Consider the following 57,671-nt stretch of genomic DNA (forward strand, 5'->3'; position numbering starts at 1 on the left):
CTGGCCCTTTCCTTCTCACTTTCAAACCGGATCCGCTCGCCGAACAAGATGGGATACTACCCGGATAGCACACTTGTGTCTAGAGGGTTTCACCAGAAATATGGAGAAATATCCAAAAGAGCAACTCCTCTTGCCCAAGATGGGCCAGTTCGCTACTCTCCTCTTCAGGAGATTCTATATGGAACATGATATGAGCAAAGGGAATCCCACTAGACTCATCCTTCTCTTTATGCTTCCCATCCTAGGGGGAAACCTATTCCAACAATTCTACAGCATGGTCGATACCATCATTGTGGGAAGATTTCTTGGTGTCCAATCCCTAGCGGCGGTAGGTTCTACAGGAGGGGCAACCTTTTTGGTCCTTGGTTTCGTTGTAGGCCTTACGGTCGGCTTTTCGGTCATCATAAGCCAAAAGTTCGGGGCCAAGGATGAAGCGAGCATGAAGAAGGCGGTCGCGATGAGTGTACTTACCGCCGGAGCCATCTCGATCGTCATATCGGGCCTTGCCGTCTGGTTGTGCAAACCCATGCTCAGACTCCTCAATACACCCTATGACATCATTGAAGATGCAAATTCCTATCTGACCATCCTTTTCATAGGCATAGTTGCAACTATCTACTACAATCTGCTTGCATCGTTCCTTCGTGCCCTTGGGGACAGCAGGTCTCCCCTCTATTTCCTCTTGATCGCATCGGCCCTCAACATAGCGGGGGACCTGTTGGCAGTGCTTGTCCTTGACCTGGGTGTGCGGGGCGTTGCCTTGGCTACGGTAGTCAGCCAGAGCCTTTCGGCACTGCTGTGCCTCATCTATATAGTAAGAAGGTACCCTTCGCTCCACCTGAAGAGATCGGACTGGGCACTCGACTGGCACATAATAGGAAACCTGCTACGGATAGGCCTGCCCAGTGCACTGCAATTCTCGGTATGCGCGATCGGGGTAATGTTTGTGCAGGCAACCATCAACAAGATGGGCAGCAATACCGTAGCAGCCTTTTCGGTAGGCGTGCGCATCGAACAGCTGGTGACCCTTCCGCTGCCGACGCTGGGGGTAGCAATGACCACCTATGCTGCCCAAAACCTCGGTTCAGGAAAACTCGACCGGGTAAGCCAGGGGATCAGGAGTGCTTCGCTTTTGGTCGTCCTCTTCAGTGCCATCGCATTTGCCCTCGTATTCTTCCTTGGCGGGGATCTTGCCAGGCTGTTCGTTGACGGGAGCCAAGGTCCGGTAATCAAGGAGGTGCAGCTCTATCTGAACATCATCGCCCCTTTCTTTATCCCATTGGGCTTCATCTTCGTTCTCCGAAGCACCAGCCAGGGCCTGGGCTCAGGCCTCATCCCCATGCTTTCCAGCATACAGGAACTGGTGTTCAGGGTCCTCGTAGCCCTCATCCTACCCCGTTTTTTGGGATATGCGGGCGTCTGCCTGGCAAGCCCGGTTGCCTGGGTTGCAGCCTCCATCCTGCTTCTCTTCGCGCACAGGATCCAGATGAAGAATTTCCGACACCTGGTAGAGGTGAAGCGATAGGGGACCTATAGCCACTTCCTTGGTATGAACATCTATGCATACCAAAGCCATGGCTATGAGGGCCTGGCCATAAGAATCCAGGTGACTACATCGGCTAGGGGCCTGACCCTCCTGGGATTGTCCCAGACACAACAGAGGGAGTTCAGACAGAAGGCAGCATCGATCTCTACCGCCTTGGGGGTGCCAGAGCCCACAGGAATCGTCCAGGTCCCCCCCAAATCAAACCTGGAATCCCTTGAGCTGGCAATCATCCTTGCCCTACGGCTCTCCAGGGACAGGCTCCTTCCCTCTGGATGCCCAGACATCATGATCGCAGGAAAGCTCAACCTTGACGGGACCATAGCACCCATGCCAACGTTGCTTGCCATACCTGAATTGGCTTACACCCACCACTGCAGGCTTCTCATTGCTCCGACTGCTGCCCGCCCGTATACCTACAGGGCCCTAGTGATCCGTCACTGTGCAGATCTTGAGCAGGCTCTTCGCCAATGCAGGAGGTTCCTGCTCAACCATGGCGGTGAACAGGATGTTCCAGCATCGGCACAGACCCCGCCTTCCCCTCCCAGCCACCCTTTTGCAGAGATCCTGGGTTTGGAAAAGGCAAAAAGAGCGTTGCAAATAGTTGCGGCAGGGGGCCTCAATATCCTTCTCTATGGCCCCCCTGGAGGGGGAAAGACGCTACTGCTTCACACCTTGGCGAGCCTCATGCCTCCCCTTACCGAGGAGGAAAAGGAAGAGATAGCGAGAATCAGAGGCACGCTTCCCACCTCTCGCCCGGTAATTGAGGTCCTGCCAACCATGGCAGAGAAGCAGCTGTTCGGCTCAGAGCCCTCCCTGCTCAATCTTGCCCATGGAGGTATCCTGTTGGTCGACGAACTGAACAGACAAAAGGAGAGTACGCTCAAGGCGATCACGTTCTTCCTTGAAAAGCGGAATTGTGGATCGTATCCTGGGCGCTTCATCCTTGCCTCTGCAATGAATGGATGCCCTTGTGGAAACATGGGCAGGGAAGAGGCGCTGTGCACCTGTAGCGAAAAACAGAGACAGAGGCATTGGTCCAGGATAGGGTCTGCCCTGTTGGACCGATTTGACATATGCCTGCCAATCCTGCCGGAAAACCTCATGACACTTCCTCTAGTCCAGGAAGAGCAGGACATCTGTGCAAACATAAGGAAAGTGTGGTTGAAACAGCGACAAACCGACCAACAGAAATATCTCAAGCTTCTACCCCTACTGGACACCTGCAAGCAGGGTAAGAGCTTAAGCATGCGCTGCAGCATATCGGTATGCAAGATAGCAACGATAATCGCTCATTTTAGCAATAGGGAGGTAGTTGACAAAGAGGATATGTCGGAAGCATTATCATATAAGACATATGGAATTGACAGGCATTGGAGGTGACAAAAAATGCGAATGAAATATTTCCTGCAAGTAGTTGACACCAGTTCTTGCTTCCTGCTATAGTCCAATACGTTGCAGGGGCCGCTAGCTCAGTTGGTAGAGCAACGCCCTTTTAAGGCGTGGGTCACAGGTCCGAATCCTGTGCGGCTCAAAGTGCCTGTTACACGTAACATGCGATCTATGTCTCCTTCGTCTAGTGGTTAGGACAACGGGTTTTCATCCCGTCAACAGGGGTTCAATTCCCCTAGGAGATGTACTGTTTTGGAGCTGTCGTCTATACGATAGCTCCTTTTTTTTTCTTATGGGCAAGCCGAAATCTTGACAGATGGCAATATGTGTACTACACAATAGGTACAGGGTCGGATAACCGAAGCACCATATCTCCCAATCAGGCTAGGTATCGATCCTGCAAATTACCCTTCTTCCGGGCTGCAATCTTTCTGACTTGTACCCACACCCACAAGCTTTTGGATTGCAGCTCACCCATGAACAGCCTAACTACTCTTTTCCTGGACCAGCAAGGCCTTACCTGCCCAACTGATGACCCAAGCTCCCAAAGGTGCAGTCAGGACGATGCTCATGACAGCCATGGCAAGGATGATCTCCCCAGGGCGTGTATCCATCCCGTGGGCTGCCATCACAGCAAGAGGGGCTGCCCCGATGGCAGCCTGTACCGTTGCCTTGGGAATGTAGGAGAGCACGACAAAGAGCCGCTCCTTTTGGGTCAGCCCTGCACCAAAGGTACAGAGGTAGGTGCCAACCGATCGGCCTATGAGGGCGATGAAGATCAGGGCAACCCCTTTCAGGCCGGCATCCAAGGCAGCCCTGAAGTTTACCTGGGACCCTACCAGGGAAAAGAGGAGGATCTGTGCAAACACCCAGATCTTTGCCAATTTTGAGGATATCTCATGGGCCATCCTCTCCCGTTTCTCCAGAATGACAAAGCCGATGGTCATCACCGAGATCAAGGGAGCATACGGTATGCCGAACGTCCCCAGAAAATTGCCAAAATCTACCAGAAGTATTGCCAAGGAGAGGACTACAAGCGTCCTTTTGGTGGCCCGGGGATCGAAGCGCTCGAACAGCCCGACCAGAATAAGGCCAAAGACTATGCCTACGAGGATCCCGCTGAGAATGGAGAGGGGAATCCCTGCCAATTTCCAAGCAATGTTTACCTTCCCGCCGCTATACATACCGATGAGCACACTGTAGGCAACGATGACGGTAACATCATCCAGGCTCGAGCCTGCCAACACCATGGTGGGGATACTTTTCTTTGTACCCCTCCCCTCTTCGATGAACTTGATCATGTAGGGAACAACGACTGCAGGTGATACTGCGGCCAATACACACCCCATAATGGCCGCTTCCATTCGGGATATAGGCAGGAACATCGGCCCAAGGGCAAAGATGACTGAAGCCTCGAAGGTCGCAGGGAGAAACCCCAGCAAAAGTGCATTCTTGCCCACAAGGTTCAGGCTCTTCTTGGAAAGCTTGAAGCCTGACCTGAGCAGGATGACAATGAGCGCCATCAGGCGCAAATCAGAGCCGACGAGCAAAATCGACGGGTCCAGGAGGTTCAGAACCGAGGGTCCGAGAAGGGCCCCGACCACAATCATGCCAAGGAGGCCGGGAAGGCCCAACTTTGAGAAGGCCCACTCTACCAAAAGGCAGAGCAGGATAATGAGAGCAAGACTCAATGCCATAAAAAAACTCCTTCCGACAGGACATGCCTATCCTTTTCATCAGGAGTTATCAGCATCGCCGAAACGAGCGGTTCTTATGCCTCGTCCGAGGCATAGATGGCGAACCCCATCGCCTGGCCATATTCTAGACATCTGATCATGGCCGGTCAATATCAGCCACCTGTACAAGCGTAGGTTTGTGTGGATAATACAGAGGAGTAAGGAGTCATAGAAATGAGCAATATTTCCAGAATCAAACGCATATGTGATGCCAATGGCATATCGGGTTTTGAGGACGAGGTCCTGACAGCGATCAGGGAAGAGGCCCCAAACCTAGGGACCTTCACCGAGGACAGCATGAGGAACCTCTATCTTGCCTTTGCAAACAACAAGGGAGGGCGCCCTGTCATCCAACTCGATGCCCATACCGACGAGGTTGGATTCATGGTAAAATGTATCCGCGACGACGGAATGCTGGAGTTCATCCCCATCGGGGGGTGGGTAAACAGCAACATCCCCGCCCATCGGGTACGGGTCAGGAACATGGACGGCCACTATGTGCAGGGCCTGGTAGGAAGCAAGCCCCCGCACTATATGAGCGAAGCAGAGAGAAATGCAGCCCCAGAGATTACCTCCATGATCATAGACATCGGCTCTTTCAGCTATGCAGAGAGTGTGAACACCTACAAGATCGGCGTTGCTGCCCCTGTGGTGCCTGAAGCTACCTGTTCCTATAACGAACAGAGTGGCCTGCTATGGGGAAAAGCCTTCGATTGCAGGCTTGGATGCACCTCCATCCTCGATACCCTTGAGGCCCTGCAGAAGGAAGAACTTTCCGTCGACCTTATTGCAGGTTTTGCCAGCCAGGAGGAGGTAGGATGCAGAGGTGCCATCATCACCTCAAGGACCATCGATGCTGACCTTGCCATCTGTTTTGAGGGGGTCCCGGCAGACGACACCTTCCTTCCTGCCTACCAGAGGCAGACTGCGGTCGGCAAGGGACCAATGCTGCGGCACATCGACAGCAAGACAATCATCAATCCAAGGTTCCAGCGCTTTGCCCTTGATGTGGCAAAACAGTGCAACATCCCTGTACAGGAAGCGGTTCGCTCGGGAGGCAGCACCAACGCTTCGCAGATCCACATCGCCCAAAGAGGCATTCCCACCATCGTCATCGGAATACCTGTCAGGTATGCCCATACCCACTGGGGAATCAGCAGCCTCTCCGATGTGGAAAATGCTGTTAAGCTTGGCGTTGCGATCATCAAGGCATTGGATGCAGAGACGATAGCAGGTTTTTAGTTTATTTTTGACAAGAGAGCTCCACAATGTCATACTAGGTAAAAATCGGGGAGGTTTTTCATGAAAGAAATCCAGCTTTGCCTGACGGAAATGCGTACCTTTTTCCAACAAGGGACAACCCGGGATATTTCCTGGAGGAAAAAACAGCTGAAAGTGCTCAGATCAAGCATAGCTGAACATGAAAAGGCCATCCTCAAGGCCTTGTACGACGATTTGGGAAAATCGGAATTCGAAGGCTATGCCACCGAAATAGGGGTAGTCTATTCTGAGATTGACCAGCATCTGAAGCATCTGGAGTCGTGGAGCAGGCCCAAACGGGTTCGCTCCACCATCCTCTCCTTCCCTTCCCGCTCCTATACCGTCACCCAGCCACTTGGGGTTGTGTTGATCATGAGCCCCTGGAACTACCCGTTCCAACTGGCCATCGCCCCTCTGGTTGCTGCCATCGCAGCGGGAAACTGTGCAGTCGTAAAGCCTTCAAGGTATAGCAGCAACACATCCCACATCATCGTGGAACTTTTGGCAAAGGCATTTCCCTCTGAATATGTCGCTACCTTTGAGGGTGGCAGCGAGATGAACACAGCCCTGTTAAACTACCGTTTCGACCATATCTTCTTTACAGGAAGCCCGACGGTAGGTAAGGTTGTCATGCAGAAGGCTTCCCAATTCCTCACCCCTGTCACCCTGGAACTCGGAGGCAAGAGCCCCACCATCATCGATGAGGGATCAAACCTGAAGCTTGCAGCCAAACGGGTTGCCTGGGGAAAATTCCTCAACGCAGGGCAGACCTGCATAGCCCCTGACTACATCCTGGTAAAACGGGATCTACACGACCGGTTCATCGAGGAACTGAAGGTGGCCATTCAAGCCATGTATGGGACCGACCCGCTGAACAACGGAGAATATCCCACCATCATCAACCAAAAGCACTTCAGCCGCCTGATAGAGCTGCTGCAACAGGGAACCCTCAGCTATGGGGGGCAGATCGACCCCAAGCTCTTGAGGATAGCCCCAACCATCCTGACCAACCCACTGCTGGACAAGCCGTTGATGACCGACGAAATATTCGGCCCCCTGCTTCCCATCATCGCCTTCAACTCGTTTGAGGAGGCCTTTTCCTTTATCGAGGAGCGGGAACATCCGCTTGCCCTCTACTATTTCGGCAACAACAAGGAGCATGAGAAACGCGTGGTGCAGAACCTGCTGTATGGAGGGGGTTGCATCAACGACACCGTCCTCCATCTTTCCAATCCGCACCTTCCCTTCGGAGGGATCGGGAACAGCGGGATGGGTTCCTACCATGCACAGAATGGATTCAAGACCTTCAGTCACACCAAGAGCATTCTCAAGAAATACAATTTCCTGGATATTCCGTTACGCTATGCCCCCTTCAAGGGGAAATTCTCCCTTCTCAAACGCTTTATGAAATAAGGTAAAGGAGCCTTGTATGAAACGAACAACCCTACTGCTCACCGTCTCCCTGGTATTGTGTAGCCTCACCACGCTGGCAGCATCTGCGAACTTCCAAAAAGCGGACCTGCTCTTTGACCAAGAGCAATATGCCCTCTGCCAGAGTGAACTTCTGGCGCAAAAAGACCTGGCCTCAACAGCCCAGGAACAGTCTGAGGTATTGTGGCGCCTGGCCCGCCTGCAAGTCTCCATCGGCGACGAGCTGGCTGTGGATGACAAGGATGGCAGGTACCGGGAGTACGAAAAGGGTGAAGCCTACGCCCTGGCCTCCATCGAAGCATACCCCAATGCAATGGCCTACCTCTGGAAATCGTCCAACAACGGACGTTGGGGACAGACAAAGGGCCCGCTGAATGCATTGGGCAAGGCCAAAGGGATGTTGGAAGACCTTACCAAGGTGGTCAATGAGTTCAAGACCATGGACTCCACGGAGACCTGGTATGTGCTCTCCAGCCTCTACGATGAACTCCCTGGTGGGATCATCTCCTTTGGGAACAAGGATTGGGCGGTCAGCTACATGAGAAAGGCCATGGAGACAATACCCTCGAACATCCTGAACCCAGGACACTACAAGAAGTTTGCCGAGGAGCTCTACAGCCGCAACTGGAATGCAGCAAAACGCGCCAAGGAGTTCAAGAAAATGGATGGGGATTGGAAGAAGGCGGCGACACCCCTCGAGCAGTACCGCTACTACGAAGGCAAGGATGAGGGAAAGGTTACCCCATTCTACTCATCCGTACAGCTTGTACAGATGAGTGACCGCCAGGAGGCACTGATGGTGCTCTCCTATGTGAAGGCAAAATACAAGGTCTTCAGGACTCTGCAGCCAAGCGATGCCAAGGACATGGCTGAGATCGAGGAGCTCTATACCAAGTGGACCTGATGCCCTAAAAACCATTGGGTACAGGATGGCCGGGGCTCGTTGCCTAGACCATCCTGTTGTTTTTTTGCCTTGGTAGTATCAGGTATGACAAGATCCTGCAAGTGTTCAGTTCTGGCCGTAATAGGCATTTTTCCCATGTTTTCTGAGAAAGTGCTTGTCCAGCAAGGTCTGCTGCATGCTCTCCATCGTCTGGTTGTTCAGCATCAGGGTATGCCAGGCCATCATGGCAACCTCCTCCAGGACAACCGCATTGTGCACCGCTTCACGGGCATCGCATCCCCAGGTAAACGGACCATGGCTGTGCACCAGGACCGCAGGGACGGCACCAGGGTCCAGGGAGGCAAAGCGCTCGACAATGACCTTGCCCGTCTCAAGCTCATAGGAGCCTGCTATCTCATCGTCATGCATCATCCGGGTGCAGGGAATCTCCCCATAGAAGTAGTCCCCATGGGTCGTTCCCAAGGCAGGGATACCCCTCCCGGCCTGGGAGAAGATCGTTGCCCAACGGCTATGGGTATGCACGATGCCACCAATCTCCGGAAAGCTCCGATAGAGATGAAGGTGGGTCGGTGTGTCCGATGATGGCTTGTAGGAACCCTCTACCCGTTCGCCCGTCGCCAGGCTGATGACAACCATGTCCTCAGGTTTCATCACCTCATAGGTGACGCCGGATGGCTTGATGACCATCATCCCGCTCTCCCTATCGACAGCAGATACGTTTCCCCAGGTGAAGGTCACCAGCTTGTAGGAGGGAAGCTGAAGATTTGCTTCATAGACCTCGCGTTTCAGATTTTCCAACATGGCAGATCTCCTTGTGCTTTCTATGACAAGCGTCTCTTGTCCATCGAACTGTAGATCAGTCTTTTCACTGTGACAAGCCCGGCGACCGCTCCCTTGTCCATAACGATGAGAATATCCCCCTTGATCTCCTGCAGGAGCTCCAAGGCATCATAGAGGTTCGAGGTGGTGGGAATGGTCATGGGTTTGTGGATTATCATGGCCGTGATGGGGTCATTATCCTTAGCTTTCGCCTTGTACAGCTCCTTGTAGCTTATGGTACCCAGTACCTCTGAGCCATCGATGACAGGAAGGACACCCAACTGATGTTCATGCATGAGAGCAAGCACATCCTTCACAGTGGAGGTAGGAAGACAGCCAACTATATGTTTCTGCATTATCTCACCGACCGTAATTGTCTTGAAGGTAGAGATCCTCTTGTCGAACTGGATGTTTATCCCTCTTCTGGTCAGTTTCTTCGTGTACATGGTCTCCTTGTACAACAGCTTGGCCACAAAATGGGAGATTACCACTGCCAACATAAGCGGAAGCATTATCTGATAGTTGCGGGTCATCTCAAAGATCATGATGATGGAGGTGAGCACCCCACCTGTCACTCCTGAGACCATGGCACCCATCCCCACGATCGCATAGGCCGCAATGGGTCCTACATCCCCTGGGAATACCAAATTTGCAACCATGCCCAAAACACCACCCAAGGCAGCACCCAAAAACAGGGATGGGGCGAAAATGCCGCCAGAACCTCCAGACCCTAGGGTAAGGCTGTTGGCAAAAATCTTCAGGACGATAAGGGAGAGCATCAACACAAGGGAGTGTTCCTTGTTTGCCAGGATTGAATTTAAAAACTCATATCCGACACCGTAGACATAATAGGAACCAAAGGCCTTGAGGCAGAAAAGTCCGATAAGCCCCACAAGAAGGCCCCCGGCCAAGGCTTTGAAAACCGAGGGGATGTGGATCTTTGCAATAAAGTCCTCTACAGAGTATACGCTCATAATAAAGAGTACTGAGAGCAGACCTGCAAACAAGCCCAACAGGGCATAGATCAACAGTTCATAGGAGGAGACCATCATATACTCGGGGATGATGAAAGCCGCCCCTGTCCCCAGGATAAGCGAGGAAATATAGGTTGAGACGGTTGAGGAGACAACCAGGGGCATGATGGTCATGATGCTATATTCGGGGAGGATCAGCTCGAGGGCAAACATCACCCCGCCGATGGGGGCGTTGAAGGTTGCGCTGATCCCTCCGGCAGCTCCTGCACCTACCAAAATGATGGTCTCTCTTGGGGAAAGCTTGAAGACCTGGCCCAAGGTGGAGCCGAACGAGGATCCTATCTGGACAATCGGCCCCTCCTTTCCGACTGAGCCACCGCTACCGATGGTAAGGGCAGAGGCAAAGGTCTTTACCAGAGCGACTATCGGCCGAATCCTCCCCTTGTTCTCAGAGACTGCAACCATCACCTCAGGGACCCCATGGCCCTTTGCTTCCGGAGCCCATTTCTGCGTAATGTAATTGGCAAGGGCAAGTCCTATGGCTGGTACCAGGATAACCAGGTTTCCCCAACGCGAGTTGGATAGGTTGTGCTTGAAGGAGAAGGTCCCCATAAACAGAAGGTTGTGAAAGAAATCAATAAGATATCGGAATCCAATAGAGCCAAAGGCCGCAACCACTCCTACAAAAACGCAGAGGAAACTCAGGTACATGGTCCTCCATACCTGTTGGTTTTCCTTGTTCAAGATGTTTGTGTACGTTTGAAAATCACTGTGTTGTGAGCGGACGTCCATGATAGCCTTCCCCTTGGTTTACCCTGTAAAAAACAAAGGTCATTTGCAGGGATTATGTTCTTGACGAACCACCATTGTAAAAACATATTGAACAAATGTCCATGAAAAGGCGGAAATTCCTCAAATTCTTCAATTTTTCCTAGAATGGTAACCTTTTCTCTTGCAACAATCTCCAAAAAATTCTGTACCAAAGGAGGAAAAAAACGTATCATGCAGCAATGAGCCCATTATTGCGAAAAAACCAATCCCATACGTTTCTCTGGCTTTTGCGCTCCCTCCTTCTTGGCCTGATTGTCGGGGCGGTTATCAGCGCTCTCACCCTCGCAGTTGAAGGGGCAACGGCGATCAGGGAAAAGCACCAATTCCTTCTTTTCTTCATACCTGTAGGCGCAGCCCTCACCACATTCCTCTATACAAAGATCGGCCCCTATCTCAAGGATGCAGGTAACCAGGTCATCCAGATGATCAATTTGGGAATCATCGACATAGCACACCCCTCGGCCATTGGTTTCAAGCAAGACGCCCAATCCAACTACAGCAAAATATCCACCAAGATGGCACCTCTTCTGTTTTTGAACACCTTCATAACCCATCTGGTGGGGGCCTCCGGTGGCAAGGAGGGGGTTGGTGTCCAGATAGGGGCTTCGCTAGGAAGCAACCTCGGACGCTTGGAACATTTTCTTTTTTCCAGGAAAAACCCTTCGCTCGATCTGAAGCAACAGGGCATATGGCTCATAAGTGGTGCAGGGGCAGCCTTTGGGGCCCTCTTCAATGCCCCTGTGGCAGGCACCCTCTTTGGCATGCAGTTTTCAAGCCCCAGAGAGAACCGTACCGATGCACTCCTACCCTGCCTTGTCTCTTCCCTGTCAGCTTGCTTGATTACCCAGGCACTGGATGTGCATGTATTCCACCCCCTCGCGGTGGAGGCCTTTCCCCTGGACCTACAGACCATCTTGACCTTAAGCTGCATGGCAATCGTATTTGGCCTGTTCAGTCGTATCTTCTGCCTTGTGGTCAACTGGACCAAGCAACTTTTTTCCAACATCAAGAAGAGTCCCCTGCTTAGGGTTGCCATAGCAAGTCTATGCCTGTTGGTCGCCAGCCTTCTCATCTATTGGGTTACTGGGGCCTTCACCTACAACGGGCTGTCCATCGACCTCATCATCCAGGCCCAATTGGGAGAAACCTCCCTGGCCGCACCTTTTTTGAAACTCCTGCTCACGGCCCTCACCTTGGCAAGTGGGTTTGTTGGGGGAGAGGTCATTCCCCTGCTGGTGATCGGAGCCACCAGTGGCTCCCTTCTTGCTACGTTTACGACCATCCCCGTCTCCGCAATGGCCATGTTTGGTGCCATTGGGATGCTCAGCGGTTCCACAAAGCTGCCCTTGGCCTGTTTTGTCCTAGGCCTTGAGCTGTTCGGCTATGCCAATCCCCTCTCCCTTTTCCTGGTGGCCAGCCTATCCTATGGGGCTTCTGGAAAACTGGGGATCTACGAAAAGCAGATACTGCCCGAAGGGGTTGACTGGGTCTGAGAAAAAGCCAATTCCCGCTTGACCAAAAAAGAAGAAACCTCTAAATTATATTTGTATTCAATCATATATAAATATATAGGAGGCTCTCTTTGCCGCTAACAAGAACCTGGAATCTGGAAAACCTCGATTGTGCTAACTGCTCAGCAGAGATAGAACACAAAATATCCTCTCAAGCGGGGGTCAAGGTAGCACGCCTGAACTTCATGACCAAAAAGCTCACCGTGGAGAGTACCACTAGCCAGGACCACCTGTTTTGGGCGAACCTCGAGAAGGTGGCGAAATCTGTCGAACCATCCTTGGTCATGGAGCCACTGGAAGCTGGATATTCCAAGACCTGGAGGCTTGAGGGACTGGACTGTGCGTCCTGTGCATCCGACGTGGAGAAAGCCATATCCCGCATGCATGGTGTTTCTGAGGTTTCCCTCGACTTCATGCAGAGCAAACTCACCGTCAAGACTACCTCTACTGTAAGCGGATCGTTCTGGAGTAAGGTCATTGAGGTTGCCAAGGGTGTTGATGCCTCCCTAATTTTTATCAACGAAACAAAAAGCACAGAGGCAAGCCATTCACCTTGGTTGAACAAGAACCTTGCCAGGCTACTCGCCTCCCTGACCTTGTTGGCAATTGGGATGGTTTTCAAGGACAATCAGACCTCCCAGTGGTTCATAGTGGCGGCATACCTGCTCAGCGGCTACGATGTGCTGCTGAAGGCAGGAAGGAATATCCTCAAGGGAAGAGTCTTTGACGAGAACTTTTTGATGAGTATTGCATCCCTTGGGGCGATGGCAATCTCCCAGTTTAGCGAGGGGGCTGCTGTCATGCTCTTCTACCAGGTAGGCGAGTACTTCCAGGGGGCAGCTGTGGACAGCAGCAGAAGGTCCATAGCTGAAGCGATGAACCTGAAAAGCGAGTGTGCCCGCCTGGTTACCGAGGAGGGGACACTCCAGGTCGCGCCTGAACAGGTCGAGGTGGGATCAGTGGTGCGTGTCCTCAATGGGGAGAGGATCCCCCTTGATGGGATTGTCATCAAGGGCAGCACGTCGATCGACACCAGGAGCCTGACCGGGGAGAGTGTGCCACGCTTTGTCGAAAGCGGTGATGAGGCCCTCAGCGGTTCGGTAAACCTTGGTTCGGTCATAGAGCTTGAGGTAACCAAACCCTACAGGGAGAGTACGGTCAGCAAGATCATGGCCCTCGTGGAGGATGCAACCTCCCACAAGGCCCCTACCGAGCAGTTCATCACCAAATTTGCAAGGTATTACACACCCATTGTGGTCTTGCTCGCCGCCCTCATAGCCATTGTCCCTACCCTGTTGGTAGGAAGCTTTTCACTCTGGCTCTATAGGGCCCTCGTATTCTTGGTCATCAGCTGTCCTTGTGCCCTGGTGATCTCCGTCCCCCTCTCCTATTTTGCCGGGATCGGCAAAAGTGCCACCTATGGCATCCTGGTCAAGGGTGGCAACTATCTGGAGGCCTTGAGCAAGATCGATACCATGGTATTCGACAAGACAGGGACCATCACCGAGGGGAACTTCGCCGTGGTCAGCGTCCAGCTCGCAGTTCCCAGCCCCTATACGGAAAAAGAGGCATCTCGCCTACTGGCAATCCTGGAAAAAAGCAGTACCCACCCCATTGCAAATGCCTTGGCATCGTTTGGGCAGGCCGATGATACCATCCATGCAAGCGAGGTAACCGAAATTTCCGGCCTTGGCATAGAAGGCTTGGTCGAGGGCCACGCCCTGGTGGCTGGCAATGCCCGTCTCCTTAGGGAAAAAGGAATAGCCGTCGCTGACGAAAGCAAGGGCTTGGGCACCTCTGTCCTGCTCTCCATCGATGGCAAGCTCGCAGCTACATTCTTTGTAGAGGATATGCCAAAAGCCAATGCAAAAGAGGCTATCGGTAAGATCAAGGCCATGGGAATCAAACGAAGTGTCATGCTCAGCGGAGATACCCTGGCTGTCGCCAACTCCATTGCACAGAGGGTGGGGATCGACGAGACGCAAGCCCTGCTGCTCCCACAGCAGAAGGTGGAGGCCTTTATCCGCCTGGAAGCTGACTCCCCCCACATAGCCTTTGTCGGGGATGGGATCAACGATGCCCCGGTTCTTGCCCGCTCCAAGGTAGGCATCGCCATGGGGTCCATGGGCAGCGACGCAGCCATTGAGGCTGCTGACATCGTCATCATGAATGATGACCTGCTCTCCATCCCACGGGTTATGGCGATAGCAAGGAAAACCAAGAGAATCGTAGTGCAGAACATAACATTTGCCCTGTCGATCAAGGCCATCACTCTCGTCCTTGGTGCTTTAGGCTACGCTACCATGTGGTGGGCGGTTTTTGCCGATGTGGGGGTTGCAATTCTTGCGATTCTCAATGCGCTGCGTATCCTCCTGGGGAATCCTGCGCGTTGATTATCCACTCAATCTATGCTATCGTAGCTCAGATCGTGTAAGGATAGAGAAATGAATGAGAAACTGACAAGAAATATTGGCATAATGGCACATATAGATGCGGGGAAAACCACTACCACGGAGAGAATCCTCTTCTATACAGGGGAGAACCATCGCATCGGCGAAGTAGACAACGGCGAAGCCACCATGGATTTCATGGAGCAGGAACAGGACCGTGGCATAACCATTGCCAGTGCCGCAACAACCTGTTTCTGGAAAAACCATCAGATAAACATCATCGATACCCCCGGACACGTTGACTTTACCGCAGAGGTAGAACGTTCCCTCCGGGTCCTCGATGGGGCTGTCATGGTCATCTGTGCTGTCGGCGGGGTCGAGCCCCAGACCGAGACGGTATACAGACAGGCCGACACCTACAAGGTCCCCCGGATTGCGTTCATCAACAAGATGGACCGTCTTGGTGCGAACTTTGAGGAAGCCCTCAACGAGATCCAGACCAAGCTTGGGGCAAATACTGTACCGCTCTTTGTCCCAGTAGGATCGGAGAATGATTTCAAGGGAATCATCAACCTGATGACCCAAAAGTACATAACCTACGATTCCACCGACCAGGGAAAGACGATCGTCGAGAATGAGATCCCTGCATCCCTGTCTGAAATGGCACAGCAGTGGAGAGAGCGGCTCATCGACAGCGTCGCCTCCTTCAGCGACGAGATCACCGAGCTCTACTTTGAGGGAGAGGAGATCCCCCTCGAACTGATACAGAAGACCCTGAAGAAGGCTACCATCGAAAGGAGTGCCCTTCCTGTCTTCGTAGGCTCCTCCCTCAAGGATATCGGGGTCCAGGCCCTGCTTGACGGGGTGATAGACTACCTTCCCTCACCGTCGGAAGTTCCCCCGATCTTGGGTGTGAACCAGAAGACAGGCAAGGAAGTGGAGGTTGGCTATAGCCAGGACAAGGCCCCACTGGGCCTGATCTTCAAGATCCAGGTCGACAGGGAAGCTGGGCCATTGTGTTTTGTACGCATGTACAATGGTACCATCAAGAAGGGTACCTCCATCATGAACATCACCAAAAAGAAGCGGGAAAGGGTCAACAGGATCCTTCGCATGCATGCAAACCGCCCCGAGGAGATCACCGAGCTTGAAGCTGGGGACATTGGGGTGATAGTGGGCTTCAAGGAAGGAAGGACCGGTGATACCATCGGCAGTGAGGGGGCACAGATCCTGCTTGAGGAGATGCACTTCCCCACTCCGGTGATTTCGGTTGCCATCGAGCCCAACACCCTCAGCGATGGGGAGAAGCTACGTGCCGCCCTTACCACCCTTACCCAGGAAGACCCAACCTTCACCTACAGGGACGACCAGGAGACAGGACAGCTGATCATCAGCGGGATGGGGGAGCTGCATCTCGATGTGCTGGTGACCCGCCTGACCAAGGAGATGAAGATCCAGGCAAGAATTGGCAAGCCCCAGGTAACCTATCGGGAATCGATCCTGGCCACTGCAACTGGAACGGAACAGTTCTCCAAGGTGATTGCGGGAAAGGAAAATACCGCCTCCGTAACCCTGACTGTCAAGCCACTGCCTAGCGGTAGCGGGACAAACTACCATTGCTCTGCAAAGGTGAAGGGGATGCCGGAGCTCTACTATGAGGCGGTGAAGCGTGGGGTGACCAACTCCTTCAGCAGTGGCATCCAACTCGGCTACGAGGTGTGCGACCTCGATGTAGAGGTGACTGCCATCGGCTACAGCGAGCTTACTGCCTCTGAGTTTGCCTTTGAGGCTTGTGCCGCCATGTGCTTTGACAAAGTGGCCCAACAGGCGAACCCTGTCCTCATGGAACCCATCATGCAGGTGACGATCGCTGTCCCTTCCCTATTCGTTGGAGAGGCAATTTCCAGCCTGACAAGCCGAAGAGGATTGGTCAACAGCATTGAGAGCAGACCCAGTGGAGAATATATCCATGCACAGGCTCCCCTGTCTCAACTTTTTGGGTATTCCACGATCCTTCGCTCAGCAACACAAGGAAGAGGGACATTTTCCATGCAGTTCAACCATTATGCCCAGAAACAACAGTAATCTCTGAAAACCATGAAAAATAACCACCCAAACCCTTGCCTAATATCTGTTTCCATGCCTAGAATATAGGTGAGAAAAGATGATGAAATATATATTGCAGACCTGCTAAACTTGTTTAGTAACTGGAATGTAGTGATTAGTGAAAGAGGAGTACAACATGGCTAGAACTTACAACTTACAGGACATCTTCGCAAGAAACCTAAAGGAGAGGAGAAGAAAACTCTCTTTGACACAAGCACAGCTTGCCGACAAGATAGGGGTTTCCACTTCCTTTGTCACTGAGATCGAGACATCCAGGAAGGCACCTTCCTTTGCTACCATCGAGAAGATCAGTGCAGCTCTTGACGTCCCTTGCTGGACCCTGTTTTGTGAAGACGGAGACAAACTGCCCAATGATGTGAGTGTCATGGACCAGTTCGCATACAAACTCAAGCAGGACATCAGCCATCTCATCGATGTCAACGTGAGTTTTACAAGGTAACTCAAACCGACATTCTCTACACGATAGTGTGTATCATGATAAAAGCGGATTCATCGTGCAGATGGGTCTGCTTTTTTAATGCAAAAAAAAATCGGGGGCCAAATGGCTTACCCGACCTATCTGCACTTCGAGCCTACAGTGTTGCTCTCCTCAACCATGCTCCCTTCCTGGGAGCACATCGCCTACCCCGTCACACCGGAGGGGATGGCTCGTCTGCTGGCCTGCAGTTTTCTGCCAAAGTAGAGAAGAACGAATACAGCGGCAGCCATAAGGGACCAACCGATATAGGAACTGATGGCCACTGCCGCTACCACAAAATAGAGGGCGCGCTCAAGAAAGGAGATTTTCCCTTCTACGAACCCCTGCAGGAAAATTGCAACTGAGTAGGAGACCACAACAGCTGAGATGAGGGTGACCAAGGTTGTGATATTGAACCCAATTACCAGATAGTCAGCATTGAAGGCAAAGGCAAAGGGAAGAATAAACCCAGAGATGCCAAGCTTGAAGGCGACCATGCTGACCTTCATGGGGTTCTCATCCGCTATACCCGCCGCCGCATAGGATGCCACTGCCACAGGGGGGGTAATTGCCGACATCGATGCGAAATAGAGCAAGAACAGGTGTGCTGAGAGGATTGGAAGTCCCAGTTTTGTCAATGCCGGGGCAATTGCCGTAGCGCATACGATGTAGGCAGCAGTGGTCGGCAGCCCCATCCCAAGGATTGCGCATACTATCATTGAAAGTACCAAGGAAAGGATGAGGGAGGTATTCCCCATCTGGACGATGAAGTTTGAGAACTTCAGGCCAAGCCCGGTAAGGGAGAAGATGCCAACAACGATACCAGAGGCCGCACAGGCACTGAGCACTGCACAGAGCGATCGGCCAGAAGCAACAGCCCCTTCCAGGACGCCTGAGACTGTGAGCCTCTCTTTTTTGTCCAGCATACCCATAACAATGATGGCAAGGGTAGCATAGATGGCAGCTTTCATGGGAGTGGTCTTGAATCCAAGAAGAAGGACCAATAGGACAGCCACAGGGACAAACAGCTTGATTCCTCTTGCCAAAGAGTCTTTCAGGCTAGGAAGTTCAGAGGGATCCAAGCCCTTGATGCTGAATTTTACCGCCTCGAGATCTACCATCTTGAACAGGCAAAGATAGTACATCAGAGCGGGGATAGTGGCACCGATACAGACCGTTGAATAGGGAATACCTGCAACATCGGCCAGAACGAACGCGGCGGCGCCCATTATGGGAGGCATGATCTGCCCTCCAGTCGAAGCAACAGCCTCGACAGCCCCTGCTGTCGCCTTGGAGTAGCCGTTGCGCTTCATCAGGGGGATGGTGAATGCCCCGGTGCTTACCACGTTGGCAACACAGCTGCCTGAGATGGTTCCAAACAGGGCACTGGCGACTACAGCCATCTTGGCAGGCCCCCCGCGCTTCTTCCCTGCAAGGGCAATGGCTATATCCTGGAATATGATGTCAGCACCCGAGACATTGAGATAGGCGGCAAACATCAGGAAGAGATAGACATTCGAGGCACTGGTACCGGTTGGGATGCCAAAGATACCACGGTCACTGAACAGGGCCAGAACCACCCGGCGCAAGGAATACCCCCGGTTACCGAACAAGCCAGGGATATGGCCGCCAATGAGGGCATATATGATCGCCAGAATTGCAATGATGGGCAGGATGATACCCAGAACCCGGCGAGAGGCCTCCAGGACGATCAAGGTAAGGATTAGGCCAAAGATATAGATTTCGTTGGTGATGATGTTGTTTTGCATGTCCTGGGAGTAGTTTTCAAAATTGAGGATGACAAACAGGCTAACGACCATGACCAAGGCAATAAGTGTCCAGTCAACGATGCGTAGCGCAACCTTGGCCTGTACACTTGCCCCAGTATTGGATTTCTCAAGAGGATAGTACAGAAAAATGAGGACAAGGCCGATCATCACGTGATAGGCATAGAATTTGATCGATGGTAAGGTGAATACGGTAAAATTACCCACATGCAGTGCAAGGGCAAAAACCGAAACGAACATAATGGTTGATGACACAAACTTCTTGTAGAGCTGGTCAGTTTTCTGCATACAGGGACTCCTTGGACCTTCACAGGGATATCCTGCCCCCGCACAAAAGGCGGAGGCAGGCTGGATACTTACGGGACAAGCCTTGCATCTACAGCGATGCCCTTCTCCTTCAGGTATTTGATAACACCTGGATGGAGGGGAATGTTGAAGTTTGCGGCATTATCACCTGTGGCATACTTGAGGCTATTGTGCACAGCCAACAGTTCAGGATTCTTTTCGAACAGGGTCTTGGCGATGAGATAGACCTCATCAACGGACAGGTCGGCTGAGACTACCAGCATGTTCCACTCCGAAATGGTAGGGACGTCAGAGGTTGCCCCTACATAGGAGCCCTTGGGCATGACGGCAGCACTGTAGAAGGGGTAGGTATCTGTCAGGTACTTCTGTTCCTTGGGGGTAAGGCCGATGAACCTGAGGCTTCTGGTCGCCTCAAGCTCGGTGATGGAGGCAAAGGGAGGATAGGAGAAGAGGACGGCAACATCAACCTGACCTTGGGAGACCGCAGTGGCCGTAGCGCCATGGCCATCGTTGAAAATGGAACTGGGGACGATACCCATGTTGGTGAAGACGGCACGAAGGACGCTGTCCATTGCCGCTCCCTTGGATCCCAGGCCAACTATCCTTCCATTGTAATCGGACAAACTCTTGACGGGACTGGAAGTAAGGGTATACATGGTCATATATGAGGGGTATAGAGGAACAAGCCCAAGCACTTTGGTCATTGGCTTGCCATTTGTCCACTTTGCAATTCCCTTGGCCCCTTCATATAGGGCGGAAGTCATTGCAAAGCCAATCTCTGCCTCTCCACCCTCGATCATTGCAAGGTTGGCGGTCGAGCCACCAGTCTCCTCAGAAGTAAAGACAAACTGCCCTGGTAGGGCGTTGTTCAGGATGGTTGCTAGGCCTCCACCGATAAGATAGAAGTTTCCGCCACTGGAACTGGTTCCGATGGAATACCGCTTTGGTGCGGCACTAGGGCCCTCTTTAGATCCTTGGGCGGGCATCTGCAACAGCACAAGAGCCAACAGGAGCAATACTGACAAGGTTCGTTTCATTCTTCTTTCCTCCACTACTATCTGTTCAATCACAAGATTGAATTTGAAACTCGATCACAACAGACCATAAATACCCTCAAGGACCTGAAGGCCTCGCCTCCCCTGAATCCCCCGCCGAACACATGTCCCCCTGCGGTTGCACAGGCTATGTGGATATGCAAGAACAACGGGTCATCCTTGTCGGGGTACATTGCCTTCAAAACAGGGTCCACATCCTCCCAAACCATCACCTCGCCAGTGAAGCCCACTACTTCACACGAAACATGGAAAGGGACCTCGACAGTACGCAAGGGCAGGTCCGGTTCGATGGGAGAAGCAACGCACACATTCTTCGCCGACCCGATCGCCCCAATGATATACACATTGGAAAGGTTATGTTCCAATAAATAATCCAGGATCGTCCTTTTGATGCTTGCACCAGCGGGAACAATCACTTGCAGCAAAGATTCCATGGGATACTCCTACACTACCTTCATCGCCTGGCTGGCGGCAATGAGAATTGGGTCATATACAGGTGCCACCGGGGGGGCATACACCAGATCCAGGTCATTGACCTGCTCGAGGGTAAAACCGGCTGTGATGCATGCTGCCAGGACATTTATCCTGCCGGCCACCGATTCACTTCCCACCGCCTGGGCACCAAGCAAACGACCGCTCGTTTTTTCAAATACCAAATTGATATGGTTCTGTTTTCCGCCTGGGTAGTATGAGGCCTTGTCCGCTTTTGTAATGGATGAGTGCTGGACATCATACCCATTTCGCACAGCTTCCTCGAAAGAGAGACCGGTTGCCGCTATGTACAGGTCAAAGACCTTGGTAACCTGTGAACCGAGCACACCAGGAAAGCGAGCACGCTCCCCTCCTATATCGCTACCGGCTACCCTACCCATCTTGTTTGCTGTCGTACCCAAAGGGACATAGGTAGGTTTTCCGGTAACCAGATGGTACATCTGGACACAGTCCCCACACGCCCAGATTGCACTGTCACCCGTCCTTTGCTGCCCATCCACCACAATCCCACCCCTGAAACCCAGTGCAAGACCAGCCTCCTGGGCAAGGGATGAAGCGGGCCTGACACCCACAGAGAGCACAACCATTTCAGTAGGGATGGAGCGCATGGTGGAATCCACAACTGCAGAGACCTTTCCATCCTTCTGCTCAAGACGCTTGACCGTTGATCCCAGAAAGACATCAACCCCATGCATTTCCAGATGTTGCCTGACCTTTTCCGAAAAGCTCTCAGGGAGGAAAGGCAATAGGCGGTCAAGGGCCTCCACCAGGGTCACCTTGAGCCCTACCTGTGTCAGTTCCTCAGCAAGTTCCAGACCGATGAAGCCACCACCTATGATGCATGCACGGCGGCTCTGTCTAGCCAATGCCCTCATATGGATACCATCCTCGACATTGCGCAGGACGCAGACACCCTCAGCCCTCAGCCCTTCGATCGGGGGAATGATTGGAGATGCTCCTGTGGCGATCACCAGGAAGGTATAGCCATAGGCTGTTTCCAGGCCTGTAGCAAGATCCCTTGCAACTATGCTCTTGTTCATCCTATCGATCGACAGGACTTCAGTGAGCGTTTTGACCTCGATACCCCTCTTCTCGCGCATCACCTGGGCGGATACTGAGACCAGATCCTCCGGGTCCTCAATGAGGCCTCCGACAAAATATGGCAGGCCACATGCTCCATAGCTGATGTATCCTGTTTTTTCAAATACCGTTACCTGCAGTGAGGGATCGAGCCTCTTGGCCTTGGATGCCGCACTCAGGCCGGCAGCGGTTCCCCCGATGACGAGCAAGCTTCTTGGATCGATCATGCCCCTTCCTCCTTGGAATCAGTACCTGGCCCCATACTTGTCGATGACACCCATCTCGCCCATCATCTTCTCCAACTCATCCCTGTGATGGCCGACATACTCCTGGTAGGGCTTTCTGAGATGGCCACCTGGCAAACCCAGGATTTCCAGTGCTGCCTTGATGACGATCGGATTGGAAAAGGTATAGAGCTGCTGCAGCAGAGGAAACCACTTGAAATACTCTGTCCTTGAGGTTTCCACTCTCTCGAAGTCTGTCCAGGGACGTGAGTACAAGGCGACCTCTTCAGGGATGATGTTCCCACCGATATTTGCGGTGCCGGTTCCACCAACGGCCAAGGTTGGCAGGACGATGGAATATTTGGGATAGTCACAGCACATGATCTTTACCTTCCCTTCACACAGCCTCTGCACCTGGACAAGCTGCTCAACATTAGGCATTGCTTCTTTGTCCAATACAAAATTGCTATGCAGGTCGGAGAGCTTCTTGATGGTCTCAGGAGTTACTGTCACCCCGAGCCTGGACGGATTGTTGTAGATGCCGCAGGGAATGCCTATCGAGCCCATGCAAGCGTCAAAATGAGCAAAGACAGAAGTCTGTGGAATAAGGACATAGGGAGGAACGGTGAAGATGACACCATCGGCCCCTTCTTTTTCACAATACTGGGCAAATTCGATGCTCTGGTCCGTGGTGAAGGAGGCAGCGCTGAAGAATACCGGAATACGGCCCTGGGTCATCTTGATGACCTCGTGCACGATCTGTTTCTTTTCTTCAATGGTCAACAACGTGACCTCACCGGCGGATCCCAGGACAAAAAGCTGGGTTGTTCCATAGCGTATCTGTCTGTCGATGAGGGTTGAAAACCCTGTATAGTCAATCTTGTTGTCGGAAGTGAAGGGTGTTGGCATTGCAACAAACGAACCTGACAATTGAATCATGGTAACTTAGTGCTCCTTTGGATCCCAGGACTTCAGTCCATGATCCTTGCATATACTCTACGACAGCTTTTCCAAGCAGGCGTTATACTTGCATCATGTGTAGCATTTGTTACACATGACTGCTTAAAAAATTAGTTTTCCAACATGATCTTGCATATTTCCAGGTCGGTGGCTCTCATCCCTTCCCTACCAAGTCGCCCTATCGTATGGATGGTCTTGTCGGCATCCTCCTGGACCAGACCTTCCCCACTTTGGAAAGACCTGTCATCACTAGCCATGTAGTACCCCATCTGAGCAGCATCAACGGCCGAGGCAATCTTTGCGGCACAAGAGGCCTTTGCCCCATCACAGACAATACCGGAGACATTGGCAAGGGTATTGGTGATGGTGGCCTCGATGACAGAGAGGGGGGAGCCAAACAGGTAGGCAATGCCTGCTCCTGAACCTGCGGCAGCGGAAACGGCACCACAAAATGCACTGAGCTTGCCCAACAGGGATTTCTGGTAGATTGCAACGAGGTTGCTCAAGACCAGGGCCCGGTAGGTACGATCTTCAGGGCTGTTCAGAGAGGAAGCATAGGCAATAACAGGGAGGCTGGCCGTGAGGCCCTGGTTTCCGCTTCCACTGTTGATGATTACTGGCATGCTGCATCCACTCATTCGTGCATCGCTTCCTGCTGCGGGCAAAGCCTTTGCCAGTATCCTGATGTCCGATCCATAATGCTTGAGAAGGGATTGGCCCACATTGGCACCCCAGGTATGCTTCAGCCCTTCCTGGGCAATATCCATATTGCATGCTACCTGCATATCGAGCAGTGACCGTACATCCTCTATGTCGAGAGCTTCGACAAACGCCATGATCCCTTCCAGGGAAAGGAATGAGAAGTCACAAGCCTCATCTGATTGTGTTCTGCTTTGCCCAAGCGGTAGTTCCACTCCATTTCTTTCCATACGATGGATGTTGGTATGGGATTTTGTGATCTCAACCGATGCACTCTGCTCTCCAGAGCGCATCTCAACAATGATATGGAGGTTTTCGGCTTTTTCCAAGAGCCTGACTTCACAGAGCCCCTGACCCAGGTACATTGTGGCCAAATCCCTATCATCCTGGGTTACTGAGGAGAGGGTGTTCAGGTTCAGGGAAGCATCACCACCCAGGGCTCCAAGGATGGCACTGGCAGCCACCCCTTTCAGATTCCCTGAATTCGGTACTGTTACACTCTTCACATTCTTAATGATATTTGCACTGCAATAGACGACGATTGACTGGGGAAGGGAGCCAAGAAGCTCTCTTGCCTTGGCTGATGCAAAGGCAATCGCTATTGGTTCCGTACACCCTAAGGCTGGAACCAACTCCTGGGTCAATAGCGCTAGATAGTGTGCATACTGGGTGCTTTCCATACCTGATACCTCTATGGGAAGAAGTCTACAAGGTATGGTGCAGAACGCTATGCCAGAGAGAACAGAGTAGAAAACTATGCAAGTGATACTTTGTTACAAAAGCTCGTCATCCTCTGCTACAACTTCATAGGCTTCCTTGGAAACCTGGATCTTTCGATTCAGTATTCTGATATAGCCACTATTGCACAGTTCGTTGATCAGCTTGCTGGTGGTTACACGGGCACTGCCAATGATGGTGCTGATCTCATATTGCGTGTAGTGGGTGTACAGGTCATACCAGTTCCCTTCCTGGAGGGAAGCTGTATTCGCTGTGGAGCACAATAGCTGCATGATCCGCTGTTTGCAAGGATTGAATACCAGGTTCTCTATCTCATGGCGAAGGATCAAAAGTTTTCGCGACATGCAGTTCATGATGGAGGTACGGAACAGCTTGCTCTCGTCCAGCAGACGGTCGTACGAACTGTAGGGAAGCTTCCAGAGAACTGAAGGCTCCATCGTCTCGCTGATCAGGCCGGTGGGTTCATGCAGAACCAAAGGCGTCTCCCCGAAGAACCAACCGGCACTCAGGGTATAGAGGATCTTCTCAGCCCCATCTTCCCCTAGGATATAGTGTTTCGTCCTTCCACTGAAGACGTAGTACATGCCATCCAGAGTATCACCATATTCCAGGAACTTGGACTTTGCAGGGAGAACGGATTCATTGGAATACCGAAGGAGCAGGCTCTCAAGCTTGGGGTCCTTCACCAGGGGGAAGGTGTAGCTGGAATTCAAAAAATGTTGCATGGACGATCCTCCAAAAGAACCTTGGCTCCATAATACTAGAGGGTCGCTACGGTGTTGTCAACAATGGGAAGGGAGGGATTCCCTTCCCATTTTTCGGACTCTCTCCTAGTCTTACCCCCATTAAACCACAGTTCCACCCATACGGGAATATTTCATTTGGGGCAAGAATGGGATGTATCTTATTCGGGCCAGTGTCAAAACCATCATATAAAGAATTCTTTTGACTTATGGGGTTGGGGGGCTTACCATTGGTTCAAGCGTTTTACAGACACCAGGTACCAACTGGTGATCAAAGGAGGAATTATGAGCGTTGTCAGCACAGACCTGAGGAATGTCGCAATCATTGGCCACAACGAAACCGGGAAAACCACGTTATTGGAACAGATGTTGTTCTATGCAAAAGTGATTTCCCGGGCAGAAACCGTAGCAAGTGGAAAAACGACCAGCGACTTTACTGAAGAGGAGATCGCAAACAAGATCTCCATTCACGCCTCCCTTGTCTCCCTTAACTGGGAAGGCAAGACACTCAATCTTCTCGATACTCCGGGAACGGCAGCGTTTATCGGAGAGACCATCTGCGGATTTCGTTCCTGCGAATCAGCCCTGATGGTAGTGGATGGACGCGATGGTGCACAGATAGAGACCATCAAGCTTTGGCGCCATCTTGATGAAAGAAACAAACCACGGGCGGTATTCATCAACAAGATGAATCGCGACCGTGCAGACTATACTGCAGTATTGCAGGACCTCAATGACACATTCAAGACGACCTTTATCCCGGTGGTCATCCCTGTGGGATCGGGTAAGGATTTCAAGGGTGTCATCAACCTCATAGAGAACCAGTACTATGCCCTGGGTGATGATGGAAAGGAAAAAGCAACTGAAATTCCTGAAGACCTGAAGGAGTATGTTGAAGAATATCGGTCAGCCCTCATTGAGAATGCGGCTGAAGGTGCCGATGACCTGATAGAAAAATACTTTGAGGCAGGTACCCTGGACAAGGATGAAATACGCCGGGGCCTGAGGGAAGGGCTTGACCAGAACCGTGTCGTACCGGTGTTCTGTGGTGCAGGTGAACTAGGCCTTGGAATAACGAGCATGCTGAACTTCATCCGCTACAACTTCCCCAAACCACTGGGCAAGAATGAGTGGGTCTATGACAAGGAAGGGAATGTCACCCCCTACCCCATTACCGAGGAAGGAATGGCAAGTGCTGTTGTGTTCAAGACAACCCTTGACCAGTTCAGCGGCAAGCTCAGCTTCCTGAAGGTAGTCACCGGTACCCTGAGAGGGGATACCGAGCTGTACAATCCCTCAATAGGGAAGAAGGAACGTGCAGGAAAGGTCTACCGCATGATAGGCAAGAAACTCGTCGAGGTTGATGCCCTGTGCGCCGGGGACATTGGTATCATAGCAAAGAGCAATATTGCAGCGACCAACTCCACCCTTCTGGAAAATACTGACCTCAACTTCAAGTTCAAGAAGGTAGCCTTCCCACAACCCATCTATGCCCTTGCCATCTCGGCTGAGGACAAGAAGAGTGAAGTCAAGATGAACGAGGCCCTGCACAAGGTAAAGGAAGAGGACCTCACCTTCATGATCCGATTCAACGAGGAGACCAAGGAGTCGGTGGTATCAGGGATGGGAGAACTGCACATCAACATGATCCTGAACAAGATCATGGACAAGCAGAAGATCACCATCCAGACAAAACTGCCTAGGGTTGCCTACCGTGAGACCATCACCAAAAAGAGTGGCGTAGTCGAATACTCCCACAAGAAGCAGAGCGGTGGCCATGGCCAGTACGCCCGTGTCCTCATTGAGATAGAACCTATCGAACGTGGCGAGCAGTATAGCTTCACCAACGCCATCAAGGGAGGTTCGGTGAGCAAGGGCTACATCCCTGGCATCGAGAAGGGCCTGCACGAACAGATGCTCGAAGGCTTTTTGGCCGGCTATCCTGTGGTTGATGTGGGCATCACCCTCGTCGATGGAAAGGAGCACCCTGTAGACTCGAGCGAAATGGCGTTCAAGCTCGCTGCAAAGGGAGCTATGAAGTTGGCCATGGCAAAGGCCGGGGCCGTGCTACTTGAACCCATCATGAAACTTAGTGTATATATAGAGAATGAGTATCTGGGAGATATCCTCTCCGACCTCTCCGGAAAACGGGGTAGGGTTTTGGGGCAGGAGGATATTGGGCATCTACAGCTTGTAAAGGCCCTTGTTCCCCAATCTGAACTGTTGAACTATGCCATTGACCTCAAGTCTATGACCAGTGGCACGGGAAGCTTCGAAATGGAATTCGACCATTACGAGCCGTTGAGCGGCAGGCTTGCCGATGAGGTAATTAGCTCCTACAAGGAATCCTTGCAAGAGGAAGAGGCGTAGGATGGGGAACAATCAGGAACCGAAAGGTTTTACTCTGATTGCTTGAGAGTGCATTTGTAAAGAATTTGGAAGGGAGTTTGCGGCGGCAAGCTCCCTTCCCTCATTATTGGCTTTATTTTGTTGCCAATGATGGTGGTCAGATCTTCTCGACCCACACCTCATTGATGGGAAACTCCTGGGCCAGACCCTTCTGCTCAAAGCTGGTAGTGGGCCTCCATGGCCTTGGAGGGGCAAAGCCCCCATAGGGGTTCACCAACGAAGGGACCTTTGCAAAGACATCCACCATCTGGAAGGCATACTCCTCCCAGTCTGTAACACAGTAGATATAGCCACCCTGTTTGAGCTTGTTGGCAAGAAGCCTTGCCAGAGGCTCCTGGATAAGCCTCCTCTTCTGGTGCTTTTTCTTTTGCCAGGGATCAGGAAAGAAAATATGAAAGCCTGCAACGGAGGAGTCGGCTATCATGGAAGTTAGGACATCCACAGCGTCAAAGCGCATGAGCCTGATGTTTTCCATGCCATCCTTTCCGACCAGGGAGAGCAATTTGGCAAAGCCGGAGAGGAACACCTCAAGACCAAGGTAGTTGTATTCATCACGCTCCTTGGCAATCCTATGCGTTGAGGAGCCCATGCCAAACCCAATTTCAATGATCAATGGCTTGTCATTGCCGAACAGAGCCTTGAAATCCACCACCTTCGGCTGGAATTCAAGCACATGGCTCTTGTGGTAGAGACGAAGGGCCTCTATCTGGAAGGGCTTCAACGAGCCCGAGCGCAAGACAAAACTCTTTATCGGCCTGTGGGTGCCTAGTTCACGAGTCTCCACAGTTGCCAATGAGGGGATCTCGTCAAAAATCGTATCCATCCTAACTCCTACAACAGTCTCTGCAGCTGCTCCATGAGGAACAGGGCCTTGTCCTTCAGGGAGACTGCATCAATCTTCATATGCATGAAATTCATCCGTCTGGGGTCGATGGTGACACGCCTGTTGCTCAGGGCTATGAGGGCCATCACCTTATCGACATTCAATTTCGCTACCCTACCAAACTCCAGGGTGACAACCCCCTTACGGTCTGTAAGATGGATGATGGATAGCTTTCTGCAGAGTATCTTGATCTCCGCAATATAGAGGAGGTTTGCTACCTCCTCAGGGGGTGGGCCGAACCTGTCCGCCAGCTCACTGTTGAGCTGCTGCAGCTGTTTCTCATCGGCTATGGAGGATATCTTGCGATAGATATCGAACTTGACCGTGGGGGCCTTGATGTAGGAATCGGGGATGAAACCGGTGTAGTCGAGTTCCAGGAATACTTCCTTCTCCCTCTCGCTCTCCCCACTCTTCTGTAGGTCGGCAATGGCCTCGTCAAGGATCCTGATGTACATGTCCAGTCCCACCGAGGCAAGCTGGCCGCTCTGCTCCCTGCCCAGAAGGTTTCCTGTCCCCCTGATCTCCATATCCTTCATGGCGACCTTGAAGCCCGACCCAAGCTCGGTATTCTCACTGATGATCTTCAGCCGCTTCACTGCAATCTCGCTCAAGGCACTGCCCTGGGGGTAGAAGAGGTAGGCGTAGGCCTGTCGGTCGTTTCGCCCGACCCTTCCCCGCAGTTGGTAGAGCTGGCTCAAGCCATAGCGGTCGGCACGGTCGATGATGATGGTATTTACGTTGGGGATGTCGATACCGTTCTCGATGATGGTCGTCGAGACCAGGACCTGGATGCCCTGATGGACAAATCGACGCATGGTATCTTCCAGCTGGGAGCTGTCCATCTGGCCATGGGCGCTCTCGATGATAAGCTCGGGAAGATTCTGCGATAGCTGCATCACTACCTGGTCAAGGGTCTCGATCCTGTTGTGGAGGAAGAAGACCTGTCCACCGCGGGCAACCTCTTCCCGTATCGCCTTGTAGATGATGTACTCATCGTACTCACCGATATTTGTCTTGATAGGCATACGGGCAATGGGAGGGGTGGTCAAAAGTGACATGTCACGGATCTTGAGCAGGGACATGTAGAGGGTCCTGGGGATCGGGGTGGCACTGAGGGAGAGCGAGTCGATGCTCGTCCTGAGGCTCTTGATGCGTTCCTTGTCCTTGACACCGAAACGCTGTTCCTCGTCGACGACCAACAGGCCGAGGTCACGATAGAGGATATCCTTCTGCAGGATCCTATGGGTGCCGAACAGGATGTCCACCTTCCCCTCGGCCACGGCCAACAAGGAGAGCTTCTGCTCTTTCTTCGGCACGATGCGTGAAAGATGGGCACACCTGATGGGAAAGGTCCCCACCCGCTTGATGAAGTTGTCATAGTGCTGTTCGGCAAGGATGGTGGTAGGGGCAAGGAAGGCAACCTGCTTGCCTCCCATCACAGCCTTGAAGGCAGCCCTGAAGGCTATCTCTGTCTTTCCGTAGCCGACATCCCCACAGACCAGGCGGTCCATGACCATCGGCTTCTCCATGTCTTCCTTGATGTCCTCTATGCAGGTAAGCTGGTCGGCCGTCTCGTCGAAGGGGAAGGAAGCCTCGAACTGGAGCTGCCAGTCGGTATCCTTGGGAAAGGCAAAGCCGACACTGTTCTTGCGCTTGGCATAGAGGCTGATGAGATGCTTGGCCAGATCCTCTGCGCTCTTCCTGGCCTTTGCCTTCTTGTTCTCCCAACCCTGTCCTCCAAGCTTGTCCTTTTTGGGGACACCTTGTTCACTGCCGATGTAGCGTTGGATCAGGTTGGCCTGTTCGATCGGGACATAGAGCAGTTCGCCATCGGCATAGGCGATCTTGATGAAGTCACGCTCGCGGTCAAAGCTGGAGACGCGGTCGATCTTGACGAACTGGCCTACCCCGTAGTTCACATGGACGACATAGTCGCCCTCGTTGAGGTCGACGAACGAGTCAAGGGGGGAGGATTGGGTATGCTGCAGCGTCTTGACCACCTGGCGCCTGCGGCCGAAGATCTCATGCTCACAGATTGCTATGACCTTTTCGCTGGGGATGGAGAAGCCCCCGGCTATCTCCTGGTTCTCCCACTGGAGAAACGGGAACTCCGCAAGCATCTGGGAAAGGCGCTGTTTCTGCAGGTTGTTTTCGGTGAAGACCGTCACCTGCCACCCATTTTTCTCCAAGCTTCTCAACTCATCCTTCAGCAGGACAAAGTTCCCAAAATAGGAACGGGGCCCGCCGATATCAAACGAATAGGCACCCGCTTTCTGTCCTGTGATGTCCAGGAGGGTGAGGGCTCTTGTAGCCTGTTTCTGGAACTGGGGAAAGTCGAAGAGAAGCTCATCGGGTTTCAGGGAATTCCGGTCTTCCAGGAAGGCCTCCCGGTAGAGGGCCTTTGCCTCCAGGGTGAGGCTATGGTAGCTGGTGGCCAGCCGTTGGTCACCCACAAAGCAGAAATAGTCATCCTTGGCAAAGTACTCCTCGATAGAGGAGGCAAGGAGCTTTGCATTGGCGGCATCAACCAGGGAGATGGAAAACCGGTCAATCTTGGCGGTGGTTTCCTGGGTTATCGGGTCGTAGGAGCTGATCTTCCCCACCTTGTCCCAATCGGCGTAGATCCTGAAGGGGGTGTCACTTTCATAGGGATAGATGTCGAGCACCTCACCGCGGACAGTGAATTCACCAGGGGCAGAGGTGGCAACCGTATTGAGATAGCCTGCATTGGCCAGCTCGGAGGAAAGTGCAATGGGGTCGAAAGGTGCATTCACCCGTATGGTGAGGTTTGCATCGTTGAGGGCCGTTGGGGATACAACCGGGCTTACGAAGGGCCTGAGGTGGGTGACTATGATGCCATGGGTGCAATCCTTGATGGAATTGAGCCGCTTGAGCTGGGAGTATTCGATATCGTCACCACTGAATGAGGAGTAGAGCTTCCTCCCATGGCTGGGAAGGTAGATGGTCTTGACCTCATCCATGCTCAGGGGGGTCTGCATGACCGACTTTGCATCGACGCGCAAGCCACAATCCTTCAGCAAGGCAAGGGCACTCTCCTCAGTAGGGCAGACCACCCAGATCCGCTTCTTTTCCCTGCGGCTAAGCAAGCGCAAAAAAAGCGCCAGCGGGTAGCCCTCCAACCCCTGGATAGCGAGTGATGATGCTCCTGTGGCATACGCCTTGTAGGCAGGACTACTTTTGATATACGATTGGACAACGGTGGCTATTGGCATTTGCATAAGCGCCACTACCCTATCATGAGCAAGAAGGTTATGCAATAGAATGGAATTACAACTTGACAGTGAAAAACTTGACATACTCGCAGAAGCCGTCCGTTCCTCAGGCCTCTATGCACAAGAGAAGCAAAAAGAGATTACCCGCTCCTACAAACAGGACGGAACGGTCATAACAGAGACAGACCTCACCATTTCCAGGCGCATCATCGATGTCGTACAAACCCTTTTCCCAGAAGCGAATATCATCAGCGAGGAGACACTCACCGAGTTTGATGAAGACGCCCCTTGCACCTTTGTCCTTGACCCCATCGACGGCACCGATGTCTATTCGCAAGGACTGCCTTGCTGGGCTGTTGCCCTGGGAATCCTTGACAGGAACCGCAAACCTGTAGGGGCTTATATAGCGGCTCCAAGATGGGGGGTGGGAAGTGATTCGCTCTTTGTCCGCCTCGACCCGGGCAAGCGGGTCCTGCTCAACGATGAGCTCTTTGAGGCCCATGGAGACAAGGACATACCGGAGCAGATAACCATGGGATCCAGTGGCCAGCGCCTGATGGATTTTTCCCATTTCTATGGGAAGATCCGAATATTTGGCAGCAGCATCCTGCACATGCTCGCCCCTGCGATCTACTCACACATCCAGGGATGCATCAACCAAAGCTGCTATGTCTGGGATATTACGGCAAGCCATGCAGTCCTGTTGGCCCTGGGGATGGACATAGAGTATGTGGACGGTAGCGAGTTTGTCTACGATGACGATTTCGTGCTCCGACGCAAACCCTTCGGCCTCTCCTTCTATGCGGGCACCAAGGCATGCAGGGCCGAGATGGCCAAGATCCTCCCCTCTAGATAGAGGAGGCAGGAATCTTGCCCTGTTCATGCCAGGCCCTGGCCAGGTAGATGAACGGGGTATCAAAAATGGCGACAACCCACTTCAGGGCAAAGGTGCTGATGAGTATCTGGACCAGTACGGAGAGGGGATAGACTCCCCAAAATGCGATGAAGGTGAAGATCAGGGTATCGATGAGCTGGCTGACAAAGGTGCTGAAGTTGTTCCTCAGCCAAAGGTACCCTCTCCCTGGTTTTTTGGCCTTCCAGAAATCATAGGCCCATATGTCGTGGGTGTTGCTCACCAGATAGGCAACCATCGAGCCCATGGCGATGCGGGGCATCAGGCCAAAGATGGTATGCAGTGCAGGGTCTGCGATATCGGAAGAGGAAGGCTGGAAAAGCAGGGCCACCTGCATGAGGACCGTCATGGAAAGCAGGGCAAAGAAACCCAGCCTGATAGCTCTGCTGGACTCCTTCTTGCCATATATCTCACTGAGGATGTCGGTTACCAGGAAACTGGTGGCATAGACAATGTTTCCCAGGGTGGCTTCCAGGCCAAAGATTTGGACATTCTTGGTTACCTGGATATTTGCCAGGATGATGCTGATCGGGATCCAGGCAAACAGCCCCAGTTTTCCCCAGAACCTAAAGGCGAACATGATCGCTGCAAAATCCAGAGCCAGGAGCAAAAACCATAGGAGTTCATTCATCGTCGACTATCCTCACGTTGTGTACTGGCACCTGATGCACGACAGGGTATATCGATCGAGTGCATAATGGTGCATGACCTCTTCAAGAAAGGGAGAACGGACGGTAGCCAAAATATCCAAGCCTGGAGTTGCCAACGCCATTCTGAAGGAAGGGTCAAAACCCCCACCCTGTAGCTCAAACCTTCCAAGCTCGTCGAATACAGCCAAGGTGGCAGCAGGAAGTCTCTGCAGGAGCTGTTCATTGGCCCAGGCAAAGGCCGATTCGTCAACAGTAAACTTCCCAAGCCTGGTTGCGAACGGTATGTCGGACACGTACAGGGCCAACCGTGCTTCTTCCGAAAAGAGGTCTTTCAGTCTATAGCAGGTTTTTTCCTGATTGGCAAGGGATACAAAGCCACAAAGCTGTTCTGGCCGAAGATGCCTCTCCCTGAGCAAGGAGAGCAGGGTCGTTGTCTTGCCGCTGTCCCGTTCGCCGACTATCAGGGTTATCTGCTTACTGGACACCAAGAAAACTCTGCAGCACATCAAAGGCTTTCATGGAATCCTCCCGCTTGATGACAAAGGTAAGCTCATTCATGGTTGAGACAATCTCGATCACGTTGATCTGCTCCCATGCAAGGCGACGAACCGCCTCATAGACCACCCCGGGGGTCTGCAGGAAATCCCCGGTAAACACCAGTGAGAGGGCAACCAGGTCCTCCATCTCATGCAGGACCTCCTCTTCCTTTGCAAGCTCCGTTACCAGATGCCTGTATTTCTCGCTTACCGCAAGCGAAACCTCATGGCTTCCCAGGGTAATGTTCAAGAAATCACCCTTCTCTGTAGAGATCTGGCCATACAGGGCGCCGAGCTTGCTGATGAAGCTGTCTCGCCTGACCAGGTTCAGGTCAAATATGTTGGTCTTCATCACAATGCCATATTCCACGGTATTGTGCACTTCCTTCTGGTTTCGGCTCTTCAGCTCATCACCGTACCTTCTGAGGGCCATGACAATTGCGGCGTTCTTCACCTCCTTGCCATAGGACTTCTCAACCTCAGGCAGGATCGACTGGGCATAATTGCTGAATGAAAGGATGCCACTGATGAGCATCTCATGTATGAAGGGGGACTTGTCCACGATTCGTTTGACACAACTACTGACCGATTCTGCCATTCTTTGCTCCTTGCGATATGTTATTATAATCACAAGATAAGTATTTTTGCAACAAGTTGTCAAACAAATGTGAGATGAAGTACATACCAAGCATAGGCATCCAGAGGGTTTTCTACTTTTTTTATGCTTTGCCTAGTGTTTTTCCCAGCTAAATTCTCCATATAATAGCCCAAAAAAACACTAGACGATTGTAAAATCCCCTGTTTGGAACTATACTGGACCTAGGAGGATCGCCATGAGATGTCCCCATTGTGATGAGATGAACGACAAGGTCCTGGAGTCCCGCCAGAATGCCAGCGGAACATCCATCAGAAGAAGAAGAGAGTGCAACAGCTGCGGCTATCGCTTCACCAGCTATGAGCAGATTGAGGACAAGCCCCTGATGGTGATCAAGCGGGACGGAAGACGCGAACGGTTTGACCTGAACAAGATCGGAAGGGGTATCCGTACCTGTACCGACAAGCTGGACATACCGGAGAGCAGTGTGGAAACGTTATTGCACAACATTGAGGATGCCATCATGCTCAAAGTCGGTTCCAAGCGTGAAATAACCTCTTCCGACATCGGGGACGAAACCCTGAAGCAGCTGAAAGAGGTGAACCTGGTTGCATATGTTCGCTTCGCGGCAGTCTACAAAGCCTTCGATGACCTGACCCAGTTCATTGCCGAGATCCAACAGCTGGGACGGGAACTGCAGTAGCCTAGCGCGCATCAAACCATTTGCCGGTAAGCGAGAGTTCGATGGAATCGTTCAGGTGTTCGGGCTTGAGGATTTCGTTTGCACAATCCAGGCAGAAATTATCGCTCATCCCGGCAACGTAGTCGTATACCAGGCGACTGAGCGAACCATCATGCTCCATATAGCTCTCCTGCATCTCCATGAGATGGTGGTAGAATCCCATGGCGAGCATGTTTTTCTCTGAGACATACCCCTGCTCCTCAAATCCATAGCTCTCTAGCAGCATCTTCAGGTAATCGACGATGAGGGTGAGCAGGCGGGTAAAATACCGCTCATACCCCTCAAGCAAGGGGCTCTTGTAGATATAGGCATAGTTGAATGCGATCATCGCCTCAACGGCAGGATAGCAGTGGTCGCTGAAGCTGATGCCTCTCTCCTCTGACGAGTGCTCGATGACATCGCTGACCAGGGTATCTATGATCTGGGCATTGGTCCTGCCCAGACGGGAGCTTACCAGGGAGGGCAACTGGTTGGCATTGACGATGTTGAGCCTTGAGGCGTCCTCAAAGTCCCTTCCGATATAGGCAATGGAATCACTGAACCTCACCACGGCCGCCTCATAGGTGGTGGGGAGCAGATCCTTCCTCGATACGATATGGGAGAGGTCCTTGATCTGGAAGGTAGGCTGTATCATCTGCACCAGGTGTTCCCCGTTGTGGCAGGCAATCCCGTCGCGCACAGCGTAGGTGAGGTTCAGCCCCCGCCCATGCTCAGAAAGGAAGTCGACCACACGCAGGCTGTTCAGCTCATGCTCAAACTTGGGGAATCCCTGGCCCTCCATCAGGGCGGAGAGGATCTTCTCCCCCGTGTGTCCAAAGGGTGTATGGCCAAGGTCATGGCCCATTCCTATGGCCCAGGCGAGCTCAGTGTCCAAAGAGAGGCCCCTGCAGATGGTGGAGGCGATGGAAGCCACATGCAGGCAGTGTTCCATACGGGTGCAGATGTGGTCGTTGCTCGGGGCAAAGAAGACCTGGGTCTTGTGCTTGAGCCTCCGAAATGGAGATGAGTGGATGATCGCGGTGGTGTCCCGGTAGTATGCACCCCGTACATCGTTGGTCCGTTCATGGGTTCGCTGTTGCAGCAGTCCAATATCCAGCTTGTTTGTCATTTCCATAGTTATTCCCCAAATAGTGTAGCTATGGTATCATAGGAGAACACCCTTGGAAAGCGGAGGCATCATGGTAGAAACCTATGGATTACCTATTTTCTGTCTACTTTTGAATTTTCTGGCATTTGCTGCCTGCCTTAGGTTTCTCTTTTCCCGACAGGGGCTCTATTGGGTCATTCCCCTCATTGTCACCGTCTTCCTGCTAGGCCCCAACGCACTGAGGCTCTATGACATAGCCTCGCTGGGAATTGCAAAGGTTGGACGGTATACCTACATGGATTTCCAGCCGCTTCTGCTTTCGTTGTTCTGGTATGCCATGATCGTCACCTTCCACTTTGCACTCAAGAAAACCGTCAAGGTTAACTACCACCATGAACAGGTCAGAAAAAACCTCCATGAGGCGCGCTACCAACTGAAGACCGAGCGCATCACCTACGAGCGAAAGCAACACCGCCGCAAGGCCTACTATGCAAATGCACCGGCACGCGTTCCCCTGCTGCAAGCCTACAACAGCGAGTGGACAGACCTCTTCGACAGGACATGATTATGGATACCATACTCTTCTTCTGTGGGATCAAGCACAGTGGAAAGACAAGCCTGGGCAATCTGGTAGCCAAAAAGATGGGATTGTCCTGCAAGGACAACGACCAGCTCATCCTACAAGAGATACCCGGCTTCCCCTCAATACGTTCTTTCTATACAGCCAAAGGCAAAGAGGCCTTCATGGAAAAGGAAAAGTCTGTCCTAGAAGGCTACCTCAGGAAGAACCCTCAGCCTTGCATCATCAGCTTGGGAGGCGGGGCGTGTGACAACCAAAGGCTGGTCTCCCTCATCAAGAGCCGGGGCAAGGTCATCTACCTGAGGGTCCCTGAGAAGGTCCTCCTCAGGCGTATCCTTGTCGGAGGCGTCCCTCCCTTCCTCGACCCAGAGAATGTGGAGCTCTCTTTTTCCACCCTGTATAGGAGTCGGGATGAACTCTATGGAAAATTCTCCGATATTGTGGTAGAGTTACCAGATTATCCCGATATCCGCGATACGGCAGAGTTCCTTTTTTCCAGACTTTCTGAGGAGTTATAGCATGGGTCACAATAGTTTTGGTTCATCTTTTACCGTCACTACCTTCGGGGAATCCCATGGTCAGGGGCTCGGGGTCATCATCGACGGCATCCAGTCAGGCTTCTGCCTCGACATCGAGCAGCTGCAGAGGGAGATGTCCCGCCGCAGGCCTGGGGCCAACCCGCTGGGAACCGAAAGGAACGAGCAGGATGAGCTGGTGATCCTCTCGGGAATGTATGAGGGCCTGACCACAGGAACCCCCCTTGCCATGATACTCTACAATACCAACCAACGCTCCTACGACTATTCGAACCTCAAGGATGTCTTCCGTCCCGGCCATGCCGACTGGACCTTCTTCAAGAAATATGGGGTGCGGGACATCCGTGGGGGCGGCAGGTCCTCAGGTAGGGAGACCAGTGCCCGTGTCGCCGCAGGTGGTGTAGCCAAGCAGATCCTTGCCCAAAAGGGCATCGCAATCTTTGGAGGGACCGTACAGGTAGGCCCGGTGGTTGCCACCAAACGAAACTGGGAAGAGTGTGACAACGCCCTCACCTGCCCTGACAAGGAGGCTGCCATCAGGATGGCGGCCCTCATCGATCAGGTGCGTTCGGAGAAGGACAGTATCGGGGGGATCATCGAGTGTAGGGTCACCGGCCTTCCTGCCGGACTGGGGGAACCAGTGTTTGGCAAGCTGCAGGCCCTGCTCTCCCATGCGGTGATGAGCATAGGGGCCATCAAGGGCGTTCAGTTCGGTGATGGTTTTGCCTGTGCAACCATGAGAGGCAGCCAATTCAACGACCAAAGGACCAGTGACGGGTTCCTCTCCAACCACAGCGGAGGAATCCTAGGCGGCATTTCCAGTGGACAGGAGGTCATCCTCCAGGCCGCTGTGAGGCCGACAGCCTCCATAGGCAAGAGCCAACAGACCGTAGACAAGCAGAACAAGACCACCGATTTGCTGATCGAAGGACGGCATGACCCCTGCATCTGCCCACGAGCTGTGGTGGTGGTGGAGGCGATGGTTGCCATTACCCTGCTCGACCTCTGGTACACAGCATTCGGGAAACAGAAATGAACGACAAACCCCTCATAGTCCAGAGCGACAAGACCCTTCTGCTCGATGTGCACCACAAGGATAGCGAAGCGTGCCGGTCAGACCTGATGAAATTCTGTGAACTGGTCAAGAGCCCGGAACATGTGCACACCTATACCCTCAGCGCCATCTCCTTGTGGAATGCCGCCTCAAGCGGGGTAAGCAGCGCCTTCATCTGTGAAAGGATCCAGTTTTGGTCGCGCTTTCCAGTCGGAGAGAGTGTGCTCTTCTATGTCAGGGACATAGCAACCCGTTTTGGCAAGGTGGTGCTCATGGGAAGTGAAGACCCCATGTACTATCTGCTCTACATCAAGGAAGCGAAGATCCGGGCCGAACTGACAGCACGCAAGAACATAGCAAAGATGCTCATAGCCAATGACGAGAACTCGTTCCTGCTGGAGAAATACAACCGCGGGGAGATCAAGCTGCAGCTCATCAAGCTCGGCTACCCTGTCGATGACCGCATCGCCTTGGAAAAGGGGATCCCTATCCCCATGGGCTTGAGAGAGACAACCCTTGGAGGCAGGAGCCTCGTCGTCAGGGACTACCAGAAGCAGGCAGCCCAGGCCTTGCTCGGCGACCTTGGTCCTGGTTGCGGCTATGGCACCATCGTGCTGCCCTGTGGGTCAGGCAAGACGGTGGTAGGGATGCAGATCATGTCCATCCTCCAGACCAAGACCCTCATAGTGACCACAAACATTGCCGCCGTCCACCAGTGGAGGGATGAGATCCTCGACAAGACAACCCTCTCGGCTGAGCAGATCGGCGAGTATACAGGCGAAAGGAAGGATCCAAAGGATGTTACGGTCTGCACCTACCAGGTACTCACCTACCGCCCTGACAAGGAAGGGCCATTTCCACACCTGGAGCTGCTGACCAAGGGCGAATGGGGCCTGATCATCTACGATGAGGTACATATGCTGCCGGCCCCGGTATTCAAGATCACCGCAGAGCTGCAGGCAGTCTACCGGGTAGGGCTTACGGCAACCTTGGTGCGTGAGGACGGGCGTGAAGACGAGGTGTTCTCCCTGGTGGGTCCCAAGCGGTTCGATGTTCCCTGGAACGAGCTGCAGCAGCAGGGCTTCATAGCGGAAGCCTACTGCCATGAGGTACGCGTCGACCTGCCCACCGACCTGGAGATTCCCTACGCCCTGGGAAACAAGCGGGAAAAATACCGCCTGGCAAGCGAGAACCCGCTGAAACTCGATGTGGTAAAGGATCTGGTAAGCCGACACCCGGATGATTTCATCCTGATCATCGGCCAGTACATCTCGCAGCTGGAAACCATCGCCGCACTCTTTGGCCTTCCCATCATCACGGGAAGCACCCCGAATGCAAAGCGGGAGGAACTCTACCGTGCCTTCAAGGAGGGAGAGATCCATATCCTTGTGGTGAGCAAGGTCGCCAACTTTGCCATCGACCTTCCCGATGCCTCCGTTGCCATCCAGGTATCAGGTACCTTCGGCTCCCGCAGTGAAGAGGCTCAGCGTCTGGGAAGGATCCTCAGGCCAAAGAACCGTTCAAGTTTCTTCTACTCCATCGTAACACGCTACTCCAATGAAGAGGAGTTTGCGGCAAACCGACAGAAGTTCCTTGCTGAGCAGGGCTACTCCTATGAAATTGAGGTGTGGAACAATTGACAGAAGATGCCAAAGAGGCTTTCAAGACCTTACTCAACAGATACTCAGAGGAAAACTACTTCTACCTCGCCCGTAACTATCTAGGGCTGATCAGCACCCCTTTCCATAAGCCTGCCCTGACCATCAAGCTGTGCAACTTCTTCTGCCAGCCTGAAATCCAGGACAAGGTGCTCAACCTCATCGACGAGATGGACCTGGTCATCCTCAGCCTCGTCAACATTGCCGGCCCTCTTACCGGAGAGAACATCCTATCCCTGCTCGAAGGGCGGTGGAGCTACGGCAATCTGGTGCGCAGGGTGTCCAACCTACAGGAACGCATGATCCTGCTCAACGACGGGGGCTCGCTCATCTTCAACCCGCTCTTCGAGGAAGAGTTGCGCACGATATGCTCGCTCAAGCCCCTGCTTGGGGAGTCGGCGGAGCCTTGCAGGAACGGAGCCTACTGCTCGACTGAATTTGTCCGGGCCTATCTCAACATCATCGAAAGGGATGGCCGTCTAGCCTTCCGTGATGAGTATGCTCCCCTCTTCCCAGCCTATGGAGAAGAGCAGCTGAAGCAGCTGTTCACCCTTGTCGGGGAGGCCCTGGGGCGGCTGTGTATCATTACAGGCGAGAAACGGGTGACCATCAACCATGAGAAGGCCCATAGGCTACTCACCCTCAATGACCGGCAACTGCTCTGCCTTTTCATCGCCGAAGGGTTCCCAAGCCAGGAAAGGGGCAAGGCAGCGCATTTTGCCAATACCCTCATTGCCTTTCTCCAGACTCTGGGCTCCTTTGACGCACAGTCGCTGAAGCTGCTGGTCAAGACCCTCACCCTCAAGGCAGGCATAAGCAATAGGTCCTCCTTTCTGGACAGCATGAGCATCTGGGGCCTGATCGCACTGGATGACATCTGGTATGCCAACCACATCGAGGAGGATACCGGACGCTCTACCTTGGTCATCGACAGCGACAACACCGTCAGCTACAGCGGCAGCTGCAAGGAGGATGACATCCTCTACCGCTTCTCCGACCTAGCGGTATTGGACAGGCAGACCAGCTACCAGGTAACACCCCAAAGCTTTACCAGAGGACTGGACAACAACCTCGAATGGGAGCAGGTGCGGGACTACCTGAAGCTCAACAGCTATCCGATGATGAGCGAATCGATCCTGAAGTTGCTGAAGATCACCAGCGAACGCTACGGCCAGATCACCATCTATGACGGGATAGTCCTTTCGACCGAAGAGCGGGTAACGCGCCTGATGGAAAACCTTGAGAGCATGCAGGAGCACATCGTTGCCGTCATAGCAAACAATATCTTTCTGATGAAGCGTTCCAGCGAGCAAGTCTGGAGGAATATCCTTGTCTCCAGCGGAGTCCTTGTCCCAACCAGACGAGCCGGAGAGCGTGTCGAACTTGTCGGGCAGCAGGACAACCCCCTCTTTGAACAGCTGGTACGCGACAGCAACCTTCGGGAGGTCACCATCACGACACCGGTCATCCTGGAACAGGAAAAGCAGAAAAGGGAGAGTACCATCCAGAGCGCCATCGAAAAGGCCACCTTGACCAAGGCCCAACGTTCGGACATCGAGCAGCGGTACAAGGCAAGGATGATTCTTGTGGAGGAACAGATAGTTCCCCAGGTGGTGAATGGGACCATTGAGGCCGGAGGGTTTGACTATCAGGGCAAGGTAGGGCTCTGTCGCAATGCGGTGGGCAAGAACAATATTGCCCTGCAGCTGCAGCTCACCGACCAGGAGCTGATTGTCCAGGCCCTTGAGGTTGCCTACACCCCCCAGAAGGAAGCCCTGCTGAAGGCCTCAGTGATGCCCAACCGGGAAGTGAAGATCATCCCGGTAAGCAAGATCTTTCTCGTAAGGCAGCTTCGCTACCATCTCGTCTAGTCAGATCTCCGGGTGTACCCAGTGGGGATAGTGGTATCCAGTGAAGGATTCAAACTGGAGCTTGCCCTGCTCTATGAGCATCTGGGCACCTCCTATGACGTGGCACCCTGCCTGGGTGGCCCGCCTGAAGAAGGGGGTCTCCTTAGGTTGGTAGACCAGTTCATAGACTATTTCCTTCCCAGAGAATACAAATGAGGGAACCGGGTCCTCGTCAAGGTTGGGGGCCATTCCTACGCTGGTTGTCTGTACGACCAAATCCACTGCCCCACTATACCGGTTGCAATGCTCCAAAGAGTCGAAACTGCTCATCGTCTCGTCAGAGAGCAACTTCGCGTGCTCCACACTCCGGTTGATGATGGTTACCTTGACACCGTGGTTGTGCAGTGCCCAGACAACCGCCCTGCTTGCACCCCCGGCTCCGATGACGAGGGCCGTGCGGATGGAACCTTGGGCGATCTCATCGGCAATGGGCGCAAGAAAGCCGTAGTAGTCGGTGTTTGTCCCCTTCCACATGTTCTGGATCCTGGTGACGGTATTGCACGCCCCGATCTGCTTGACCTCTCGCGTTATACGCCCCAGATAGGGCTGGACATTCCGCTTGTGGGGGACGGTTACGGAAAACCCATGGATCTGCAGCATCTCAGCCAGCTTGAAGAAGGCGCGCACCGAATCGACGAGGAAGGGAACGTAGACTGCATTGTAGTGGATGGCCTCAAAACCCGGGTTGTGTATCCTGGGTGAGGCGGTATGGTAGACCGGGTTTCCGATGATACCAAAGACATGGGTCTTCTCATCCAGCTTGTCTGCCCTATAGAGCTCACTCATTACCTGGGCGGAAAGCTGGCCCGGCGCCCCTTCCCCTGCAGAGCAGAAGGAGAGCATCGAACCACACTTCTTGTAGAGGATACGGGTACAGACCCCGAACTCCCCCATCCCGATGATGATCTTCTCCTTGATGGACGAAAGTTCCTGCTGGGCCCTGAAGAGCGCAATGACGTCTATCATGCTCTTCGGGGTTACGGCAACCTTGGGGATATCCCCTTTTGCTGCCAGTTTGGAGATGCGGCCATAGATATCAGCAGGGACGCAGGTGAAGTCATGGAAGGACCTGATGATCCTCACCCCCCTCTGCCTGAGGGAGAGTTCGAAGTCAACCTTGTTCTCAAACAGGGGGTCCTTGAACTTCAGGTCACTTTTCTTGACGTCCTCCTCAATATCAACGAAGGCGAAATCCCCTTTTGCACTCTCATAGAGGGTTTGCAGCCTCTGTTTTTCAGAGAGTGTGCACTTTCCCCCGTCACTTTGGCGACGGAGTGTGAGGATGACAGGTATATCTACGGTGGAAGGGAATGAAGAAGCAATCTTCTGCTCGTCGGCCTGAAGGTAGTCGAGCCGAAGCTCGGCAAGGGAAATCCACTTCCTATTTTGTTGGACCAGGGCCCGGTTCTCCTCTAGGGTAGAGCCGGTAAGGGTAAGGCAAAGCACTATATACCTCCTGGATTGGGTGGATTGTCCTAGAACACTTGCTTGTGTTAGAGTTATCATAACGTCAAATAACGGGTATTTCAACACCCGATTAGAGAAAGGGGTAGTATAGTGGCAACGTTACAGGTACAAAGCATGCACCTTGCTTTTGCAGACAGGGATATTCTCGAGGATGTCTCCTTTACCCTGACTGAAAAAAGCCGTAGTGCACTCACCGGTGGTAACGGAAGCGGCAAGTCTACCCTTCTGAAGGTTCTCAGCGGCCAGATGGCTGCAGACTCCATGCAGGTGAGCATGACCCGCTCTCTTCGCATCTCCTACCTGCCGCAAAGCGACATCCTGTTTGAGGAAGGTACCGTATATTCAGAAGTTGAGCGGGGATACCAACGCTTTGACGAGATCCTCGCCGAAAAGAAAGAACTTGAGCACCAGCTCTCCCTCTCCAGTGAGGAGGAGAATACCTACCCTTTGCTCGTAAGGCTCTCAGCCATACAGGACCAGCTGCTTGAGGAGGGGTATTTTTCACGGAAGGAAAAGATCGAAAGGATCCTTGCAGGTCTGGGATTCGCACAGACCGACCTCCATCGACAGTGCCTGGAGTTCTCAGGTGGATGGCAGATGCGCATAGCCTTGGCAAAGGTGCTGGTCGAGCATCCGACCATCATGCTGCTCGATGAACCCACAAACTACCTGGACATCGAGGCAAGATACTGGCTGAAGAACTACCTGAAGGTCTATGCAGGCGGCTTCATGATCGTGTCGCACGACCAGGCGTTCCTTGACGAGAGCGTCAATGAGGTATTTGAGCTTTTTGCTGGGAAACTCACCCGCTATAGCGGCAACTACACCCAGTACCAGGCCCAGAGGGAGCTGGAGATAGCACAGCTTGAGGCTGCTTTCAGGCTCCAGCAGGAGAAGCTGGAAAAAACCGGGCAGTTCATCGAGAAGTTCCGGTACAAGGCGACAAAGAGCAAGCAGGTGCAGAGCAGGATCAAGCAGCTGGAAAAGATCGAGATGGTGGAGGTCCCCTCCCATCTGAAACAACTCTCCTTCTCCTTCCCCCCCGCCCCCCATAGCGGCAACGATGTGCTTATAGTCGACGGCCTGAAGAAACACTATGGCGAACAGAAGATCTTTGATGACTTCACCTTTCTGGTAACACGGGGGGAGCGGCTTGCGGTAACCGGAAAGAACGGGTCGGGAAAAAGTACCCTCCTGAGGATGCTCTGTGGCGAAGACAGCTCCTACGACGGCATCATCCGCCTTGGCAGTGGAGTGACCATAGGCTATTTTGCCCAGGACACCGAGAAGACCCTCAATCCTGAGCTGACCGTCCTCGAGGAGGTCAGCAGCATTGCGGCCACGAGCGACCAGCCCAAGCTGCGCAACTATCTAGGATCCTTCCTCTTCAGCGGCGACGATGTCTTCAAGAGCGTCTCGGTGCTCAGTGGAGGCGAACGCAGCCGGCTCGCCCTGCTGAAGATCCTCCTGCATCCGGTCAACCTGCTCATTCTGGATGAGCCTACCAACCACCTGGACATCAATGCAAAGCAGATGCTCCTTGAGGCCCTAAAGCAGTATGACGGCACCATGATCTTCGTCAGCCATGATGCACACTTCATTGAACATATCGCCACAAGGATCCTCTATCTGACCGATACCGACGCCCCTGAGTTCTTCGATGGGGATTACTCCTACTTCTCCTACAAGCTGGAACAAAAGGAGAAGGTAGAGGCAGAGCAGGAGACCAAGGCACAGCAAGGCACAGAAGAACCTCCTGCAGCTGCCCTCTCCTACAAGGAAGCAAACAAACAGAAAAACCGCCTTGCCACCCTGAGAAGGCAGAGCGAGACGCTGCTTGGGGAGCACCAGAGGCTTGAAAAGCAGATCCTGGAGGTCGACCATGCGATGGCACTTGAGGAGAACTACAGCGATGCGGCCAAGATAAAGGCCCTCTTCGATGCCAAGGCCAAGCTTGAGGCAACACTGGAAAAGAGTGAGGAAACATGGCTCTCCCTCAATGAGGAAGCAGAAAATCTGGAGGCTAGCCTTGGCTATACTTCTTGACTTCTTTCCATCCCTGGTCCTAGCCTCCCAGTCGGTTGCCCGAAAAAGGCTGCTGCAGGAGATGGGCCTTGAGGTATCCATCGAGCCAACCCAGTGTGACGAGAGCCATCAGGAAGGAGACCCGGCAAAGGCTGTCCATCTGCTGGCAAAGCGAAAACTCCAGGCATACCTGTCCACCCATGCAAAGGTTGCCGTGCCGATCCTCACCTGCGACACCCTGGTCTGGTGCGATGGCAAGCTCATCGGAAAGCCCTCCTGCCGCCAGGAGGCAAAAGAGCAGCTGCTCTTGTTCAGCAACAAAAGCCAGGAGGTACACTCGGGTTGGGCCCTGTGGTTCAACAACAGGGTATACGATGGGGTCGACTCGGCCACAGTGCTCTTCAAGGACCTCGACGAGCAGCAGATCGAAAGGTATCTTGACCTTGGAGAGTGGGAAGGAGCCGCCGGTTCCTACAGGATCCAGGAGAGGGGAAAAGAGCTGGTATCGAAGGTCGAAGGTGATCTAAATACGGTAATAGGCTTGCCACTTCTACAAATTTCTGAAATACTGGCTTGCGACTGTGCCCGTTAGTGATGGCGCAGAATATCCGCCCCTGCGGGGGTGAGTAATAGATGAAGGGTGACGCACAAAACCGTACGATGTATGGCTGTGCAGTCAGACAGGAGGATTATGTCCGTAGTAACCATGAAGAGCCTGCTCGAATCAGGCGTGCATTTCGGTCACCAGACCAAAAGATGGAATCCAAAGATGGCTCGTTTTATCTTCAGCCAGAGAAATGGAATCCATATCATCGACTTGCAGAAGACCTCTGCTTGTATCGTCGAAGCCTATGATGCAGTACGTGCAGTTGTCAAACAAGGCAAGTCAGTTTTGTTTGTCGGCACCAAGAAGCAGGCCCAGCAGGCTATCGAAACCGAAGCAAAACGCTGCGGAATGCCCTTTATCAACAATCGTTGGCTTGGCGGTATGCTGACCAACTTTACCACCATCAAGAAATCCATCGCTACCCTCAAGAAAATTGAGAAGATGGAAATGGATGGTACCTTTGAATCCCTGACCAAGAAAGAGGTCTCCTTGCTCACCAAGCAGAAGATCAAGCTTGAGAAGAACCTTGGCGGTATCAAGGACATGAAGGACCTGCCCGGTGCAATCTTCATCATTGACACCAAGAAGGAAGCTATTGCCGTTGAAGAGGCAAAACGCCTTGGAATCCCTGTAATTGCCGTTGTAGACACAAACTGCGACCCTACTGACATCACCTACCCCATCCCGGGCAATGATGATGCTATCCGCGCAATCAGCCTTTTTGTCGAGATCATTGCCAATGCAGTAATCGATGCCGACAATGAAGCAGGTATCCAGATCATCGAGACTCTCGGAAACGAGGACGATGCTTCTGACAACTCCGTTGCAAAGGAAGAGGAAGAGGAGATTGTATTCTCAACTGATGAGGATGCTGATTTCTCCAAGTTTGAAGAGAAAAAGGCAAAGCAGGCAAGCCCTGTTGTAGAGGAAGTCGCTGACGAGGATGATGGAATCACTGTCGACGAAGAGACCCTGTACAAGGACTAAGGAGAACAAGTATGGCTATTACAGCTGAAGATGTAAAAAGACTACGTGACGCCACTGGCGCAGGCATGATGGATTGCAAGAAGGCCCTCATCAAGGCCGATGGCGATTTTGAAGGCGCCAACAAGATTCTGAAGGAAATGGGTCTTGCAGCGATCGGAAAGAGACAGGATAGGGCAACCAACAACGGTCGTGTATTTGTCAGGACAACTGCTGACAAGGCCGTAATTGTACAGCTCACCTGTGAGACCGACTTTGTTGCAGGAAATGACCAGTTTGCAGAACTTGGCGAGAGTGTCCTTACCGCTGTCATCGAGAAAGGCTATACCGCCATCAATGACGAGTTGGTGGGCATGGTAAATGACCTCATCACTGTCATCAAGGAAAACATGTCCCTCAAGCAGGTACTGGTTCTCCCCCTCGGCAAGAATGAGTTCGCTTCCAGCTATGTCCACGGTGAAGGCTCTCTTGGTGTTGTTGTTACGTTCAAGGCCGACAAGGCAGAGCTTATCAACAACGAGCTGGTGAAGGAGTTTGCCAATGACTGTGCACTGCACGTCGCAGCATTCACCCCCTCCTACCTCAACACAGCCTCAGTCGATGCAGCCTATATTGCAGAGCAGAACGAGATTTTCACTGTCCAGGCAGCGAACCTCGGCAAGCCTGCAAAGGTTGTTGAAGGGATTGTGAAAGGCAAGCTCAGCAAACACCTTGCAGACATCTGCTTTCTCCAGCAGAAATTCGTCAAGGATGACTCAATGACTGTTGAGCAGAAGGCTGCTGAAGTCAGCAAGGCTGTTGGGGGTAAGATCGAAATTACCGGATACACCTTTGTTGTCGCAGGGGCCGCTTCCTGCGAAGCCTAAAGTCCATCGATTCATTCCAACCGCTCACTCTGTGAGCGGTTGTCCTATTGGAGATTTGTATGCTACAGGTATTAGAAATTTGCGAAAGCAAGATGCAAAAAAGTCTTGAGAGTCTTGAGAAGGACTTCTCTTCCTTGAGAACCGGTCGCGCTTCCGCTTCCCTTCTGGATAAGATTCGAGTCGAATACTATGGTAATGAGACTCCTATCAACCAGGTCGCTACCATCAGTGTCCCTGAAGCCAGGATGATCGTCATCCAGCCTTGGGACAAGAGCATCCTCTCGGCCATCGAGAAGGCCATCCTGAAAAGTGACCTCGGCCTTCCCCCAAACAATGATGGCAAGCTCATCCGCCTCAATTTCCCCCCTTTGAACGAAGAGAGGAGAAAGACCCTGGTAAAGAGTGCCAAGGCAACTGCCGAACAGAGCAGGGTTGCCATCCGCAATGTGCGCCGTGAAGCGATGGACGAGCTGAAGAAATTGCAGAAGTCCAGCGAGATCAGCGAAGACGAACAGAAGGATGCTGAAGCCAAGATCCAGAAAATGACCGACTCCTATATTGTTGAGGTGGGAACCCTCACCGACGATAAGGAGAAGGAGATCATGGAGATCTAGATGGAAGAGAAACCCGTAGTTCCTACGCACCTTGGCATCATCATGGATGGAAATGGGAGATGGGCACAGAAACGTGCCCTCCCCCGGACTGCAGGCCATCTTGAAGGGCTTAAGGCCCTCAAGAGGGTCATCAAGGAAGCCTCGTTGCTCGGCATCGGGTTTGTCACATTCTATGTCTTCTCCACGGAGAACTGGAAACGGAGCAGCCAGGAGGTTTCCTACCTCATGAGCGTGCTCGTTTCCAAGCTTCATGGGGAACTTTCCTTCTACAACAAGCATGGCATACGTGTCCTTGTCTGTGGAGACCTGAATGGGCTTCCCCCAGAGGTCAGGTCCGTCATCGATTCCACTGTCAAAGCTACGGAGAACAACACTACCATCTCCTGCATCCTGGCCATCAACTATGGTGGACAGAATGAAATCTGCAGAGCTGTCAGGCGATGCCTGGCTGACGATCCCCAGAAGGAGATCACCGAGGCTGACATTCGTTCCCATTTGGACTTGCCGCAGGTCCCACCTGTCGATATGATAGTACGTAGCGCAAACGAAAGACGTTTGAGCAATTTCCTGCTCTGGGACAGTGCATATGCAGAACTGGGCTTTTATGAAAAACTCTGGCCAGACTGGAAAGCAGATGATGTGCAATCAATCTGCAAAGATTTCTCGCAACGTGTCCGTAAATTCGGGGGTGTAGAATGAGTTCACTTGCAAAAAGGATCCTGACCACTGTAATCGCGGTACCAGCCCTTTTCAGTATCATCTTCTTTCTCCCCCACTATGGGTATCTTGCCCTTGCCCTGCTTGCCATGCTTACAGCATCTCTGGCAACCATGGAACTCAAGGCACTCTACCTCAAGGCTGAAGGAGCACGGGTAAACCTTCCCAGCTGGACTGTTGCATTGCTTCCCTTTGCTCAGTGGCTCGAGATGACATTCTTCCCAAATCTCCCCCTCATCGAACTTACCCTTGTGGTACTGGCCCTGGTCATATTCTCCACCGAACTCTCCTCGGGCCCCAAGGATGAATACAAGAAGACATTTTCCAGAATTGGAGGGTCTGCACTGCTCCTCATCTACCCGGGACTGTTGATAACCTTCATCCTCCGCATCGGCTCCCTGGCCCATCCATCTGCGTTTTTGCTGCTTTTCTTCCTGCTGGTATTTGGCAACGATGTCTTTGCCTTCCTGTTTGGCATGTCATTGGGAAAGAACAACAAGGGGATCATCAAGGTGAGCCCCAACAAAAGCATCGCAGGGTTTGTGGGGGGTACGCTTAGCACGGTCATCCTTTCCTTCCTCTTCTGTTATTTCGTCCCGGGCGTCAAGGAAGATGTAGGCATCTTCCAGGCCATCCTGCTCGGCTTGTTCACCAGCATCAGCGCCAACATTGGGGACCTTATCGAAAGTGCCTTCAAACGGGCTGCAAACGTCAAGGACAGTGGCAATCTCATCCCTGGCAGAGGGGGGTTGCTGGACTCCATCGACTCCTTGCTGGCCAGTGCCCCGGTGTACTGGCTGCTGCTGATCCTGTTCTAAGCCATGAAGCGGGTTGTTATCCTTGGCTGCACAGGGAGCATCGGTTCCACGGCCATCCAGGCGATACGGGACCTGAAGCTGCAGGTAGAGGTTGTAGGGCTCTCTGCCCACAGCAATGAGGAAAAGCTCGTACAGCTTGCCCTTGAACTCTCCTGCAAGGCTATCTGCCTCACCGCCCGTCACTGTACCCCCTATCCAGGACTCTCTGTATTCAGTGGAGTCACCGGCCTTAAGGAGATGCTTGCATCCCTTGATGCAGATGTGGTGCTCAACGGCATCGCAGGGTTCGATGGCCTCAAGGCCTCCCTGCTGACCCTTGAACAGGGTTTCGACCTTGCCCTTGCCAACAAGGAGAGTGTGGTCTGTGGCGGTTCCTACCTGTTTGAGGTGGCTAGGCAACACAAGAGCCGCATCATCCCCGTCGACAGCGAACACAGCGCCCTTGCCGAGCTCATCAAGGGCCGGGATACCAATGAGATCGGCTCGCTCATCCTCACAGGAAGCGGAGGCCCCTTCAGGACCCTTGCATCAGATGCATTCGGCCACATCACCGTGGAACAGGCCTTGGCCCATCCCACCTGGAAAATGGGCAAGAAGATCTCCATCGACAGCGCAACCCTTGCAAACAAGGCTCTGGAAGTCATTGAAGCCTCCTATCTCTTTGCCTTGCCCGCAGAGAAGATCGAGGTCGTGATCCATCCCCAGTCGATAGTCCATTCGATGATCCGCCACCGGGATGGGGCAGTCTATGCACAGATGGGCCCTCCTGACATGACACTTCCTATCGTCAATGCCCTGGTTGACGGGTCTGTCAGTCTGGTACGGCCCTTGGATTTCACCAACCTCAACCTTACCTTTGAGCAACCCGATTACCAGCGCTTTCCCCTTCTTGGGCTTGCCTTCTCCATACTGGAACGCAAGGGTGGTTCCGCCTTGGCATTCAATGCAGCTGACGAGGTCGCTGTCCACGCATTCCTTGAGAGGCGATGCACCTATCTAAAGATGATCCGCGCTATTGAGAAGACCCTTGAGAGAAGCTGGCAGGTAGCACCCTCATCCTTTGAGGAGACACTTGAGCTCGACAAAGAGGCTCGTGAACTTACAAGAAGTTTCCTATGACAAGCTTTCTGATCATCATCGGCAAATACCTCATCGGGCTTCTGGGTATAGGGTTGGTGGTGGTCATCCATGAGATCGGACACCTATTGGCCGCAAGGGCCTGTGGGATTGGCGTTGAGGTCTTTTCCTTTGGGCTGGGACCAAAGCTATGTGGAGTAGAGTACAAAGGTACCGACTTCAGGCTCAGCCTCCTGCCTTTCGGGGGGTATTGCAGACTCAAGGGCTCTGACGACCTAAGCCAGGCCCTCATCCAAAACTCCAAACACTTTACCCACACGGAGCAAGGCTCCCTGTTTTCGGTCCACCCAGCCAAACGTCTGCTAACCTATCTTGCAGGGCCTCTCCTCAACCTAGGGTTTGCCATACTGCTCTACTCCCTGCTAGCATCAACGCCCTATAAGGTACTCACCACCGAGCCTATCCTTGCAACAGTCAATGACTACCCCACCCTCTTTGCCAATGCTGACAGCCCAGCCTATGCACAGGGCCTGCGCACAGGCGACCGTGTCCTTTCCCTGAATGGCAGGAGCATCTCGGACTGGGAGATGCTGGAAAGCCTTCTGGCGGAAGGCACAACAGCTCAGAGGTTTGCCATCACAAGGGACGGCCAAGGCCTTGAGTTCCTAATAAGGGCAGACTTGTCCTCCGGCAAACCCCGCTACGGGCTCTCCCCTGCCAAGAAACCTGTCGTCGGAAGCGTACGCCCGTCGACACCAGAACACAATGCAGGGCTCAAACCTGGTGACACCATTGCTTTTGCCAACGGGGAGAAGATCACCAATGACCTGGATCTTTTGGTTGCCCTTTCGGAAGACACGAACCTGACAGACCTTACCATCCTGAGCAGTGGCAAAGAAGAACACATCCTCTTCAGGCCTGACCTTGACGAACAGGGAAATGGGGAGTGGAACTTCTCCATCCAGACTGAAAGCCGGAATGTTGAGGTCCCACCCTTTAGCCTGAAACATGGATGGGATACTTCCGTCAAGATGGCCAGGGATACGGTGACCTCCCTGATCCTGCTCATCCAGGGAAAGAATACCGATGTCAGACAGGAATTTACCGGTATGGCAAGGGCTGCACTGATGATCGGGGATATAACCACATTGGGATTGGAGAGCAATATGGGCAGCGGCCTGAGGGCACTGTTCTATCTGCTGGGGGTAGTAAGCATCTCCTTGGCCATAGCCAACCTGCTTCCCCTGCCTGCCTTCGATGGAGGACAGATGTTGATAGCCTGCACCGAATGGGTGACAGGAAAACGCATACGACCAAGAACCTACTGGATTCTCCAGTTGGTCGGGATCTTCTCGGTAGTCTGTATCTTCCTATTCCTGGGGTATGTGGATATGCGCCACTTCTTGTCGATCAGACGTTAGGATTGTTGCCGGCGATGTATTTCCTGCTGAATTCCATCTCTTCAAACCGAACAATATTGCTGATGAATGCAAGGGAGAATACCCCTGTCTCACCGTTACGGTTCTTGGCCATGATGACCTTCGTCTCCTGGATATTGTTCTTCTGTCGTTCGGCTTCATCGTCGGTGCGGTTCTTTCCTACATCACGATGCAGGAGGATGACCACGTCAGCATCCTGTTCGATGGATCCGCTGTCACGCAGGTCGCTCAGCTTGGGTTCCACACCATCTGCCTGTCGACCAACCTGACTGAGGCAGACGACAGGGACATCCAGCTCACGGGCAAGCTGCTTGAGCGAGCGGGAGATGATAGAGATCTGCTCATGCCTCGGGATACGGGCATCGGCTTCTGCATCGATGAGTCCGATATAGTCGATGAAGATGACCTGGATGTCATGCTCAAGCTTCATCCGCCTTGCCTGGGCACGCAACTCCATCAGCTTCATGTTTGGTGTGTCCTGGATGTAGAGCTCAGCATCGTAGAGCGATGAAGAGGCATCTATGATGGCGTTCATCTCACTATGCTTGAGGGTTGCCTTGCGGATATGGGAGAAATCAACACGGCTATGGCCGGTGAGCAACCGTTCCATGAGGGAGGAGGCACTCATTTCCAAAGAGAAGAACCCGACCCGGTATTTCTTCTTGACGATCATGTTGAGGGTGATGGAGAGAGCGAAGGCAGTCTTACCAATGGAAGGCCTTGCCCCCACTATGACAAACTCCTGTTTCTTGAATCCACCGGTGATTGAGTCGAGGGAGGCAAAGGTGGACTCAAAACCGTTCTTGATCCCAGTAGTGCTCCGTTCCTCGATATCACTTATGGTTGTTGTTATCAGGTCCTTGATACTGTAGTAGTTGTCACTGCCAGCAGTCTCGTTGTTAAGCTGGGAAAGGGACTGCTCCCCTTCATCAATCACCTTCTGGATGTCCTGCGACTCATCGTAGGCATTGTCCTTCAGTTTCGAGGAGAAGAGAAGCAGCTTACGCCTCTGTGCCAAGGCTTTGAGAATCTTGGCATAGTAGGCTGCGTTTGTTGTGGTTGGGACATCACTGGTGAGGGTAGAGATGTAGGAAAGCCCGCCGCACTTGTCAACCAGACTCTTCTGCTTGAGATATGCATTGAGGGTGATCAGATCAAGGGTTTCCGAACTCTCCTGACGAAAAGCAACGATGGCACCGAACAGCTCTTGGTGGGCAACCTTATAGAAATCATCCCTACCCAAAAAGTCGGTCACTTCTGCAAGGACCTTATCATTGAGCAGGATTGCTCCTAGGACGGCACGTTCAGCCTCTTCATTCTGAGGGGGAACGCGCCCAAGCAGACTATTCGACGCCATTGCCCTTACTCTTTCTCTACAGCAGCAGCTGCTTCCTTGGCGACCTTGGCTTCATCGGCAGCGGCCTTGGCAGCGGCCTTGGCAGCTTCAGAGGCAGCCTTGGCTTCAGCAGCCTGGCGAGCCTTGACCTGGTTTTCGCTTTCAACTACCAACTTGACATCAGAGCTCTCGTCCTCATAGAGACGGACACGGATTGTGTAGGTACCAACCATCTTGATGCTGTGGGTAGGTACTTCAATGCGCTTGCGCTCGATCTCAACACCCTGTTTTGCAAGGGCATCCTGGATCATGGCTGAGGTGACAGAACCAAAGAGCTTGCCGCTTTCACCAGCAGAAAGCACCAAGGTGACGGTAGTCTTGTCCAGCTTGGTCTTCAGGGTTGCAGCAAGTCCGCGTTTTTCGATCTTGCGCTTTTCGATTGCAGCCTGACGTGAAGCGAACAGAGCCATGTTGGTCTTGTTGAACAACACTGCAGTGCCAGTAGGCAACAGGTAGTTACGGGCATACCCATCCTTTACAACTACAACGTCTCCCTCTTCTCCGAGGTTTACGACATCCTGATTGAGAATGATTTTCATATGGAAAACTCCTTACTCGTCTTTTCTAAATACTATCCAAGTCTCCGTAACCCCCAAAAGAGGCAAAACGAAGACAACCAATATGTTCAAACCGGGTACCAAGAAAGCTATCAGGAACAGGGTTGTCATCAAGCGGCCCCCACTGATGGGCAAGCCCTTGCGTCGCAAAAAGTGCAACACGATGGCCATCCCCTGTACAGCATAAAGTACGCAGGAGCCCAAGGCAACATTCATTGCAAGGGCGCGCCCCAGATAGGGAGCCTTGAAAACCATCAGCAGCAGAACCACAGTCCACGACCCAAGAAACACCCAAAGGGTGATTTCAGGAACAGACCACTGGGTTATGCGACGTGAAAAGCCTTCATCGTACCGTCCTTTGTAACTCATCGCCATAAAGGAAGCAAATCCCACCAGTCCCATACAAAGAGGGGCCAGGATCGATCCACCTACCATCACCGACAACCGGTAAACCCTGTCCACTTCACTTACAGTGACAGCGCCAGGGGTTTCCAAATTTCCTTCCACCGCTCCGAATATGGCACGAAAGGCTTGCAGCATAGCAGCGTCGACCTTCGTGATCGTCTCAGAACCGGCAGAAAGCCAGATAACCAATACCATCGAAGCCACCACACCAAACGAGGCGGAGGCAAGATAGCGTACCATTGTCCGTTGGCCTTCCAAATAAATCCATGATGCAGAGCCAACCAACAAGACAACCGGAATGAACAATCCGATGACCAACAGCATCCTCCCCGTAGGATCTCCAAGCGCATTTCGAGCCTGGAACAGGGAGACTATCACCGTCAGGAGCGCTACGGCCCCCACTGGGATCAAGGCATGTCTGCGATCGGAAAACTTTGGCGCGAGAACCATGAGAGGAATGGTGAACAGGAAGTTGCCAAGCATGAACCGGGAGAGTATGAAACTCACACCCGCTACAATGGCAGCATTTCTTATCAGCTGTTTTTCATCTTGATTCATGACGCCCAACAAAGCTTACTTCTTCTCAAAAGGAAGGTATGCGAGTACGCGTGCCTTCTTGATCTCGTTAGTAACACTTCTCTGGTGCTTAGCACAACAGCCGGTGATACGAGCTGGAAGAATCTTGCCCCTCTCAGTGATGTATCTGCGAAGCATTTCAGGGTTTTTGTAATCGGGGGTGAGGTTTTGGGTACAGAACTTACAGACCTTCTTTCTGAAGCTGGGTCTGCGTCCGCCACCTGATCTTCTGTCTCTACCGCCCCTATCCATATCGTTGGAATCTTTATCGTCATCACGCATGAATTTTTCTCCTTAACAACTTTCTCTGCTTTCTAGCAGGATTTTAGAAAGGGATCTGGTCGTCATCGAACTGCTCAGGACCACCGAAGTCCATGTCTGGCATGGTGGGTGGAGGTGTGGCAGGCTTTGCGCCATAGGATCCCTGGGTTCTCGCCGCAGGTCCGTCAGTACGGGGCCTTTCGGTGCGATCACCACTCGAACTTGAAAGGAGCTGCAAGGAATTGACTACGATCTCGACGCGGGAACGACTCTGTCCATCCTGTTCCCAGCGGCTCTGCCTCAATTCACCAAGGATGGAAACCTGCCGACCTTTCTCCAGATACTGGTTCAGGCCTTCGGCGCTCTTTCCAAACATGGTGCAATCAAAGAAGTTGGCCTCATCTTCCCATTTGTTGTCCGCCGTCCTCTTTCTACGGTTAACAGCAAGTGAAAAACGACAGATAGCCATACCACCACTGGAATAGCGAAGCTCGCTTTCCCGAGTCAGACGGCCCACCAGCGCGATCACATTTAAGTCATTTGCCATTCTTTTGCTCCAATTGATTAATTTTTAACGAAGGTTATTTTTCTGTGTTGACAAACAGAAACTTCAAGATGGCAGTGCTGAGCAAGAAATCCTTCTCGAATCCAAGGATCGTGGAAGGGTCAGCCTTCATTTCGAAGTAGACATAGTGGCCTTTTTCCTGTTTCTTGATATCGTAGGCGAGGTACTTGACGCCCATATCTTCCTGCTTGGTAATCTCTACCCCAGCTTTTGCGAAAGCGCTGGTCACCAACTCTAGGCCAGCCTGTGTTTTTTCTTCGTTTGCATCGAAGATGATTGTGAACTCATAATTTCTCATGGTTCCTCCTTACGGACATAATGATCCGCCCAAGAGCGGATAAAGAGGTTCCACCTACACTACCACATATCAGAGTTTCCAGTCAACAAAGTGGGCAAAGATATCATGAATTGCCATAAGGGCTTGAAGGCAGCTTGCCGTTGTTGCAACTCTAGGGTTACCCATCCATCAAGGCTGGGGGGCCTGAGGAGTTTTCCTTGGTTGTTTCAGTTCCATCCACCAAGGAGCTGTCCATCAGAGCACCATTCCAGCATGGGGGTAGCGGTGTTGATACGGAGAGCTTGACCCGTATCCCCTTGCTCAGAAGTGAGCGTTCACGAACAAGGAACAGGGTTCCGTTTTGCCTGTCATGGCCTATCCAGCTGCTTGTTTGGTTGGGTTTCAACAGGAGATTTTTGCAATCCTCGCAGGGCGATGATCTTTTATGCAGGATCTGGTAGCAAGGTCCTCTAGCGGTCCCGTTGATGATCCCCAACCTTTTCACCAGAGTATCATTGGCAAAGAGCAGCTCATAGGTGTCCAGGTTGCATAGGTAAATTTCCTCCTGAAGCAGAGAGAACAGCCACTGCTTGTCGACCGGTTTCCTCATATTGGGATTGACCCCATGTGTCCCATAGAGGCAATACCTGTCCCTCCCCTCCGTCTTTGCCTGGTACATAGCTAGGTCAGCACTGTGATAGAGGGTCTCAAAGGTGGTCCCGTGTTCGGGATAGAGGGAGATGCCCACACTGCAGGTTATCTGGTTTTCGCCCTG

Annotated in this window: 51 protein-coding genes, 2 tRNA genes and 1 riboswitch (1 of these 54 running past the window's edge); of the genes, 29 read left to right on the forward strand and 24 right to left on the reverse strand. The window is 52.7% G+C overall.

The features are described 5' to 3' along the window. The 5 genes from ROJ03_RS09890 to ROJ03_RS09910 all read left to right on the forward strand — a co-directional run. On the forward strand, nucleotides 1–189 hold a 189-nt coding region (locus tag ROJ03_RS09890; RefSeq protein ID WP_313726881.1), incomplete at its 5' end, for a hypothetical protein. Next, nucleotides 179–1,525, forward strand: a complete 1,347-nt coding sequence (locus ROJ03_RS09895) for an MATE family efflux transporter (RefSeq protein ID WP_313726882.1) — start codon at nucleotides 179–181, stop codon at nucleotides 1,523–1,525. The genes ROJ03_RS09890 and ROJ03_RS09895, both read left to right, overlap by 11 nt. 24 nt (nucleotides 1,526–1,549) lie before the next feature. Next, nucleotides 1,550–2,926 carry an ATP-binding protein gene (locus ROJ03_RS09900; RefSeq protein ID WP_313726883.1) on the forward strand — a complete coding sequence of 459 codons (1,377 nt, stop codon included), beginning with the start codon at nucleotides 1,550–1,552 and terminating at the stop codon, nucleotides 2,924–2,926. A 78-nt stretch (nucleotides 2,927–3,004) separates the two neighbouring features. Then, nucleotides 3,005–3,077 (forward strand) — tRNA-Lys (locus tag ROJ03_RS09905). 31 nt (nucleotides 3,078–3,108) lie between these two features. Beyond that, nucleotides 3,109–3,180, forward strand: a tRNA-Glu gene (locus ROJ03_RS09910). A gap of 240 nt (nucleotides 3,181–3,420) precedes the next feature. Here ROJ03_RS09910 and ROJ03_RS09915 read toward each other — a convergent pair. Next, complete coding sequence (locus ROJ03_RS09915; RefSeq protein WP_313726884.1) at nucleotides 3,421–4,632, reverse strand: cation:proton antiporter; 1,212 nt, start codon at nucleotides 4,630–4,632, stop codon at nucleotides 3,421–3,423. Nucleotides 4,633–4,665: 33 nt separating this feature from the next. Continuing rightward, nucleotides 4,666–4,755: riboswitch (Fluoride riboswitch) on the reverse strand. Between the two features lie 90 nt (nucleotides 4,756–4,845). On the opposite strand from ROJ03_RS09915, the gene ROJ03_RS09920 reads away from it, so the two are divergent. The 3 genes from ROJ03_RS09920 to ROJ03_RS09930 are packed head-to-tail and all read left to right on the forward strand — an operon-like array spanning nucleotide 4,846 to nucleotide 8,266. Then, nucleotides 4,846–5,913, forward strand: a complete 1,068-nt coding sequence (locus ROJ03_RS09920; RefSeq protein WP_313726885.1) for a M20/M25/M40 family metallo-hydrolase — start codon at nucleotides 4,846–4,848, stop codon at nucleotides 5,911–5,913. Nucleotides 5,914–5,973: 60 nt separating this feature from the next. Next, complete coding sequence (locus ROJ03_RS09925) at nucleotides 5,974–7,344, forward strand: aldehyde dehydrogenase (RefSeq protein WP_313726886.1); 1,371 nt, start codon at nucleotides 5,974–5,976, stop codon at nucleotides 7,342–7,344. A 16-nt stretch (nucleotides 7,345–7,360) separates the two neighbouring features. Continuing rightward, complete coding sequence (locus ROJ03_RS09930) at nucleotides 7,361–8,266, forward strand: hypothetical protein (RefSeq protein WP_313726887.1); 906 nt, start codon at nucleotides 7,361–7,363, stop codon at nucleotides 8,264–8,266. A gap of 105 nt (nucleotides 8,267–8,371) precedes the next feature. Here the strand turns inward: ROJ03_RS09930 and araD are convergent, their stop codons facing one another. Together araD and ROJ03_RS09940 are read right to left on the reverse strand one after the other, a co-directional pair. Continuing rightward, nucleotides 8,372–9,067 carry an L-ribulose-5-phosphate 4-epimerase gene (gene araD, locus ROJ03_RS09935; RefSeq protein ID WP_313726888.1) on the reverse strand — a complete coding sequence of 232 codons (696 nt, stop codon included), beginning with the start codon at nucleotides 9,065–9,067 and terminating at the stop codon, nucleotides 8,372–8,374. A 20-nt stretch (nucleotides 9,068–9,087) separates the two neighbouring features. Then, nucleotides 9,088–10,803 carry a chloride channel protein gene (locus ROJ03_RS09940; RefSeq protein ID WP_313726889.1) on the reverse strand — a complete coding sequence of 572 codons (1,716 nt, stop codon included), beginning with the start codon at nucleotides 10,801–10,803 and terminating at the stop codon, nucleotides 9,088–9,090. Nucleotides 10,804–11,069: 266 nt separating this feature from the next. On the opposite strand from ROJ03_RS09940, the gene ROJ03_RS09945 reads away from it, so the two are divergent. The 4 genes from ROJ03_RS09945 to ROJ03_RS09960 all read left to right on the forward strand — a co-directional run bounded on the left by ROJ03_RS09945 (nucleotide 11,070) and on the right by ROJ03_RS09960 (nucleotide 17,357). Continuing rightward, nucleotides 11,070–12,383, forward strand: a complete 1,314-nt coding sequence (locus ROJ03_RS09945; RefSeq protein WP_313726890.1) for a chloride channel protein — start codon at nucleotides 11,070–11,072, stop codon at nucleotides 12,381–12,383. 89 nt (nucleotides 12,384–12,472) lie between these two features. Then, nucleotides 12,473–14,794, forward strand: coding sequence for a heavy metal translocating P-type ATPase (locus ROJ03_RS09950; protein WP_313726891.1), 2,322 nt, complete (start codon nucleotides 12,473–12,475; stop codon nucleotides 14,792–14,794). 51 nt (nucleotides 14,795–14,845) lie between these two features. Continuing rightward, nucleotides 14,846–16,876, forward strand: coding sequence for an elongation factor G (gene fusA / locus ROJ03_RS09955; protein WP_313726892.1), 2,031 nt, complete (start codon nucleotides 14,846–14,848; stop codon nucleotides 16,874–16,876). A gap of 157 nt (nucleotides 16,877–17,033) precedes the next feature. Then, nucleotides 17,034–17,357, forward strand: coding sequence for a helix-turn-helix transcriptional regulator (locus ROJ03_RS09960; protein WP_313726893.1), 324 nt, complete (start codon nucleotides 17,034–17,036; stop codon nucleotides 17,355–17,357). Nucleotides 17,358–17,539: 182 nt separating this feature from the next. Here the strand turns inward: ROJ03_RS09960 and ROJ03_RS09965 are convergent, their stop codons facing one another. The 7 genes from ROJ03_RS09965 to ROJ03_RS09995 all read right to left on the reverse strand — a co-directional run bounded on the left by ROJ03_RS09965 (nucleotide 17,540) and on the right by ROJ03_RS09995 (nucleotide 25,441). Further along, complete coding sequence (locus ROJ03_RS09965; protein WP_313726894.1) at nucleotides 17,540–19,450, reverse strand: TRAP transporter fused permease subunit; 1,911 nt, start codon at nucleotides 19,448–19,450, stop codon at nucleotides 17,540–17,542. A gap of 68 nt (nucleotides 19,451–19,518) precedes the next feature. Further along, nucleotides 19,519–20,505 carry a TAXI family TRAP transporter solute-binding subunit gene (locus tag ROJ03_RS09970; RefSeq protein WP_313726895.1) on the reverse strand — a complete coding sequence of 329 codons (987 nt, stop codon included), beginning with the start codon at nucleotides 20,503–20,505 and terminating at the stop codon, nucleotides 19,519–19,521. A gap of 29 nt (nucleotides 20,506–20,534) precedes the next feature. Next, nucleotides 20,535–20,957 (reverse strand): DNA-binding protein, encoded by a 423-nt coding sequence (locus ROJ03_RS09975; protein ID WP_313726896.1) that lies wholly within the window; start codon nucleotides 20,955–20,957, stop codon nucleotides 20,535–20,537. A gap of 9 nt (nucleotides 20,958–20,966) precedes the next feature. After that, on the reverse strand, nucleotides 20,967–22,322 hold the full coding sequence (locus tag ROJ03_RS09980) for an FAD-dependent oxidoreductase (protein WP_313726897.1): 1,356 nt from the start codon (nucleotides 22,320–22,322) through the stop codon (nucleotides 20,967–20,969). A gap of 18 nt (nucleotides 22,323–22,340) precedes the next feature. Next, on the reverse strand, nucleotides 22,341–23,258 hold the full coding sequence (locus ROJ03_RS09985) for a dihydrodipicolinate synthase family protein (protein ID WP_313726898.1): 918 nt from the start codon (nucleotides 23,256–23,258) through the stop codon (nucleotides 22,341–22,343). Between the two features lie 131 nt (nucleotides 23,259–23,389). Further along, nucleotides 23,390–24,658 (reverse strand): L-serine ammonia-lyase, iron-sulfur-dependent, subunit alpha, encoded by a 1,269-nt coding sequence (locus tag ROJ03_RS09990; RefSeq protein WP_313726899.1) that lies wholly within the window; start codon nucleotides 24,656–24,658, stop codon nucleotides 23,390–23,392. Nucleotides 24,659–24,751: 93 nt separating this feature from the next. Next, nucleotides 24,752–25,441, reverse strand: a complete 690-nt coding sequence (locus ROJ03_RS09995) for a Crp/Fnr family transcriptional regulator (protein ID WP_313726900.1) — start codon at nucleotides 25,439–25,441, stop codon at nucleotides 24,752–24,754. Nucleotides 25,442–25,744: 303 nt separating this feature from the next. On the opposite strand from ROJ03_RS09995, the gene fusA (ROJ03_RS10000) reads away from it, so the two are divergent. Next, a complete protein-coding gene (fusA, locus tag ROJ03_RS10000) occupies nucleotides 25,745–27,829 on the forward strand; it encodes an elongation factor G (RefSeq protein ID WP_313726902.1) in 2,085 nt (694 codons plus the stop codon). A gap of 136 nt (nucleotides 27,830–27,965) precedes the next feature. Here the strand turns inward: fusA (ROJ03_RS10000) and trmB are convergent, their stop codons facing one another. Next, nucleotides 27,966–28,691 carry a tRNA (guanosine(46)-N7)-methyltransferase TrmB gene (gene trmB, locus ROJ03_RS10005; protein ID WP_313726903.1) on the reverse strand — a complete coding sequence of 242 codons (726 nt, stop codon included), beginning with the start codon at nucleotides 28,689–28,691 and terminating at the stop codon, nucleotides 27,966–27,968. 8 nt (nucleotides 28,692–28,699) lie between these two features. After that, a complete protein-coding gene (mfd, locus tag ROJ03_RS10010) occupies nucleotides 28,700–31,990 on the reverse strand; it encodes a transcription-repair coupling factor (RefSeq protein ID WP_313726904.1) in 3,291 nt (1,096 codons plus the stop codon). A gap of 43 nt (nucleotides 31,991–32,033) precedes the next feature. Between mfd and ROJ03_RS10015 the strand changes: the two genes are divergently transcribed. Beyond that, complete coding sequence (locus ROJ03_RS10015) at nucleotides 32,034–32,840, forward strand: inositol monophosphatase family protein (RefSeq protein WP_313726905.1); 807 nt, start codon at nucleotides 32,034–32,036, stop codon at nucleotides 32,838–32,840. Here ROJ03_RS10015 and ROJ03_RS10020 read toward each other — a convergent pair. The 3 genes from ROJ03_RS10020 to ROJ03_RS10030 are packed head-to-tail and all read right to left on the reverse strand — an operon-like array spanning nucleotide 32,833 to nucleotide 34,681. Continuing rightward, complete coding sequence (locus ROJ03_RS10020) at nucleotides 32,833–33,528, reverse strand: queuosine precursor transporter (protein WP_313726906.1); 696 nt, start codon at nucleotides 33,526–33,528, stop codon at nucleotides 32,833–32,835. The two genes, ROJ03_RS10015 and ROJ03_RS10020, sit on opposite strands and share 8 nt — an antisense overlap. A gap of 12 nt (nucleotides 33,529–33,540) precedes the next feature. Continuing rightward, nucleotides 33,541–34,032 (reverse strand): nucleoside-triphosphatase, encoded by a 492-nt coding sequence (locus tag ROJ03_RS10025; protein ID WP_313726907.1) that lies wholly within the window; start codon nucleotides 34,030–34,032, stop codon nucleotides 33,541–33,543. Beyond that, nucleotides 34,022–34,681: a hypothetical protein gene (locus ROJ03_RS10030; protein WP_313726909.1), complete on the reverse strand. Its 660-nt coding sequence runs from the start codon at nucleotides 34,679–34,681 to the stop codon at nucleotides 34,022–34,024. Before ROJ03_RS10030 ends, ROJ03_RS10025 begins: the two co-directional genes overlap by 11 nt. A 235-nt stretch (nucleotides 34,682–34,916) precedes the next feature. On the opposite strand from ROJ03_RS10030, the gene nrdR reads away from it, so the two are divergent. Further along, entirely contained in the window at nucleotides 34,917–35,381 is a 465-nt protein-coding gene (gene nrdR / locus ROJ03_RS10035) for a transcriptional regulator NrdR (RefSeq protein ID WP_313726910.1), read from the forward strand. A 1-nt stretch (nucleotide 35,382) separates the two neighbouring features. On the opposite strand, the gene ROJ03_RS10040 is transcribed toward nrdR, so the two are convergent. Beyond that, nucleotides 35,383–36,534 (reverse strand): deoxyguanosinetriphosphate triphosphohydrolase family protein, encoded by a 1,152-nt coding sequence (locus tag ROJ03_RS10040; RefSeq protein WP_313726912.1) that lies wholly within the window; start codon nucleotides 36,532–36,534, stop codon nucleotides 35,383–35,385. A gap of 64 nt (nucleotides 36,535–36,598) precedes the next feature. On the opposite strand from ROJ03_RS10040, the gene ROJ03_RS10045 reads away from it, so the two are divergent. The 5 genes from ROJ03_RS10045 to ROJ03_RS10065 are packed head-to-tail and all read left to right on the forward strand — an operon-like array spanning nucleotide 36,599 to nucleotide 42,206. Next, the gene (locus ROJ03_RS10045; protein WP_313726913.1) at nucleotides 36,599–37,072 is read left to right on the forward strand and encodes a hypothetical protein; all 474 of its coding nucleotides are present in this window, start codon (nucleotides 36,599–36,601) and stop codon (nucleotides 37,070–37,072) included. A gap of 2 nt (nucleotides 37,073–37,074) precedes the next feature. Then, a complete protein-coding gene (locus ROJ03_RS10050) occupies nucleotides 37,075–37,605 on the forward strand; it encodes a shikimate kinase (RefSeq protein WP_313726914.1) in 531 nt (176 codons plus the stop codon). A 1-nt stretch (nucleotide 37,606) separates the two neighbouring features. After that, a complete protein-coding gene (gene aroC / locus ROJ03_RS10055; RefSeq protein WP_313726915.1) occupies nucleotides 37,607–38,659 on the forward strand; it encodes a chorismate synthase in 1,053 nt (350 codons plus the stop codon). Continuing rightward, nucleotides 38,656–40,317: a DNA repair helicase XPB gene (locus tag ROJ03_RS10060; protein WP_313726916.1), complete on the forward strand. Its 1,662-nt coding sequence runs from the start codon at nucleotides 38,656–38,658 to the stop codon at nucleotides 40,315–40,317. Before aroC ends, ROJ03_RS10060 begins: the two co-directional genes overlap by 4 nt. Further along, entirely contained in the window at nucleotides 40,305–42,206 is a 1,902-nt protein-coding gene (locus tag ROJ03_RS10065) for a hypothetical protein (RefSeq protein WP_313726917.1), read from the forward strand. Before ROJ03_RS10060 ends, ROJ03_RS10065 begins: the two co-directional genes overlap by 13 nt. Here ROJ03_RS10065 and aroE read toward each other — a convergent pair whose 3' ends face one another. After that, on the reverse strand, nucleotides 42,207–43,691 hold the full coding sequence (gene aroE, locus ROJ03_RS10070) for a shikimate dehydrogenase (protein WP_313726918.1): 1,485 nt from the start codon (nucleotides 43,689–43,691) through the stop codon (nucleotides 42,207–42,209). 111 nt (nucleotides 43,692–43,802) lie between these two features. Between aroE and ROJ03_RS10075 the strand changes: the two genes are divergently transcribed. From ROJ03_RS10075 to rseP, 9 genes are all read left to right on the forward strand, one after another. Then, nucleotides 43,803–45,758, forward strand: a complete 1,956-nt coding sequence (locus ROJ03_RS10075; protein ID WP_313726920.1) for an ABC-F family ATP-binding cassette domain-containing protein — start codon at nucleotides 43,803–43,805, stop codon at nucleotides 45,756–45,758. Then, a complete protein-coding gene (locus tag ROJ03_RS10080; protein ID WP_313726921.1) occupies nucleotides 45,742–46,329 on the forward strand; it encodes a Maf family protein in 588 nt (195 codons plus the stop codon). Before ROJ03_RS10075 ends, ROJ03_RS10080 begins: the two co-directional genes overlap by 17 nt. Nucleotides 46,330–46,428: 99 nt before the next feature. Continuing rightward, entirely contained in the window at nucleotides 46,429–47,331 is a 903-nt protein-coding gene (gene rpsB, locus ROJ03_RS10085) for a 30S ribosomal protein S2 (protein WP_313726922.1), read from the forward strand. Between the two features lie 11 nt (nucleotides 47,332–47,342). Continuing rightward, nucleotides 47,343–48,194: a translation elongation factor Ts gene (gene tsf / locus ROJ03_RS10090; RefSeq protein ID WP_313726923.1), complete on the forward strand. Its 852-nt coding sequence runs from the start codon at nucleotides 47,343–47,345 to the stop codon at nucleotides 48,192–48,194. Between the two features lie 59 nt (nucleotides 48,195–48,253). Further along, nucleotides 48,254–48,808: a ribosome recycling factor gene (frr, locus tag ROJ03_RS10095; RefSeq protein ID WP_313726924.1), complete on the forward strand. Its 555-nt coding sequence runs from the start codon at nucleotides 48,254–48,256 to the stop codon at nucleotides 48,806–48,808. After that, nucleotides 48,809–49,507: a polyprenyl diphosphate synthase gene (uppS, locus tag ROJ03_RS10100; protein ID WP_313726926.1), complete on the forward strand. Its 699-nt coding sequence runs from the start codon at nucleotides 48,809–48,811 to the stop codon at nucleotides 49,505–49,507. After that, nucleotides 49,504–50,343, forward strand: coding sequence for a phosphatidate cytidylyltransferase (locus ROJ03_RS10105; protein WP_313726927.1), 840 nt, complete (start codon nucleotides 49,504–49,506; stop codon nucleotides 50,341–50,343). The genes uppS and ROJ03_RS10105 overlap by 4 nt, the downstream gene beginning before the upstream one ends. 3 nt (nucleotides 50,344–50,346) lie before the next feature. Next, the gene (dxr, locus tag ROJ03_RS10110) at nucleotides 50,347–51,462 is read left to right on the forward strand and encodes a 1-deoxy-D-xylulose-5-phosphate reductoisomerase (protein ID WP_313726928.1); all 1,116 of its coding nucleotides are present in this window, start codon (nucleotides 50,347–50,349) and stop codon (nucleotides 51,460–51,462) included. Next, the gene (gene rseP, locus ROJ03_RS10115; protein ID WP_313726929.1) at nucleotides 51,459–52,841 is read left to right on the forward strand and encodes an RIP metalloprotease RseP; all 1,383 of its coding nucleotides are present in this window, start codon (nucleotides 51,459–51,461) and stop codon (nucleotides 52,839–52,841) included. Before dxr ends, rseP begins: the two co-directional genes overlap by 4 nt. Here the strand turns inward: rseP and dnaB are convergent. The 7 genes from dnaB to ROJ03_RS10150 all read right to left on the reverse strand — a co-directional run. Further along, the gene (dnaB, locus tag ROJ03_RS10120; protein WP_313726931.1) at nucleotides 52,831–54,216 is read right to left on the reverse strand and encodes a replicative DNA helicase; all 1,386 of its coding nucleotides are present in this window, start codon (nucleotides 54,214–54,216) and stop codon (nucleotides 52,831–52,833) included. The genes rseP and dnaB overlap by 11 nt on opposite strands. A gap of 5 nt (nucleotides 54,217–54,221) precedes the next feature. After that, nucleotides 54,222–54,794: a 50S ribosomal protein L9 gene (rplI, locus tag ROJ03_RS10125; protein ID WP_313726932.1), complete on the reverse strand. Its 573-nt coding sequence runs from the start codon at nucleotides 54,792–54,794 to the stop codon at nucleotides 54,222–54,224. Nucleotides 54,795–54,806: 12 nt separating this feature from the next. Continuing rightward, nucleotides 54,807–55,775, reverse strand: a complete 969-nt coding sequence (locus ROJ03_RS10130; RefSeq protein WP_313726933.1) for a DUF115 domain-containing protein — start codon at nucleotides 55,773–55,775, stop codon at nucleotides 54,807–54,809. Nucleotides 55,776–55,790: 15 nt separating this feature from the next. Beyond that, nucleotides 55,791–56,075 (reverse strand): 30S ribosomal protein S18, encoded by a 285-nt coding sequence (gene rpsR / locus ROJ03_RS10135; RefSeq protein WP_313726934.1) that lies wholly within the window; start codon nucleotides 56,073–56,075, stop codon nucleotides 55,791–55,793. 43 nt (nucleotides 56,076–56,118) lie between these two features. Further along, complete coding sequence (locus tag ROJ03_RS10140; protein ID WP_313726935.1) at nucleotides 56,119–56,601, reverse strand: single-stranded DNA-binding protein; 483 nt, start codon at nucleotides 56,599–56,601, stop codon at nucleotides 56,119–56,121. A gap of 34 nt (nucleotides 56,602–56,635) precedes the next feature. Next, complete coding sequence (gene rpsF, locus ROJ03_RS10145; RefSeq protein WP_313726936.1) at nucleotides 56,636–56,917, reverse strand: 30S ribosomal protein S6; 282 nt, start codon at nucleotides 56,915–56,917, stop codon at nucleotides 56,636–56,638. 157 nt (nucleotides 56,918–57,074) lie between these two features. Then, on the reverse strand, nucleotides 57,075–57,671 hold the final stretch of the coding sequence (locus ROJ03_RS10150; protein WP_313726937.1) for a GGDEF domain-containing protein. It continues 1,107 nt past the right edge of the window; only the last 597 of its 1,704 coding nucleotides appear in the window; its start codon lies off the right edge, out of view; the stop codon is at nucleotides 57,075–57,077.

This window comes from Sphaerochaeta sp. PS, assembly GCF_032144095.1.
In the GTDB taxonomy this organism is placed as follows: domain Bacteria; phylum Spirochaetota; class Spirochaetia; order Sphaerochaetales; family Sphaerochaetaceae; genus Sphaerochaeta.

Excerpts from the sequence above, each read along its gene's own strand:
- mfd (WP_313726904.1), bottom strand. The coding sequence starts at position 31,990 with ATGCAAATGCCAATAGCCACCGTTGTCCAATCGTATATCAAAAGTAGT.
- ROJ03_RS10130 (WP_313726933.1), bottom strand. The coding sequence starts at position 55,775 with ATGAATCAAGATGAAAAACAGCTGATAAGAAATGCTGCCATTGTAGCG.
- ROJ03_RS09985 (WP_313726898.1), bottom strand. The coding sequence starts at position 23,258 with ATGATTCAATTGTCAGGTTCGTTTGTTGCAATGCCAACACCCTTCACT.
- ROJ03_RS10020 (WP_313726906.1), bottom strand. The coding sequence starts at position 33,528 with ATGAATGAACTCCTATGGTTTTTGCTCCTGGCTCTGGATTTTGCAGCG.
- ROJ03_RS10105 (WP_313726927.1), top strand. The coding sequence starts at position 49,504 with ATGAGTTCACTTGCAAAAAGGATCCTGACCACTGTAATCGCGGTACCA.
- frr (WP_313726924.1), top strand. The coding sequence starts at position 48,254 with ATGCTACAGGTATTAGAAATTTGCGAAAGCAAGATGCAAAAAAGTCTT.
- ROJ03_RS09920 (WP_313726885.1), top strand. The coding sequence starts at position 4,846 with ATGAGCAATATTTCCAGAATCAAACGCATATGTGATGCCAATGGCATA.
- araD (WP_313726888.1), bottom strand. The coding sequence starts at position 9,067 with ATGTTGGAAAATCTGAAACGCGAGGTCTATGAAGCAAATCTTCAGCTT.
- rplI (WP_313726932.1), bottom strand. The coding sequence starts at position 54,794 with ATGAAAATCATTCTCAATCAGGATGTCGTAAACCTCGGAGAAGAGGGA.
- ROJ03_RS09930 (WP_313726887.1), top strand. The coding sequence starts at position 7,361 with ATGAAACGAACAACCCTACTGCTCACCGTCTCCCTGGTATTGTGTAGC.
- aroC (WP_313726915.1), top strand. The coding sequence starts at position 37,607 with ATGGGTCACAATAGTTTTGGTTCATCTTTTACCGTCACTACCTTCGGG.
- ROJ03_RS09915 (WP_313726884.1), bottom strand. The coding sequence starts at position 4,632 with ATGGCATTGAGTCTTGCTCTCATTATCCTGCTCTGCCTTTTGGTAGAG.
- rseP (WP_313726929.1), top strand. The coding sequence starts at position 51,459 with ATGACAAGCTTTCTGATCATCATCGGCAAATACCTCATCGGGCTTCTG.
- ROJ03_RS10040 (WP_313726912.1), bottom strand. The coding sequence starts at position 36,534 with ATGGAAATGACAAACAAGCTGGATATTGGACTGCTGCAACAGCGAACC.
- dxr (WP_313726928.1), top strand. The coding sequence starts at position 50,347 with ATGAAGCGGGTTGTTATCCTTGGCTGCACAGGGAGCATCGGTTCCACG.
- ROJ03_RS09895 (WP_313726882.1), top strand. The coding sequence starts at position 179 with ATGGAACATGATATGAGCAAAGGGAATCCCACTAGACTCATCCTTCTC.
- ROJ03_RS10140 (WP_313726935.1), bottom strand. The coding sequence starts at position 56,601 with ATGGCAAATGACTTAAATGTGATCGCGCTGGTGGGCCGTCTGACTCGG.
- ROJ03_RS09945 (WP_313726890.1), top strand. The coding sequence starts at position 11,070 with ATGAGCCCATTATTGCGAAAAAACCAATCCCATACGTTTCTCTGGCTT.
- ROJ03_RS09965 (WP_313726894.1), bottom strand. The coding sequence starts at position 19,450 with ATGCAGAAAACTGACCAGCTCTACAAGAAGTTTGTGTCATCAACCATT.
- ROJ03_RS09980 (WP_313726897.1), bottom strand. The coding sequence starts at position 22,322 with ATGATCGATCCAAGAAGCTTGCTCGTCATCGGGGGAACCGCTGCCGGC.
- fusA (WP_313726892.1), top strand. The coding sequence starts at position 14,846 with ATGAATGAGAAACTGACAAGAAATATTGGCATAATGGCACATATAGAT.
- fusA (WP_313726902.1), top strand. The coding sequence starts at position 25,745 with ATGAGCGTTGTCAGCACAGACCTGAGGAATGTCGCAATCATTGGCCAC.
- ROJ03_RS10045 (WP_313726913.1), top strand. The coding sequence starts at position 36,599 with ATGGTAGAAACCTATGGATTACCTATTTTCTGTCTACTTTTGAATTTT.
- rpsB (WP_313726922.1), top strand. The coding sequence starts at position 46,429 with ATGTCCGTAGTAACCATGAAGAGCCTGCTCGAATCAGGCGTGCATTTC.
- rpsF (WP_313726936.1), bottom strand. The coding sequence starts at position 56,917 with ATGAGAAATTATGAGTTCACAATCATCTTCGATGCAAACGAAGAAAAA.
- ROJ03_RS10030 (WP_313726909.1), bottom strand. The coding sequence starts at position 34,681 with ATGGCAGAATCGGTCAGTAGTTGTGTCAAACGAATCGTGGACAAGTCC.
- ROJ03_RS09990 (WP_313726899.1), bottom strand. The coding sequence starts at position 24,658 with ATGGAAAGCACCCAGTATGCACACTATCTAGCGCTATTGACCCAGGAG.
- ROJ03_RS09995 (WP_313726900.1), bottom strand. The coding sequence starts at position 25,441 with ATGCAACATTTTTTGAATTCCAGCTACACCTTCCCCCTGGTGAAGGAC.
- ROJ03_RS09970 (WP_313726895.1), bottom strand. The coding sequence starts at position 20,505 with ATGAAACGAACCTTGTCAGTATTGCTCCTGTTGGCTCTTGTGCTGTTG.
- rpsR (WP_313726934.1), bottom strand. The coding sequence starts at position 56,075 with ATGCGTGATGACGATAAAGATTCCAACGATATGGATAGGGGCGGTAGA.
- dnaB (WP_313726931.1), bottom strand. The coding sequence starts at position 54,216 with ATGGCGTCGAATAGTCTGCTTGGGCGCGTTCCCCCTCAGAATGAAGAG.
- uppS (WP_313726926.1), top strand. The coding sequence starts at position 48,809 with ATGGAAGAGAAACCCGTAGTTCCTACGCACCTTGGCATCATCATGGAT.
- ROJ03_RS10015 (WP_313726905.1), top strand. The coding sequence starts at position 32,034 with ATGGAATTACAACTTGACAGTGAAAAACTTGACATACTCGCAGAAGCC.
- ROJ03_RS09960 (WP_313726893.1), top strand. The coding sequence starts at position 17,034 with ATGGCTAGAACTTACAACTTACAGGACATCTTCGCAAGAAACCTAAAG.
- ROJ03_RS10060 (WP_313726916.1), top strand. The coding sequence starts at position 38,656 with ATGAACGACAAACCCCTCATAGTCCAGAGCGACAAGACCCTTCTGCTC.
- ROJ03_RS10050 (WP_313726914.1), top strand. The coding sequence starts at position 37,075 with ATGGATACCATACTCTTCTTCTGTGGGATCAAGCACAGTGGAAAGACA.
- trmB (WP_313726903.1), bottom strand. The coding sequence starts at position 28,691 with ATGGATACGATTTTTGACGAGATCCCCTCATTGGCAACTGTGGAGACT.
- ROJ03_RS09925 (WP_313726886.1), top strand. The coding sequence starts at position 5,974 with ATGAAAGAAATCCAGCTTTGCCTGACGGAAATGCGTACCTTTTTCCAA.
- ROJ03_RS09975 (WP_313726896.1), bottom strand. The coding sequence starts at position 20,957 with ATGGAATCTTTGCTGCAAGTGATTGTTCCCGCTGGTGCAAGCATCAAA.
- ROJ03_RS09900 (WP_313726883.1), top strand. The coding sequence starts at position 1,550 with ATGAACATCTATGCATACCAAAGCCATGGCTATGAGGGCCTGGCCATA.
- tsf (WP_313726923.1), top strand. The coding sequence starts at position 47,343 with ATGGCTATTACAGCTGAAGATGTAAAAAGACTACGTGACGCCACTGGC.
- nrdR (WP_313726910.1), top strand. The coding sequence starts at position 34,917 with ATGAGATGTCCCCATTGTGATGAGATGAACGACAAGGTCCTGGAGTCC.